48 protein-coding genes and 3 pseudogenes (1 of these 51 running past the window's edge) are annotated in these 57,671 nt (G+C 73.8%); 37 read left to right on the top strand and 14 right to left on the bottom strand.

The features are described from left to right. The 6 genes from AB0I42_RS30260 to AB0I42_RS30235 all read left to right on the top strand — a co-directional run. A protein-coding gene (locus AB0I42_RS30260) for an FAD-dependent oxidoreductase (protein WP_357542602.1) crosses the window boundary here: on the top strand, positions 1-190 show its final stretch. The gene continues 1,286 nt to the left of window position 1, outside the view; the window shows 190 of its 1,476 coding nt (coding positions 1,287-1,476); its start codon lies beyond the left edge, outside the window; its stop codon occupies positions 188-190. 68 nt (positions 191-258) lie between these two features. Then, complete coding sequence (nirB, locus tag AB0I42_RS30255; protein WP_357542600.1) at positions 259-2,832, top strand: nitrite reductase large subunit NirB; 2,574 nt, start codon at positions 259-261, stop codon at positions 2,830-2,832. Between the two features lie 17 nt (positions 2,833-2,849). Continuing rightward, a complete protein-coding gene (gene nirD, locus AB0I42_RS30250) occupies positions 2,850-3,185 on the top strand; it encodes a nitrite reductase small subunit NirD (RefSeq protein WP_357542598.1) in 336 nt (111 codons plus the stop codon). 170 nt (positions 3,186-3,355) lie between these two features. Beyond that, the gene (locus tag AB0I42_RS30245; RefSeq protein WP_357542596.1) at positions 3,356-4,465 is read left to right on the top strand and encodes a uroporphyrinogen-III synthase; all 1,110 of its coding nucleotides are present in this window, start codon (positions 3,356-3,358) and stop codon (positions 4,463-4,465) included. Between the two features lie 22 nt (positions 4,466-4,487). Continuing rightward, on the top strand, positions 4,488-5,198 hold the full coding sequence (locus tag AB0I42_RS30240) for a CbiX/SirB N-terminal domain-containing protein (RefSeq protein ID WP_357542594.1): 711 nt from the start codon (positions 4,488-4,490) through the stop codon (positions 5,196-5,198). A gap of 71 nt (positions 5,199-5,269) precedes the next feature. Beyond that, positions 5,270-6,064 (top strand): thioesterase family protein, encoded by a 795-nt coding sequence (locus tag AB0I42_RS30235; protein ID WP_357542592.1) that lies wholly within the window; start codon positions 5,270-5,272, stop codon positions 6,062-6,064. Positions 6,065-6,070: 6 nt separating this feature from the next. On the opposite strand, the gene AB0I42_RS30230 is transcribed toward AB0I42_RS30235, so the two are convergent. Then, entirely contained in the window at positions 6,071-7,096 is a 1,026-nt protein-coding gene (locus AB0I42_RS30230; protein WP_357542590.1) for an alpha/beta hydrolase, read from the bottom strand. 183 nt (positions 7,097-7,279) lie between these two features. Between AB0I42_RS30230 and AB0I42_RS30225 the strand changes: the two are divergent. The 9 genes and pseudogenes from AB0I42_RS30225 to AB0I42_RS30185 form a co-directional block, all read left to right on the top strand. Next, positions 7,280-7,720 (top strand): annotated as a pseudogene (locus AB0I42_RS30225) (single-stranded DNA-binding protein); the annotation flags it as partial. 703 nt (positions 7,721-8,423) lie between these two features. After that, positions 8,424-9,581 (top strand): N-methyl-L-tryptophan oxidase, encoded by a 1,158-nt coding sequence (gene solA, locus AB0I42_RS30220; protein ID WP_357542588.1) that lies wholly within the window; start codon positions 8,424-8,426, stop codon positions 9,579-9,581. Next, positions 9,578-10,747, top strand: coding sequence for a cobalamin biosynthesis protein (locus AB0I42_RS30215; RefSeq protein WP_357542586.1), 1,170 nt, complete (start codon positions 9,578-9,580; stop codon positions 10,745-10,747). The genes solA and AB0I42_RS30215 overlap by 4 nt, the downstream gene beginning before the upstream one ends. Beyond that, a complete protein-coding gene (locus AB0I42_RS30210; RefSeq protein WP_357542584.1) occupies positions 10,744-12,297 on the top strand; it encodes a cobyric acid synthase in 1,554 nt (517 codons plus the stop codon). Before AB0I42_RS30215 ends, AB0I42_RS30210 begins: the two co-directional genes overlap by 4 nt. A 19-nt stretch (positions 12,298-12,316) precedes the next feature. Further along, complete coding sequence (locus AB0I42_RS30205; protein WP_357542582.1) at positions 12,317-13,108, top strand: hypothetical protein; 792 nt, start codon at positions 12,317-12,319, stop codon at positions 13,106-13,108. Positions 13,109-13,285: 177 nt separating this feature from the next. Next, positions 13,286-14,431, top strand: a complete 1,146-nt coding sequence (locus tag AB0I42_RS30200) for a M48 family metallopeptidase (protein ID WP_357542580.1) — start codon at positions 13,286-13,288, stop codon at positions 14,429-14,431. Positions 14,432-14,482: 51 nt separating this feature from the next. Next, positions 14,483-15,850, top strand: coding sequence for a dipeptidase (locus AB0I42_RS30195; RefSeq protein ID WP_357542578.1), 1,368 nt, complete (start codon positions 14,483-14,485; stop codon positions 15,848-15,850). A gap of 129 nt (positions 15,851-15,979) precedes the next feature. Then, complete coding sequence (locus tag AB0I42_RS30190) at positions 15,980-16,186, top strand: hypothetical protein (RefSeq protein ID WP_357542576.1); 207 nt, start codon at positions 15,980-15,982, stop codon at positions 16,184-16,186. Positions 16,187-16,531: 345 nt separating this feature from the next. Next, positions 16,532-18,112, top strand: coding sequence for an ATP-dependent DNA ligase (locus AB0I42_RS30185; protein ID WP_357542574.1), 1,581 nt, complete (start codon positions 16,532-16,534; stop codon positions 18,110-18,112). A gap of 14 nt (positions 18,113-18,126) precedes the next feature. Here the strand turns inward: AB0I42_RS30185 and AB0I42_RS30180 are convergent, their stop codons facing one another. After that, positions 18,127-18,954 carry an SURF1 family protein gene (locus tag AB0I42_RS30180; RefSeq protein WP_357542572.1) on the bottom strand — a complete coding sequence of 276 codons (828 nt, stop codon included), beginning with the start codon at positions 18,952-18,954 and terminating at the stop codon, positions 18,127-18,129. 193 nt (positions 18,955-19,147) lie between these two features. On the opposite strand from AB0I42_RS30180, the gene AB0I42_RS30175 reads away from it, so the two are divergent. Both AB0I42_RS30175 and AB0I42_RS30170 read left to right on the top strand, forming a co-directional pair. After that, positions 19,148-20,863 carry a cobyrinate a,c-diamide synthase gene (locus AB0I42_RS30175; RefSeq protein ID WP_357542570.1) on the top strand — a complete coding sequence of 572 codons (1,716 nt, stop codon included), beginning with the start codon at positions 19,148-19,150 and terminating at the stop codon, positions 20,861-20,863. Further along, positions 20,860-21,429 (top strand): GNAT family N-acetyltransferase, encoded by a 570-nt coding sequence (locus tag AB0I42_RS30170; RefSeq protein WP_357542568.1) that lies wholly within the window; start codon positions 20,860-20,862, stop codon positions 21,427-21,429. Before AB0I42_RS30175 ends, AB0I42_RS30170 begins: the two co-directional genes overlap by 4 nt. 65 nt (positions 21,430-21,494) lie before the next feature. On the opposite strand, the gene AB0I42_RS30165 is transcribed toward AB0I42_RS30170, so the two are convergent. Continuing rightward, positions 21,495-23,651: a transglycosylase domain-containing protein gene (locus AB0I42_RS30165; RefSeq protein ID WP_357542566.1), complete on the bottom strand. Its 2,157-nt coding sequence runs from the start codon at positions 23,649-23,651 to the stop codon at positions 21,495-21,497. Between the two features lie 156 nt (positions 23,652-23,807). On the opposite strand from AB0I42_RS30165, the gene cobC reads away from it, so the two are divergent. The 3 genes and pseudogenes from cobC to cobA all read left to right on the top strand — a co-directional run. Further along, positions 23,808-24,911 (top strand): Rv2231c family pyridoxal phosphate-dependent protein CobC, encoded by a 1,104-nt coding sequence (gene cobC, locus AB0I42_RS30160; protein WP_357542564.1) that lies wholly within the window; start codon positions 23,808-23,810, stop codon positions 24,909-24,911. Continuing rightward, positions 24,904-25,986 (top strand): nicotinate-nucleotide--dimethylbenzimidazole phosphoribosyltransferase, encoded by a 1,083-nt coding sequence (gene cobT / locus AB0I42_RS30155; RefSeq protein ID WP_357542562.1) that lies wholly within the window; start codon positions 24,904-24,906, stop codon positions 25,984-25,986. Before cobC ends, cobT begins: the two co-directional genes overlap by 8 nt. Further along, positions 25,983-27,185, top strand: a pseudogene (gene cobA, locus AB0I42_RS30150) (uroporphyrinogen-III C-methyltransferase); the annotation flags it as partial. The gene cobT and the pseudogene cobA, both read left to right, overlap by 4 nt. Positions 27,186-27,315: 130 nt before the next feature. On the opposite strand, the gene otsB reads toward cobA, so the two are convergent. Together otsB and AB0I42_RS30140 are read right to left on the bottom strand one after the other, a co-directional pair. Beyond that, positions 27,316-29,877, bottom strand: a complete 2,562-nt coding sequence (gene otsB / locus AB0I42_RS30145; RefSeq protein WP_357542657.1) for a trehalose-phosphatase — start codon at positions 29,875-29,877, stop codon at positions 27,316-27,318. A 41-nt stretch (positions 29,878-29,918) separates the two neighbouring features. After that, positions 29,919-31,319: a trehalose-6-phosphate synthase gene (locus AB0I42_RS30140; RefSeq protein ID WP_357542560.1), complete on the bottom strand. Its 1,401-nt coding sequence runs from the start codon at positions 31,317-31,319 to the stop codon at positions 29,919-29,921. Between the two features lie 231 nt (positions 31,320-31,550). On the opposite strand from AB0I42_RS30140, the gene AB0I42_RS30135 reads away from it, so the two are divergent. The 5 genes from AB0I42_RS30135 (at position 31,551) to AB0I42_RS30115 (ending at position 35,809) form a co-directional block, all read left to right on the top strand. Then, positions 31,551-32,162 (top strand): hypothetical protein, encoded by a 612-nt coding sequence (locus AB0I42_RS30135; protein ID WP_357542558.1) that lies wholly within the window; start codon positions 31,551-31,553, stop codon positions 32,160-32,162. A gap of 99 nt (positions 32,163-32,261) precedes the next feature. Beyond that, positions 32,262-33,938, top strand: a complete 1,677-nt coding sequence (gene ettA, locus AB0I42_RS30130; RefSeq protein WP_357542556.1) for an energy-dependent translational throttle protein EttA — start codon at positions 32,262-32,264, stop codon at positions 33,936-33,938. Further along, positions 33,931-34,395 (top strand): thioesterase family protein, encoded by a 465-nt coding sequence (locus AB0I42_RS30125; protein ID WP_357542554.1) that lies wholly within the window; start codon positions 33,931-33,933, stop codon positions 34,393-34,395. Before ettA ends, AB0I42_RS30125 begins: the two co-directional genes overlap by 8 nt. Next, positions 34,395-35,093: a hypothetical protein gene (locus AB0I42_RS30120; protein WP_357542552.1), complete on the top strand. Its 699-nt coding sequence runs from the start codon at positions 34,395-34,397 to the stop codon at positions 35,091-35,093. The genes AB0I42_RS30125 and AB0I42_RS30120 overlap by 1 nt, the downstream gene beginning before the upstream one ends. A 131-nt stretch (positions 35,094-35,224) precedes the next feature. Continuing rightward, the gene (locus AB0I42_RS30115; RefSeq protein ID WP_357542550.1) at positions 35,225-35,809 is read left to right on the top strand and encodes a YbjN domain-containing protein; all 585 of its coding nucleotides are present in this window, start codon (positions 35,225-35,227) and stop codon (positions 35,807-35,809) included. A gap of 97 nt (positions 35,810-35,906) precedes the next feature. Here the strand turns inward: AB0I42_RS30115 and AB0I42_RS30110 are convergent, their stop codons facing one another. The 4 genes from AB0I42_RS30110 to AB0I42_RS30095 all read right to left on the bottom strand — a co-directional run bounded on the left by AB0I42_RS30110 (position 35,907) and on the right by AB0I42_RS30095 (position 40,481). Next, on the bottom strand, positions 35,907-37,163 hold the full coding sequence (locus AB0I42_RS30110; protein ID WP_357542548.1) for a delta-60 repeat domain-containing protein: 1,257 nt from the start codon (positions 37,161-37,163) through the stop codon (positions 35,907-35,909). Between the two features lie 108 nt (positions 37,164-37,271). Next, complete coding sequence (locus AB0I42_RS30105; RefSeq protein ID WP_357542546.1) at positions 37,272-37,724, bottom strand: globin; 453 nt, start codon at positions 37,722-37,724, stop codon at positions 37,272-37,274. A 49-nt stretch (positions 37,725-37,773) separates the two neighbouring features. Beyond that, on the bottom strand, positions 37,774-39,162 hold the full coding sequence (locus AB0I42_RS30100; protein WP_357542544.1) for an MFS transporter: 1,389 nt from the start codon (positions 39,160-39,162) through the stop codon (positions 37,774-37,776). Positions 39,163-39,422: 260 nt separating this feature from the next. Next, the gene (locus AB0I42_RS30095) at positions 39,423-40,481 is read right to left on the bottom strand and encodes a mechanosensitive ion channel family protein (RefSeq protein ID WP_357542655.1); all 1,059 of its coding nucleotides are present in this window, start codon (positions 40,479-40,481) and stop codon (positions 39,423-39,425) included. Between the two features lie 331 nt (positions 40,482-40,812). Between AB0I42_RS30095 and AB0I42_RS30090 the strand changes: the two genes are divergently transcribed. Beyond that, positions 40,813-41,346, top strand: coding sequence for an HNH endonuclease (locus AB0I42_RS30090; protein ID WP_357542542.1), 534 nt, complete (start codon positions 40,813-40,815; stop codon positions 41,344-41,346). A gap of 45 nt (positions 41,347-41,391) precedes the next feature. Here the strand turns inward: AB0I42_RS30090 and AB0I42_RS30085 are convergent, their stop codons facing one another. Both AB0I42_RS30085 and AB0I42_RS30080 read right to left on the bottom strand, forming a co-directional pair. Continuing rightward, entirely contained in the window at positions 41,392-42,213 is an 822-nt protein-coding gene (locus tag AB0I42_RS30085; RefSeq protein ID WP_357542540.1) for a class F sortase, read from the bottom strand. Beyond that, positions 42,206-42,721 (bottom strand): hypothetical protein, encoded by a 516-nt coding sequence (locus AB0I42_RS30080; RefSeq protein WP_357542538.1) that lies wholly within the window; start codon positions 42,719-42,721, stop codon positions 42,206-42,208. The genes AB0I42_RS30085 and AB0I42_RS30080 overlap by 8 nt, the downstream gene beginning before the upstream one ends. Before the next feature lie 330 nt (positions 42,722-43,051). Here AB0I42_RS30080 and AB0I42_RS30075 point away from each other — a divergent pair, with 330 nt between their 5' ends. Together AB0I42_RS30075 and AB0I42_RS30070 are read left to right on the top strand one after the other, a co-directional pair. Beyond that, positions 43,052-43,330, top strand: coding sequence for a hypothetical protein (locus AB0I42_RS30075; RefSeq protein ID WP_357542653.1), 279 nt, complete (start codon positions 43,052-43,054; stop codon positions 43,328-43,330). After that, a complete protein-coding gene (locus AB0I42_RS30070) occupies positions 43,317-43,727 on the top strand; it encodes a DUF5130 family protein (protein ID WP_357542536.1) in 411 nt (136 codons plus the stop codon). Before AB0I42_RS30075 ends, AB0I42_RS30070 begins: the two co-directional genes overlap by 14 nt. Positions 43,728-43,835: 108 nt before the next feature. On the opposite strand, the gene pepN is transcribed toward AB0I42_RS30070, so the two are convergent. Then, entirely contained in the window at positions 43,836-46,382 is a 2,547-nt protein-coding gene (pepN, locus tag AB0I42_RS30065; RefSeq protein WP_357542534.1) for an aminopeptidase N, read from the bottom strand. Between the two features lie 221 nt (positions 46,383-46,603). Here pepN and AB0I42_RS30060 point away from each other — a divergent pair, with 221 nt between their 5' ends. The 5 genes from AB0I42_RS30060 (at position 46,604) to AB0I42_RS30040 (ending at position 50,859) form a co-directional block, all read left to right on the top strand. Further along, on the top strand, positions 46,604-47,230 hold the full coding sequence (locus tag AB0I42_RS30060) for a disulfide bond formation protein DsbA (protein ID WP_357542532.1): 627 nt from the start codon (positions 46,604-46,606) through the stop codon (positions 47,228-47,230). Positions 47,231-47,751: 521 nt separating this feature from the next. Next, complete coding sequence (locus AB0I42_RS30055) at positions 47,752-48,090, top strand: hypothetical protein (protein WP_357542530.1); 339 nt, start codon at positions 47,752-47,754, stop codon at positions 48,088-48,090. Between the two features lie 113 nt (positions 48,091-48,203). Next, complete coding sequence (locus tag AB0I42_RS30050) at positions 48,204-49,424, top strand: DUF1015 family protein (RefSeq protein WP_357542528.1); 1,221 nt, start codon at positions 48,204-48,206, stop codon at positions 49,422-49,424. Then, on the top strand, positions 49,421-50,329 hold the full coding sequence (locus AB0I42_RS30045) for an alpha/beta hydrolase (RefSeq protein WP_357542526.1): 909 nt from the start codon (positions 49,421-49,423) through the stop codon (positions 50,327-50,329). The genes AB0I42_RS30050 and AB0I42_RS30045 overlap by 4 nt, the downstream gene beginning before the upstream one ends. Positions 50,330-50,391: 62 nt before the next feature. Next, positions 50,392-50,859 (top strand): ribose-5-phosphate isomerase, encoded by a 468-nt coding sequence (locus tag AB0I42_RS30040; protein WP_357542523.1) that lies wholly within the window; start codon positions 50,392-50,394, stop codon positions 50,857-50,859. Between the two features lie 20 nt (positions 50,860-50,879). On the opposite strand, the pseudogene AB0I42_RS30035 reads toward AB0I42_RS30040, so the two are convergent. After that, positions 50,880-51,062, bottom strand: a pseudogene (locus tag AB0I42_RS30035) (hypothetical protein); the annotation flags it as partial. A 425-nt stretch (positions 51,063-51,487) separates the two neighbouring features. After that, on the bottom strand, positions 51,488-52,714 hold the full coding sequence (locus tag AB0I42_RS30030; RefSeq protein ID WP_357542521.1) for a GNAT family N-acetyltransferase: 1,227 nt from the start codon (positions 52,712-52,714) through the stop codon (positions 51,488-51,490). A gap of 172 nt (positions 52,715-52,886) precedes the next feature. Here AB0I42_RS30030 and AB0I42_RS30025 point away from each other — a divergent pair, with 172 nt between their 5' ends. From AB0I42_RS30025 to AB0I42_RS30010, 4 genes are all read left to right on the top strand, one after another. Next, positions 52,887-53,441: a hypothetical protein gene (locus tag AB0I42_RS30025; RefSeq protein WP_357542519.1), complete on the top strand. Its 555-nt coding sequence runs from the start codon at positions 52,887-52,889 to the stop codon at positions 53,439-53,441. A gap of 89 nt (positions 53,442-53,530) precedes the next feature. Next, positions 53,531-54,592, top strand: coding sequence for a glycosyltransferase family 2 protein (locus AB0I42_RS30020; RefSeq protein WP_357542517.1), 1,062 nt, complete (start codon positions 53,531-53,533; stop codon positions 54,590-54,592). Next, a complete protein-coding gene (locus tag AB0I42_RS30015; RefSeq protein WP_357542515.1) occupies positions 54,589-56,367 on the top strand; it encodes a hypothetical protein in 1,779 nt (592 codons plus the stop codon). Before AB0I42_RS30020 ends, AB0I42_RS30015 begins: the two co-directional genes overlap by 4 nt. Before the next feature lie 177 nt (positions 56,368-56,544). Beyond that, positions 56,545-57,576, top strand: a complete 1,032-nt coding sequence (locus AB0I42_RS30010) for an NAD-dependent epimerase/dehydratase family protein (RefSeq protein WP_357542513.1) — start codon at positions 56,545-56,547, stop codon at positions 57,574-57,576. Positions 57,577-57,671 lie beyond the last annotated feature (95 nt).

Below are 57,671 nucleotides of genomic sequence, written 5' to 3'. Positions count from 1 at the left end.
CCGCTGCAACGGCGTCACCAAGGGCGACCTCGTCCACGCCTGGTCGGACGGGTGCACGTCGGTCGACGCGCTGGTGGCGGACACCCGGGCCACCAGCGGCTGCGGCGGCTGCCGCGAGCTGGTGTGCGGGATCGCGCGTTGGCTGGAGCGGTCCGATCCACCCCTCACAGCCAGCCGGCTCGCCGCGTGAGGCAACCGTCGTTGGCCGGTAACAGCGGGAGCGAAGACATGAAACCCCTGATCCCTACGGTCTGACCCATGACGGCAAGGAAGCGGCTCGTCGTGGCCGGAGCGGGCATGGTCGCACAGCGCCTGGTCGAGGCACTGGTCGAACGCGGCGCCGACACGGAGTGGGACATCGCGGTCTTCGGCGAGGAGAGCCGCCGCCCGTACGACCGGGTGGCCCTGACCTCGTACTTCGCCGACCTGGACCCGGACAACCTGCTGCTCGGCGACCCCGGTCTGTGGACCCGGCCCGGGGTCCGGCTGCACCGCGACACACCGGTGACCGCGGTCGACCCGGCCCGGCGTACGGTCACCGCCCGCGGCACCGCGCACGACTACGACGCCCTCGTGCTCGCCACCGGCTCCTACGCCACGGTCCCGCCGGTCGAGGGCAGCGACCTGCCCGGCTGTTTCGTCTACCGGACCGTCGACGACGTCGCGGGTCTGCGCACCTGGGTGCTGCGCCGGCAGGAGCAGCTCGGCCGGCCGGTGCGCGGCGCGGTGGTCGGCGGCGGCCTGCTCGGGCTGGAGGCCGCCGGGGCGCTCACCGCGCTCGGCGCCGCGACGACCGTCGTCGAGTTCGCCGACCGGCTCATGCCGGTGCAGCTCGACCAGGGCGGCGGTGCCGCACTGCGGCGCATCGTCGAAGGACTCGACGTGACGGTCCGTACCTCGACCGCGACGTCGGCCGTGAAGGCCGGCCGGGACGGCACCGTAGCCCGGATGGTCTTCGCCGACGGCGACGCCGTCGGGGTCGACGTGGTCGTCTTCGCCACCGGCGTACGGCCCCGCGACGAACTGGCCCGCGCCGCCGGACTCGCCGTACACGAGCGCGGCGGCGTCGTCGCCGGACCCGACTGCCGCACCAGCGACCCCGACGTCTTCGCCGTCGGCGAGGTCGCCCACGTCGCCGGCCGGGTCTGGGGCCTGGTCGGACCCGGGTACGCGATGGCCGAGGTCGTCGCCGACCGGCTGATGGGCGGCGCGGCCACCTTCACCGGCGCCGACCTCTCCACGAAGCTGAAACTCCTCGGCGTCGACGTCGCCAGCTTCGGCGACGCGTTCGCGGCCACCGCCGGCAGCCTGGAGGTCGTGTACGCCGACCCGGTCGCCGGCGTCTACAAGAAGCTCGTCCTCAGCGACGACGCGTCGACCCTGCTCGGCGGGATGCTGGTCGGCGACGCGTCGGCGTACACGGGCCTGCGGCCGCTGGTCGGCGGCTCGCTGGGCGGCGACCCGACCGGCTGGCTGCTGCCGGACGGGGTCGAGCCGCCCTCGTCGACGGAGCTGCCGGACGCGGCCACCGTCTGCTCGTGCAACAACGTCACCGCCGGCACGATCCGCTGCGCGGTGACCGACCAGGGCTGCACCGACCTGGCCGGGGTGAAGGCGTGCACGAAGGCCGGCACCAGCTGCGGGTCCTGTGTGCCGCTGGTCAAGCGGCTGCTGAACGCCGAACTGGCCCGGGCCGGCGTCGAGGTGAGCGACAACCTGTGCGAACACTTCGCCCACAGCCGGGCGCAACTGTTCGACATCGTGCGGGTCAGCGGCATCACCACGTTCAGCGAACTGCTCGACCGGCACGGCCAGGGACGTGGCTGCGACATCTGCCGGCCGGTCGCGGCCTCGATCCTGGCCTCGCTCGGGCACGGGCACGTGCTCGACGGCGAGAACGCCGCGTTGCAGGACACCAACGACCACGTGATGGCCAACCTCCAGAAGGACGGCACCTACTCGGTCGTGCCCCGTATCCCCGGCGGTGAGATCACCCCGGAGGGCCTGATCGCGATCGGTGAGGTGGCCCGCGACTTCGACCTCTACACGAAGATCACCGGCGGGCAGCGGATCGACCTGTTCGGGGCGCGGATCGAGCAACTGCCGGCGATCTGGTCCCGGCTCGTCGACGCCGGGTTCGAGTCCGGCCACGCGTACGGCAAGTCGCTGCGCACGGTGAAGTCGTGCGTCGGCCAGAGCTGGTGCCGGTACGGCGTACAGGACTCCGTCGGCCTCGCGATCGCGCTCGAACTGCGCTACCGGGGGCTGCGCTCCCCGCACAAGCTGAAGCTCGGTGTCTCCGGCTGCGCCCGGGAGTGCGCCGAGGCGCGCGGCAAGGACGTCGGCGTCATCGCCACCGACCGGGGCTGGAACCTCTACGTCGGCGGCAACGGCGGCTTCACGCCCCGGCACGCCGTCCTCTTCGCCGAGGACCTGTCGACCGAAGACCTGGTCCAGGCCATCGACCGCTTCCTCATCTACTACATCCGTACCGCCGACCGGCTGCAACGGACCGCACCCTGGCTGGAGTCGGTCGAGGGCGGGGTCGACGCCGTACGCGCCGTCGTCTTCGACGACAGCCTCGGCATCGCCGCCGACCTCGACGCCGCGATGAGCGCCCACGTCGGCGGCTACGAGGACGAGTGGGCGGCGACGCTGCGGGACCCGGAGAAGCTGCGCGGCTTCAGCTCGTTCGTCAACGCCGCCGACGAACCCGACCCGGATCTGGCGTACGTACGGGAAAGGGGCCAGAAGCGGCCCGCGACCCGGGCCGAACGCGCGGTCCTGATCGCCGGCGGCTCGCTGCCGGTCCGGACGGCGGGCGTCCTGTGAGCGAGCGAGGTGGCGCGGTGAGCGGGGCGATCGGCTGGCGGCGGGTGTGTGCGGTCGGTGATCTCGTACCGGACCGGGGGAGGGCGGCGCTGGTCGACGACGAGCAGGTGGCCGTCTTCCTGCTCGCCGACACCGGCCGGGTCCACGCGGTCGCGCACCGCGACCCGTTCAGCGGCGCGAACGTGATGGCGCGCGGGCTGGTGGGTACGCGCGGGGAGCGGCCGACGGTCGCGTCGCCGATGCACAAGCAGGTCTTCGACCTGGGCACCGGCGAGTGCCTGGACGATCCGACGGTCCGGCTCCGGGTCTGGCCGGCCCGGGTCACCGACGGCTGGGTGGAGGTGCGGCCGTGACCGACCGCAGCGAGGTGGCACCGTGAGCGAGCGGAGCGAGGGAACCGGTTGGCTCGGTTGTCGTCACGGTGACGCCGAGCGCAACGAGGGGGCACCGTGAGCGAGCGGAGCGAGGGAACCGGTTGGCTCGGTTGTCGTCACGATGACGCCGAGCGCAGCGAGGTGGCACCGTGACCGGGCTCGGGCCGGTGCTGGCCGGGACCCGCGTCCTCGTCACGGCGCAGCGCCGCGCCGACGAGCTGGCCTCGGCGTTGCAGCGGCGGGGCGCCTCGGTGACGATCGCCGCGTCGATCGGGGTGGAGTCGCACATCGACGAGGCGACGGTCCTCGACCGGACCCGCGAGTTCATCGCCGCCCCGGCCGACATCGTCGTCGTCACCACCGGCATCGGGTTCCGGAGCTGGCTGGACGTGGCCGAGACCTCCGAACTCGGCGAGGAGCTGGTCAAGGCGCTGTCCCGCAGCCGGCTCATCGCGCGCGGGCCGAAGGCCCGGGGCGCCCTGCAGGCGGCGGGGCTGACGCCGGACTGGGTCGCCGAGTCGGAGACGTCGGCCGAGATCGGCGACTTCCTGTCCGCCGAGGGGATCGGCGGGCAGCGGGTCGTCGTACAGCATCACGGGGCCGGCGACGACGGGCTGGAGGAGCGGCTGACGGCGGCCGGGGCGGCCACGACCGGGCTGGTCGTCTACCGGTGGGGTGCGCCGCCGGACCCGACCGCGGTGCAGCATTCGGTGCGCGAGACGGCCGCCGGCGGCTACGACGCGGTGGCGTTCACCTCGGCCCCGGGCGCGGCGGCCTGGCTGCGGGCGGTACGCGAGCAGGAGGTTTCGGCGCAGGTCGTCGCGGTCGGCGCGGCCGGGCGTACGGTCTTCGCGTCGGTCGGCAACGTGACCGCCGAACCGCTGCGTACGGCCGGACTGGAGCCGATCGTCCCAGAGCGGGCCCGGCTCGGCGCGCTCGTCCGGGCGATCATCATGCGGCTCGGCGACGACTCCGACAGCATCGGCACCCCGGCCGGGCGGCTGCGGATCCGGGCCACCGCGGCGACCCTGGACCACCGGGTGCTTCCCGTGTCGCCGGGCGGCCTCTGCCTGCTGCGGTCGCTGGCCGAGCGGCCCGGCGCCGTGCGGTCCCGCGAGGAGTTGCTCGCCGACCTGCCGGGTGGTTCCAGCGACCCGCACACGGTGGAGATGGCGGTCGGCCGGCTGCGTGACATCGTCGGCCGGGACGTCGTACAGACCGTCGTCAAGCGCGGATACCGGCTGGCGGTTCCGTCGTGAGCGGGCGGAACGGGGCGGGGGTGTGAGCCGCCCGCTGGTGGCCGTCAGCCACGGGACCCGGGATCCGCGTGGGCAGGCCGCGATCCGGGCGCTGGTCGGCGCGGTCCGCCGGCGCCGACCCGACCTCGACGTCCGCGAGGCGTTCGTCGACGTCCAGGCCCCGGACCTCGGCGCCGTGCTGGACAGGGCCGGCCCGGCGGCCGTGGTCGTGCCGCTGCTGCTGGCGCCCGGATACCACGTACACGTCGACGTCGCCCGCGCGGTCGCGGCGGCCGGCGCGGTCGCGGCACCGGCGCTGGCCCCCGACGACGGGATCGCGGCGGTCCTCGTCGACCGGCTGCGTGGCTGCGGTGCGGGCACCGACGATACGGTGGTCCTGGCGGCGGCCGGCTCCAGCGACGTACGGGCCCGGCCGGCCGTCGAGGAGACCGCCTGCCGGGTCGCGGCACTGTGGGGAGCGCCGGTCGAGGTCGGCTGTCTCGGCGGTACGGGCGAGCCGCTGCACGCGGTGCTCGCCCGGTCGCGGCGTCCGCGGCGGCGGGTGGTGTGCGCGGCGATGCTGATGGCGCCGGGGTTCTTCCACGACCGGCTCCGGTCGGCCGGCGCCGACCTGGTCACCGGCCCGCTGCTCGACGGCCGCCGGCCGGATCCGCGCCTGGTCGGCCTCGTCGTCGAACGCTACGAGGCGGCCCTCGCCGCCACCCTGGCCGGTTCCGGGGTGATCTCCGGCTGACCCGGCCGACGCCGGTCGCGGGCTGGAATAGAGTCCTGACGACCCGCTGGCGTACCGGAGGAGTTTCAGCCTTGTCCACCCAGCCCGACAGCTACTTCATCCGGATCGACGAGAACCGCTACCGGCCGACCGAGCTGACCGGTGGCGCGTGGGCGCTGACCGAGCAGCACATCAGCCCGATGATCGGGCTGATCGTGCACGCGATCGACCGGTACGTCGCCGGCCGGGCACCGGACGGCATGGTCGTCGGCCGGATCAGCGTCGACATCCTCGGGGTCGTCGGGCTGGAGGACTTCGACCTGCACGTGGAGACCGTACGGCCGGGTCGCACGATCGAACTCGTCGAAGCCACCGTGGTCGCCAAGGACCGGCCCGCCGTACGGGCCCGGGTGTGGCGGCTCAGCGCCCACGACACCTCGTCCGTCGCCGGCGGTCAGGGCGAGCGGCTGCCCAGCCCCGACGACCTGGCCCGCTGGGCGATGTCGGAGACGTGGTCGGGCGGATACATCTCCTCGCTGGACGTGCGACCGGTCGGGGCACCGACGCCGGGCCGGACCACCGCGTGGGTGTCGACGCCGGCCCGGCTCGTCGCCGGTGAGCCGAGCAGCACCCTGGCCCGTTTCGTCGGCCTGGTCGACACCGCCAACGGGATCGCCGCCCGTCAGCCGCCGACGGAGTGGCTGTTCCCGAACCTGGACCTGTCGATCCACCTGTTCCGGCAGCCGGCCGGAGAGTGGGTCGGGCTGGACACCACCGTCGTCTTCGGCTCCCACGGGCAGGGCCTGACCAGCACCGTCCTGCACGACCTGGCCGGCCCGGTCGGGCACGCCGAGCAGATCCTCACCGTCCGGCCGGCGCGCCGCTGACCCGCGTCACTCCGCGGCCGGGACCGGCTTCCCGGTCGACCCGTCCGGCGGTGGCCCGGACATCTCCGTCGCCGCCGACTCGACGAACGCGGTGACCCACCGGCCGACCTCGGTGAACACCCGCTCGCGTACGGCCGGGCCGCTCAGCGTCAGGTCGTGCATGCCGCCGTCGAAGCGGACGAGGGTGACGTGGCGGCCGAGGCGGGGCGCCCACCGGACCATGTGCTCGACGTCGAGGACGGCGTCGGCCAGCGACGCCGACTCGTGGTAGACCGTGCCCCGGAAGCTGCGGGTCGAACAGGCCAGCAGGACGGGTACGTCGATCGCCAGGCCGTGCCGGACCCGCTGCTGCGCCGACCGGATCGCGGCCAGCCACGCCGCCCGGACCGGGAACCCGCCGAGCGGCTTCCACTGCAGGTCGTACGTCCACTCGCCACGGTGTTCGGCGTGCAGGGTCTGGCCGTACACGGGGGACAGGCCACTCGGGACGATCCGGTACGGGGCGCGGCGGGCGAGTTGGGAGACGGCCGCCGCCAGTGGCCGGCGGACCAGCCAGGACGCGTTGAAGTCGAAGAACGGGCTGTTGAGGAAGAGGCCGTCGACCAGGTCCGTCCCGCTCCGGGCGTGGGTCCACAGGGCGGCGATCAGGCCGCCGGTGGAGTGCCCGTTGACCAGCAGCGTGCGGTTGCCGTCGACCTCCCGGACGATCCGGGCGGCGGCGTCGAGTTCGGGGAAGTAGTCGGCGATGGAGCGGCAGAAGTTCGGCGTCTGGTGGGGGAGCAGGCTGCGGCCGTACTTGCGCAGGTCGAGGGCGTAGAAGTCCCAGCCCCGCCGGACGAAGAAGTCGGCGAGGTGGGTCTGGAAGAAGTAGTCGACGAAGCCGTGCACGTAGAGGACGGCGCGGCCGGTGCGATCGGTGGCCCGCCGCCGCACCAGGGTGGCGACGACCGGTCCCTCGTCGTCGTGGCCGAGGTCGATAATCCGCCGCTCGTAGGACGGACCGAGGATGTCCTCGTCCCAACTCCCGCTCATGTCGCGACGTTACCGCGCGCGGCGGTCCGGGGCGCGGCACGCGGCCGGCTCCGTAGCAGACGGAGCCGTGATCAGGGCGTTTTCCACAGGCGGGTCGGCTGTCCACAGATCCGGCGCCGGTGCTGTCGGGGCGGGTCGGGGCCGGGCCAGTCTGGGGCTCCGCTACTGATTCGTGGAGGGGTCTTGTACGACACGAACGTGACAATCATCGGAAATGTGCTGACCGCCCCGGAATGGCGGCGTACGACGCAGACCGGCACCCTGGTCGCCAACTTCAAGGTCGCGTCGACCGCGCGCCGGCTCGACCGGGAGAACAACCGCTGGGTCGACGGCAACAGCCTCCGGGTACGCGTCAACTGCTGGCGCAAGCTCGCCGAGGGCGTCGCCTCGTCGCTGATGGTCGGCGACCCGGTCGTGGTGGTCGGCCGGATGTACACCCGGGACTGGACCGACGCCGACGGCAACCACCGGACCATGTACGAGCTGGAGGCGGTCGCGGTCGGGCACGACCTGTCCCGTGGGCGGGCCAAGTTCGTCCGCAACCGGCCGGCGCTGTCGACGAGCGCGGTGGCCGACCCGGAGGCCGAGTCGCGGGTGCAGGGGCAGGAGACCGAGCCGGTCCCGGCCGCCGAGGCCCCGGCCCGGCGCGACAGCCTCTTCGACGACGATCCGGACTTCGCCGACGTGCCGGCGGCACCGCTGCCGCACTACGACCCGCTCGCCGAGGTGCGCGGCACCGGGTTCCCGCCGGGCGGGGCAGCGGCGAGCGGCGACGGCGACGCCCCGGCACCGTCCGGCGACGGGGACCGGTTCGGCCCGGGTGACGGTGTCGACGGGTTGCCCGGCGCCGATGGGCTGGCCGGTGCCGGCGGCGAGCCCGGCCCACGGTCCGGGACCGAGAGGGAAGGTGTGCCCGGCCGACGGTCCGGGACTGAGGGGGAAGGCGAGCCCGGCCTACGGTCCGGGACGGAGGGGGAAGGCGAGCCCGGCCTACGGTCCGGGTCCGAGGGGAAACCGGAGGAGCCGTCGTCCGGCGACCGGCGCGGGGATGCCGGCGACGGGCCGGGCGAGGGCCGGCCGGAAGCGTCCGGACCGCGCACCGACCCGCCAGAGCCGGCCGGTCTGGTGGCGCGGGGACGCCGGGGCCGGGCCCGCGTCCCGGTGCCGGCCTGACGCGGACCGGGCGGGCCGCCGTTCGGCGGCAGCCCGCCCGGGGCCGTCGGCGGAGCGGCCACCGGCGGCCCGCCCGGAGGGCGATGGGGACCCGGCGCCGCCAGAGCGGGGTGGCGGGCGGCCGGGGCATAGGCTTCCCGAGGAGGTGATCGACATGGGGACGGACGTGATCGTCGTCGGGCTGGGTAGCATGGGCGCGGCCACCGCCCATCAGCTCGCGAGTCGCGGGCTCCGGGTGGTCGGCGTCGACCGGTACCGGCCGCCGCACACCAACGGCGCCCACGCCGGCGGCTCCCGGATCATCCGGTTGGCCTACGCCGAGGGTGTCGCCTACGTGCCGCTGCTGCGCCGGGCCTACGAACTGTGGGCGGCGATCGAGCGGTCCTCGGGCGTCGACCTGCTGACCCCGACCGGCGGGCTGATGCTGGGCCGGCCCGACTCGTCGATGGTCGCCGGCGCACTTGCCTCGGCCCGCACCCACGGGCTCGCCCACGAGTTGCTCGACGCCGCGCAGATCCGCCGTCGCTTTCCGGTGTTCGCCCCGCGCGACGACGAGGTCGGCGTCTACGAGGAGGTCGCCGGGTTCGTGCGGCCGGAGGCGACGGTGGCGACCCTGCTCGACCTCGCCGGGCGGGCCGGTGCCGACCTGCGCTACGGCGTACGGGTCACCGGCTGGTCGGCGGGTCCGGGCGGGGTGACCGTCCGCACCGACGAGGGCGAGCTGACCGCCGGCCGGCTGGTGCTCTGCCCCGGTGCCGGAGCCGGTGAGCTGATCGCCGATCTGAACATCCCGCTGCGGGTCGAGCGACGGGTCCAGCACTTCTGGCCGGTCGCCGACGCCGGGTTCGCCCCCGGCCGCTGCCCGATCTGGCTCTGGGAGTCGGCGGCGGGCGTGGTGGCGTACGGCTTCCCGGGGGCCGATCCGTCGCCCGGCTCGGACCGCGGCAATCTCGTCGTCAAGACCGGCGTGCACGTCGACCCGAACGCCGTGCCACGGTCCGACCTCGCCCCGGCGCAGCCGGCGGAAGCGGCCCGGGCGGCGGAACTGCTCACCCCGCTCCTGCCCGCCCTCGCCTCGGCCGGCCCGCCGGACGGCATCCCGTGCCTCTACACCCTCACCCCCGACGAGCACTTCGTCGTCGGGCCGCATCCCCGGCACGACTCGGTCACCGTCGCGGCCGGGTTCTCCGGCCACGGGTTCAAGTTCGTGCCGGTGATCGGTGAGATCGTCGCCGACCTGGCCCAGCACGGCAGCACCCGGCACGACATCAGCCTGTTCGCACCGGGCCGGTTCGGGCAGGTGGCGGCATGAGGGGCCAATGGGCGGCCGACGCCGTCGGGCTGCTGGCCGGCTACGCGCTCGACGCGTGGCTGGGCGACCCGCGCCGGCTGCACCCGGTCGCCGGTTTCGGCCAGGCCGCCGGCGCCCTCGAACGCCGCCTGCACCCGGCCGACCGGGCCGCCCGCGCGGGCGGTGCGGCCGACCGGGCCACCCGTGCCGGGAGCGCGCGCGGGCGGCCGGACGAGCGCGTGGCCGGTGCGGTCTTCACCGCCGTCGCGGTCGGTGCGCCGGTGCTCGCCGGGGTCGCCGCGGTGGCGCTGACCCGCCGGCAGCCGGTGGCCCGCGCCGCGCTCGTCGCGGCCGGCACCTGGGCGGTGCTCGGCGGCCGCACCCTGCGGGCCGAGGCCGGGGCGATGAACAAGGCGCTGCGCGGTGGCGACCTGCCCGCCGCCCGGCAGCGGCTCAGCCACCTCTGCGGGCGCGACCCGGCCCGGCTCGACGAGCCCGAACTCGCCCGGGCGACGGTCGAGTCGGTCGCCGAGAACACCTCCGACGCCGTGGTGGCGCCGCTGTTCTGGGGAGCGGTGGCCGGATTGCCGGGGCTGCTCGGTTACCGCGCGGTCAACACCCTCGACGCGATGGTCGGGCACCGGTCGCCGCGCTACGCGCGGTTCGGCACCCCGGCCGCCCGGCTCGACGACGTCGCCAACCTGCTGCCGTCCCGGCTGACCGGGCTGCTCGGGGTGGCCGCCGCACCGGCCGTGCACGGCGACCGGGCCGACGCGTGGCGGGTGTGGCGGCGGGACCGCCACGACCACCCGAGTCCCAACGCCGGGCAGTGCGAGGCGGCGTTCGCCGGCGCGCTCGGGGTGCGGCTCGGCGGCCGCAACGTCTACTTCGGACGATCGGAGGTCCGGCCGTTCCTCGGCGACGGCCCGCGCCCGGAGGCCCGGCACATCCGGCGGGCTGCCACCCTGTCGCGCACGATCAGCCTGGCGGCGCTCGCCGGGGCCGCGACCCTCGCGGCCGTCCGGGCGGCGGCAGCCGGCGCGGCCGGCCGCCGCGTCCGGCCCCGGCTCGGTGCCGCGGTCGCCGGCGTCGCGGTGGCGGCCGGCGGCGCCGTGCTGCGCAGGGTGGCCGGCGGCGCCGGGCCGGGCAGGGTGACCCGTGGAGCAGCGGTGGACGGTGGCGGGTGAGTGGCGGACTGCTCGTCGCCGGCACCACCTCCGACGCCGGCAAGAGCGTGTTGACCGCCGGCATCTGCCGCTGGCTGCACCGGCGCGGGGTCAAGGTCGCACCGTTCAAGGCGCAGAACATGTCCAACAACTCCGCCGTCGTGGTCGGTGCCGACGGGCGCGGCGGCGAGATCGGCCGGGCCCAGGCGATGCAGGCCGCGGCCGCGGGCATCGCGCCGGAGGTACGGCTCAACCCCGTGCTGCTCAAACCCGGCAGCGACCTGTCGAGCCAGGTGGTGCTGCTCGGCGAGGCCGTCGACCACGTCCACGCCGGCAACTTCCGGGCCCTCAAGCCGCGCCTGGCCGAGACCGTGCATGCCACGCTGGCGGAGTTGCGGGCGGAATACGACGTCGTCGTCTGCGAGGGCGCCGGCAGCCCGGCCGAGATCAACCTGCGCGACTCCGACTTCGTCAACATGGGGCTCGCCCGGCACGCCCGGCTGCCCACCGTCGTGGTCGGCGACATCGACCGGGGCGGTGTGTTCGCCGCGCTGTTCGGCACGGTAGCCCTGCTCGACGCCGCCGACCAGGCGCTCGTCGCCGGGTTCGTGGTCAACAAGTTCCGCGGCGACCTCGGCCTGCTGCGCCCCGGGATCGAGATGCTGACGGCGGTGACCGGCCGGCCGACGTACGGGGTGCTGCCCTTCGACGTCGACCTGTGGCTGGACGCCGAGGACTCCCTCGCCTACGGGCGTACCCTCGGCCGGCCCGGCCCGCCCCTCGGCACGCAGTGGCTCGACGTCGCCGTCGTACGGCTGCCCCGCATCTCCAACGCCACCGACGTCGAGGCGCTCGCCACCGAGCCCGGCGTACGGGTCCGGCTGACCGTGGAGCCCGCCGAGATCGCCGCCGCCGACCTCGTCGTCCTGCCCGGCAGCAAATCCACCGTCGATGATCTGGGCTGGCTGCGCGAGCAGGGCCTGGCCGACGTGGTGTGCCGGCACGCCGCCGCCGGACGCCCGCTGCTCGGCATCTGCGGCGGCTTCCAGATGCTGGCCCGCTCGATCCACGACGAGGTCGAGAGCCGGCGCGGCACCGTCGACGGCCTGGGCCTGCTCCCCGTCGACATCTCCTTCGCCGCGCGCAAGACCCTGGCCCGGTCGGCCGGCACCGCGTTCGACGCCGCCCCGGTCCACGGCTACGAGATCCGGCACGGCTACGTCGCCCGCGCCGATCCGGGGCTCACCCCGCTGCTCACCCACCTCGACGGGCGGCCAGAGGGGGCCGTCGCCGGCAACGTCTTCGGGACGCACTGGCACGGGGCGTTCGAGTCCGACGCCTTCCGGCGCCGGTTCCTGACCGAGGTGGCCCGCCTCGCCGGCCGGCGAGGGTTCGTGGTCGCACCCGACACGTCCTTCGAGGGCGTCCGCGAACGCGGCCTCGACCGGCTCGGCGACCTGGTCGAGGAGCACCTGGACACCGACGCCCTGTGGCGGCTCATCGAGGACGGGCCGCCCGCCGGCCTGCCGTTCGTCCCGCCCGGCGCCCCACACCCACCGACCCGGCCGTGACCGGCACCCTGGCCCGGCCGTGACCGGCACCCTGGAGTCTTACGCCGAGCTGGCCGCCCGGGTGCTCGCCGGGCCGCCGCTGGTCGGACGCAGCCGACTGGTGGCGGTCGACGGCCCGAGCGGCGCCGGCAAGACCCGGTTCGCCGGCCGGCTCGCCGCCGCTCTCGAAGAGGCCGCGACCACGCCAGCCGGTCCGGCCGGCACCGACCTGGCCGCTGGCCCGGCCCGAACCGACCTGGCCGCCGATCCGGCCCGCACCGACCCGGCCGCTGGTCCAGCCCGTCCCGACGTGGCCGCTGGTCGGGCCGGGCGCGCCACCCCGACCGGCGGTGCGGGCGGGCGGGTCGCGACCGTCGTGCACACCGACGACCTGCTCGACGGCTGGGACGACCAGCTCACCTTCTGGGACCGGCTGGAGGAGTCGGTGCTCGGACCGCTGCGCGCCGGCCGGCCCGGCACCTACCACCGCTACGACTGGCTGCGCGCGGAGTTCGGCCCGGACCTGGTCGTCGTCGACCCGGCGCCGGTCGTCGTCCTGGAGGGGTTCAGCGCCGCCCGGGCGGACGTGCGTCCCGAACTGAGCCTCGCCGTGTTCGTCGTCGCCCCGGCCGACCTGCGTCTCGACCGGGCGCTGTCCCGGGACGGCGCCGCCCTGCGGCCACACCTGGAACGGTGGCGCCGGACCGAGGACGTCCATTTCCGCGCCGACCGTACCGCCGACCACGCCGACCTGGTCGTCGACGGCGCGCCCGCGGTGCCGCACGACACCCGGCACTACGTCCGGATCGGGGGCGCGCGGTGGCCGGCGTGATCCCGGGACGGCGGGCGGATGCCCCGGCCCGCCGACGGGCGGGCGTCCCGGCCCGCCGACGGGCCGGGACTTCGGCCGGAACCGCCATCGGCGTAGACGCGCTGGCGTTGCTGGGGCACCATCGCAGGAAGCCCACCCAATGCCGAGTCGGGGAGCCACGATGACTGCGAGCGCACCATGACAGCCAGCGACGACACCGCGGCGGCCCCCGCCCGGCGCCGGGTGGCGCTGACCGGGATCAGCTCGCGCGCCTGGGAACACCCGGCCGACCGGGGCGCCCTGACCGCCCTGCGCGAACTGCGCGGCTTCGACGACGTGGTCAAGGCGTTCTTCGGGATGTGGAACGAGCGTGGCTTCCGGCTGTCGTATCTCGCGTCGGCGATCCGGGTCGACCACCGGCAGTACCCGCGGGTCTACCGCCTCTACACCGAGGCGGCCAGCACCCTCGACGTCCTCGAACTGCCGGAGCTCTTCGTCACCCAGTCGCCGATGCTCAACGCCCAGGCGATCGGCCTGGAAAAGCCGTTCATCGTGCTCAACACCGCCTGCGTGCACCAGCTCGACGACGAGGAGCTGCGGGCACTGCTCGGGCACGAGCTGGGCCACGTCCGCAGCGGCCACGCCGTCTACAAGACCATCCTGATGATCCTCACCCGCTGGGCGGCCAACCTGAGCTGGTTGCCGGTCGGCGCGATCGCCCTGCGCGCGATCATCGCGGCGATGATGGAGTGGTGGCGCAAGGCGGAACTGTCCGCCGACCGGGCCGGTCTCCTCGCCGGGCAGGACCCGGCGGCGTCGCTGCGGCTGCTGATGAAGCTCGCCGGCGGCGGCGACCTGACCCAGATCGACACCGCCGCGTTCCTGGAGCAGGCGGCCGAATACGAGAGCGGCGGGGACGTCCGCGACAGCCTGCACAAGCTGCGCATGACCGCCTGGAGCAGCCATCCCGTGCCGGTCGCCCGGGCCGCCGACCTGCGGCAGTGGATCGACTCCGGGGCGTACGGGCGGGTCCTCGCCGGTGACTACCCACGCCGTGACTCCGACTCGTCGGCGTCGGTGTCGGAGGAGATCAAGGCGGCCGCGGAGTCCTACCGCGAGGCGTTCGGGCGCTCCCAGGACCCGCTGGTCGGGCTGCTGCGCCGGCTCGGCGACGGGGCGAGCGACGTCGGCGAGTGGGCCGGCGGCGGGGCCGCCCGGGCCCGCTCCTGGCTCGGCGCGGCCGGTGAGGCGGCGGCCCGCGCCGCCCGCAAGCCCCGCACCCCGTCGGGCGGCTCCGAGGAAGGCCGCGACGCCTGGTCCGACGCCAGTGACGGACCTGGATGACCGGGCGAGCACGGCGGCACGATCGGTAAGGTTCGGCCTACGATCGCGGTCATGACCGCAACTATCTTCACCGAGTCCGAGCTGCGCGCGGCCGTCGCGCGTGAGCTGCCCGGCGTACGCGCCGATCTGGAGCGCCTGGTCCGGATACCGGGCATCGCCTTCGACGGTTTCGACCACTCCCACGTCGAGCGGTCCGCCGAGGCGGTGGCCGAGTTGCTGCGCGACCTGCGGCTCGACGTCAAGATCGTCCGTGCCGGCGGCGGGCAGCCGGCGGTCATCGGTCGCCGGGCCGCCCCGCCCGGCGCGCCGACTGTCCTGCTGTACGCCCACCACGACGTGCAGCCGGTCGGCGATCCGACGTTGTGGGAGAGCGAGCCGTTCGAGCCGACCGAGCGGGACGGCCGCCTCTACGGCCGCGGTGCCGCCGACGACAAGGCCGGCATCCTGGCCCACGTCGCCGCGCTGCGGGCGTTCGGCGACGACCTGCCGGTCGGCGTGGTGCTCTTCATCGAGGGCGAGGAGGAGTTCGGCTCCGACAGCCTCGAACAACTTCTCGCCGACCACCGCGACGAACTCACCGCCGACGTCATCGTCATCGCCGACTCCGGCAACTGGGACGTCGGCGTACCCGCGCTGACCACCTCGCTGCGCGGGATCGTCAACTGCTTCGTCGAGGTCCGCACCGGGCAGCACGCCATCCACAGCGGCATGTTCGGCGGTGCCGTGCCCGACTCGCTGACCGTGCTGTCCCGGCTGCTGGCGACGCTGCACGACGACGCCGGCGACGTGGCCGTCGACGGGCTGCTGGCCCGGGCGGCGGCGACCGTCGACTATCCCGAGGATCGGCTGCGGGCCGAGGCCGGCCTGCTCGACGGGGTGTCGTTCATCGGCACCGGGCGGCTCACCGACCGGATCTGGCACAAGCCCGCCCTGGCCGTGCTCGGCATCGACGCCCCGCCCACCAACGCCGCGCCGAACGCGCTGGTGCCGGCCGCGAAGGCGAAACTCTCCGTCCGGCTCGCGCCCGGCGACGACCCGAAGAAGGCGTACGCCGCCCTGAGCGCCCACCTGGAACGGCACGCCCCGTGGGGCGCCCAGGTCACGGTGACCATCGAACACGACGGGGCGCCGTGTGTGATCGACGCGTCCGGCCCGATGTTCGACGCGGCCCGGTCGGCGTTCCGCACCGCCTGGGACGGCACCGACCCGGTCGACATGGGGGTGGGCGGGTCGATCCCGTTCATCGCGACGTTCCAGGAGATGTTCCCCCGGGCGGCGATCCTGGTGACCGGGGTCGAGGACCCGCACGCCCGGGCGCACGGCCCGAACGAGAGCCTGCACCTCGGCGAGTTCGCCCGGGTCTGCCTGGCCGAGGCGCTGCTGCTGGCCAATGTCGCCGAGGTCGGCGTCCAGCCCTAGCACCGCGACGAGCCGTACGCCGGCCCGGGCGCACCGGGCGGCGTACGGCCCCGGCCGACTCAGAAAAGTCCTTGATCGATGGGGTGAAACTGCTGCGCGCCGGTTCGGCGGCACGCTAGGGTTTCGAACATGAGTTCTAACGAGGCCATTGCGCGGCTGGACGCCGCCGTCAGTGCTCTGGGGGACGTGCACGTCTCCGCGTGGTCCGACGAAACCCTTCAGGACCAGCTCGGCGAACTTTCCGCGGCACTCTGTGCCCTCGACGCCGTGCTGTCCCGGGTCGCCGACGAGGTCCGCGCCCGTGGGCTGCGGGTCGAGGAACCGCTCGCGGCCTGAGCCCGACACCGCCACGCCGGGCGACGACCGGCGACCGTACGCCCACGCCGGGCGACGACGACCGCATGCCAGGAACACCGGCGAACGCCCGGCGGCCGTTGTCCTTCGGGGCAGTCGTTACTGCCCCGAAGGCAGCCGGCGACGCATGCCGGCCGGGGGCGGCGGCGCGGCAGGGTGACCGCGTCGACTGTCGCCGAGCGAGAAGAGCGGTCATGACCTGGCGCGATCAATACTGGAAAGACGCGGCGCAGCGGTCCGCGAGGGGCTGATCCGACGGCATACCCGGAACAGGTGGCCGGGCCCCGAACCGGGCATGTTGTCACAGGTGGCTGCCACGATGGGCGGATGCGGTTCGTGGACCTGGCGGCCACCTCGGCGGCCGTACGAGCGATCTCCGGCCGGCGGGCCAAGACAGACCTGCTGGCCGCGGCCCTGCGCGACCTGGCCCCCGACGAGGTGCCGGCCGGCTCCGCCTACCTCGCCGGCGAGTTGCGGCAGCGGCAGACCGGCGTCGGCTACGCCAGCCTGCGCGACCTGCCCCCGCCGGCGGCCGAGCCGACCCTGACCGTGGCGTCCGTCGACGCCGCCATCGCCGAGATCGCCGAGGTCGCCGGCCCGGGCTCGCAGGCGCGGCGGCGCGACCTGCTCGCCGCGCTGTTCGCCACCGCCACCGCCGACGAGCAGCGACTCCTCGTCGGGCTCTTCGGCGGCGAACTGCGCCAGGGAGCCCAGGCCGGGCTGCTCGCCGACGCGGTCGCCCGGGCCGCCGGGGTGCCGGTCGCCGTCGTACGGCGGGCCCTGCTGCTCGCCGGTGACCTCAAGGCGGTCGCGGTCGCGGCGCTGGCCGGGGGAGAGCCGGCGCTCGCCGGGTTCTCGCTGCGGGTGGGGCGACCGCTGGCCCCGATGCTGGCGCAGAGCGCGGCCTCGGTCGACGAGGCGTTCGGCACCGTCGGCGGGCCCGCCGCCGTCGACGTCAAGCTCGACGGCATCCGGATCCAGGTGCACCGGTCCGGTGCCGACGTCGCCGTCTTCACCCGCAGCCTGGACGAGATCACCCCGCGGGTGCCGGAGGTGGTGGCGGCCGTACGCGCCCTGCCCGCCCGGGAGCTGGTGCTCGACGGCGAGGCCATCGCCCTCGACGCGACCGGTCGGCCGAGGCCGTTCCAGGAGACGTCCGCCCGGGCCGCGACCCGGGGCGCCCGGCGCGGGGTCACCGCCGGGATCAAGGGCGCCGGCCAGGCGAAGACCGGGGCCACCCCGGCCGCGTCGACGGGCGGCGCGCTGACGCCGTACTTCTTCGATCTCCTGCACCTCGACGGCACCGACCTGCTCGACGCACCCGGCCGGGACCGCTGGGCGGCGCTCGCCGACGCGGTCACCGCGCCGCTGCTGGTCGGCCGCGTCACGGTCGACTCCGTCGAGGCGGCGACCGCCGCCTTCTCCGCCGCGCTCGACGCCGGCCACGAGGGCGTCGTCGTCAAGTCCCCGGACGCGCCGTACGAGGCGGGCCGGCGCGGCGCCGCCTGGATCAAGGTCAAGCCGCGACACACCCTCGACCTCGTCGTGCTCGCCGTCGAGTGGGGCAGCGGCCGGCGCCAGGGCTGGCTGTCCAACCTCCACCTCGGCGCCCGCGACCCGGCCACCGGCGGGTTCGTCATGCTCGGCAAGACCTTCAAGGGGCTGACCGACGAGCTGCTGCGCTGGCAGACCGAACGGTTCCTCGGCCTGGCCGTCGAGCGCGGCGACTGGGTGGTGACCGTACGGCCCGAGCAGGTCGTGGAGATCGCGTTCGACGGGGTGCAGCGCAGCACCCGCTATCCGGGCGGCGTGGCGCTACGGTTCGCGCGGGTGGTCCGCTACCGCGACGACAAGTCCGCCGCGCAGGCCGACACCATCGACACCGTACGGGCGATCCACCGCGGCTGAGCCGGCCGGACCGTTCAGTCGCGGGAGCCGGCGACGGGCGGCGACACCGCCGCGACCTCCAGCCGGTCGCCGCGCGGCCGGCGCTTCCCGCTGCGGGTGTGCGCCTCCCGGCGGGCCACGTAGCCGTAGCCGACCAGCGCCATCCCGGCGAACAGCCACCACTGCACCACGTAGCCGCCGTTCTGCCAGTTGTTCTCGTGTCGGATCGGGATCGGGGTGAACGCCGGGTCGGCGGCCGGGGTCTGCTCGTCGACCAGCAGATACGCCCCGTACGTCGGGTGCGGCAGCTCGGCGGCCAGCTCCGGTACGCCGATCCGACGGGCCTCGATCCGCCCGTCCCGCTGGCTGACCGAACCCGCCATGCTCTCCGACAGGTGCACCCGCCCGACGACGGTCACCTCGCCCTCCGGCGTCGGCGGCAGTTCCGGCTGCGCGGCCGCGCCACCCGGCGCGGGCGGCACCCAGCCCCGGTCGACCAGCACCGCGGTCCCGTCGGCCAGCACCAGCGGTACGACGATCTCGAACCCGACCCGGCTCTCGACGGTGCGGGACCGCACCAGGACGACGTTGGCGCTGTCGTAGCGGCCGGTGACGGTGACCCTGGTCCACGCCGCGTCGGGGTGCGGAGCCGGGCCGGCCGTGCCGGCACCGGCGGGCGGCGCGAGGACATCGGTGAGCGGGACCGGATCGAGCCGGGCGGCCGCGTCGATCCGCTCGTTGATCGCCGACCGATCCTGGTAGCGACTCAACTGCCAGTTGCCGAGCATGACCATCACCACCGACGCGGCCAGCGTCAGCGCGAGTATGCCCAGCCAGCGCGGGGTCAGCAGGAACCGGTACACAGCACGAGGTTACCCGTGTGACCCGAGCCACTACTCTGGTGCCCGGATCGGCGCCCCCGCGTCGTTGCCCCTACCCGGTATGGTCGCCCGCGGCGGGCGGTCGCGTCGATACCGGGCGGCGGCCGGCAGCCGACTCCACACCCGATCCACGACAGCCGTAGCGGGGCTGTCCGATGACCTCGAGGAGCCGACGATGACCGCCGTACCACGCGTGGTGGTGAGCGCCCCGTCATCCGGCCACGGCAAGACGGCCGTCGCCGTCGGCCTGCTCGCCGCCTGCGCCGCCCGGGGGCTGACCGCCGCCGGATTCAAGGTCGGCCCCGACTACACCGACGCCGGCTATCTCGGGCTGGCGGCCGGCCGGGTCGGCCGCAACCTCGACCCCCGGCTGGTCGGCCCGCAGCGGGTCGCCCCGCTGTTCGCACACGGCAGCACGGGCGCCGACATCGCGGTCGTCGAGGGCACCATGGGCCTGTTCGACAGCCTCGCCGGCCGGGCCGAGAGCGACTCGACCGCCGGGGTGGCGTCGGTGCTGCGGGCGCCGGTCGTGCTCGTCGTTGACGTCGCCGCGATGGGCCAGTCGGTGGCCGCCCTGGTGCACGGCTTCCGGGCGTACGACGAACTGCTCTGGCTGGGCGGCGTGATCCTCAACCGGGTCGCGTCCGACCGGCACGAGCAACTGCTGCGCGACGCGCTGGAGGACATCGGCGTGCCGGTCTTCGGCGCGCTGCGTCGCCGCGACCTGCCCGCCGTCCTGCCGTCCCGCCAGCACGGCGTGGTGCCGATCGCGCACCGCACGGTCGAGGCACTGCGGGCCGTACGCCGGCTCGGCGAGGCCATCGCCGGTGCCGTCGACCTCGACCGCCTGCTGGCCGTGGCCCGGTCGGCACCGCGACTGTCCGGCGAGGCGTGGTCGGCCACCGCGTCGTTCGCCGACGCGCCGCCGCTGCCGGCCAACCCCGCCGGCCGCCGCCCGGTGGTCGCGGTCGCCGGCGGCTCCGCCCTGTCCTACGGATACGCCGAGACCGCCGAACTGCTCGCCGCGGCCGGGGCGACCGTGGTGGCCGTCGACCCGCTGGTCGACGAGGCCCTGCCGGCGGGGACCGACGCGCTGGTGATCGGTGGGGCGCTGCCGGAGACCTACGCCGAGGAACTGTCGGCCAACCGGCGGCTCTGCGCGGCCGTGGCCGAGCTGGCCCGGTCGGGCCGGCCGGTGCTCGCCGAGGGCGCCGGCCTGCTGTGGCTGGCCCGCGAGTTCGACGGCCGGCCGATGTGCGGGGTGTTGGACGCGACCGGGGTGAGCATGGACCAGATCGTGGTCGGCTACCGCGAGGCGACCGCACGGGCGTCGACGGCGGTCGCGCCGCTGGGCGCCCGGCTGACCGGTTACAAGCACCACCGCGGGGTGGTCAACCCGCGGGCCGGCCAGGCGCCGGCGTGGACCTGGGCCGCCGGGGCACCCGAGGGGTTCGTCTGGCGGCGGGTGCACGCGTCGCAGCTGACCCTGCACTGGGCCGGCAACCCGGAGATCGCGCACCGGCTGGTCGCGGCCTCGACGCCGACGTCGCCCGTACCGGCCCAGGGCGGCGCCCCGGCCCTGGCTCCGACCCCGGCTCCCGCCCCGGCGAACGGCGCCCCGGCGCTGGTGAAGTCCGGTCCCGCTGGTGCGGTGCCCGGCCCGGCCGTTCCGGTGTCGGGTCCGGCCGTTCCGGTGTCGGGCGCCGTGGCGTCCGGCCCGGCCCCGGTGTCGGGTCCGACGCCCCCGGCACCCGGCGCGGGCGACCCCACCGACGAGCCGACGGCGGACATCCGCCCGCCGGCCGCCGGTTCGGACACACCCGCCGCCACCGGCACACCCGCCCCGGGCAAGGGGGCGTCGCCGGCCGGCCCGGCCGAGGAACAGGCGTGAGCGGGCACGTCGCGGTCCGGCGGTTCCCGACGTTGACCGTGTCGGCGCCCCGGATGCACGTACGCCCCCTCGACGCCGGTGACGCCAAGGGGGTCACCGAGGTGTTCGCCGACAAGCAGACCCAGCGCTGGCTGCCGTTCCCGCGTGAGTACGGCCAGATCGAGGGCCTGGCCTGGTGCACCGAGATGGCCCAGGAGCGGCGGGACAGCGGCAGCGGCGACCACTACGGGGTGGTCCGGCGCGAGGACGACCGGCTGGTCGGCTGCCTGTGGACCAAGCGCACCGACTGGGTGGGCCGGGTGACCGAGGTGTCGTACGCCATGGCGCCGCACGCCCGCGGGTTCGGCATGGCGGCCGAGGCGGTCGACGCGCTGGCCATCGCGCTGATCCTGGAGCACGGCTTCCAGCGGATCGAGTTGCGGGTCGCGCCGGGCAACGTGGCGTCCCGGCGGGTCGCGGAGAAGGCCGGCTTCACCTACGAGGGCCTGCTCCGCAACGCGGGCCACGTGCACAGCGGCCGGGTCGACCTGGAGGTGTGGTCGTTCGTGGCGGCCGACCTGCGCTGATCGGGGACGAGACAGCGATACGCCGTCCGGCGGCCGGCTCCCGTGGGCACCGCCCGGGGCCGCCGTCAGCTGATGATGGCCGACGAGGGCGGCACGAAGTCGCGTACCGGCCGGTCCTTCAGGGCCTCCCGCAGGGTCGTCGCGACCGAGTCGATCGGCTTGTTCGACTGCCAGTCGCCGACCGCGTTGAACGGGTTGTCCGGATCGGCGATGAAGCTGGCGGCCGCCAGTTCCGGGGTGAAGCCGACGAACCACGCCGATCGGGTGCTGTCCGTCGTACCGGTCTTGCCGGCGACCGGCCGCCCGACCGTCCCGCGTACCGAGTCCGCGGTCGACCAGCCGCCGCAGGAGCCGGCGGCCGGGCGGTCGGCGACCGGGCAGCGGGCCGCGTCGGCCGCCGCCCGCGCGACGTCCTTGCTGACCTCCTGCCGGCACCGGGGCTTCGCCACGTCGACCTGTTCCCCCTGGGCGTTGGTGAACTTCGCCTGCGCGCCGTCGGGTCCCAGCACCGACAGCACCGGCATCGGCTCGCAGTAGAGCCCGTCACCGGCGACGGTGGCGTACGCGTTGGCCATCTCCAGCGGCGTCGCGTCGGACACCCCGAGGGTGAACGCGCCCCACCCCTTGGCCCGTTCCGGTGACGCCTGGTTGCGGTCGACGTCGGTCCGCCACCGCAGGCCGAGCCGTTCGGCCATCTTCACCACCTTGTCCGCGCCGACCGACTGTTCGAGCTGGACGAAGTACGTGTTGACCGACTGGCCGAACCCGGACCACATGGCGTGCCGGCCGGTCATCGCGGCGCTGGCGTTCGACGGGCACCAGTAGCCGCCGCAACTCGACGGGCCGCCGTCACCCGGATAGATGGACCGGATCCGGTACGGCGAGTTGTACGCCGTCGACAGCGGCTTGCCGGCGTCGAGGGCGGCGAGCATGGTGAACATCTTGAACGTCGAGCCGGCCTGGTAGCCGGGCATGTCGCCGCCGCCGAGCAGCGGGTTGACGGTGTTCGGATAGTTGCCCTTCATCCGGGCGCGTTTCTTGGGGTCGGAGTGGCTGCCGTTCTCGCTCTGGTCCAGCGAGTAGACGCGGTTGACCGCCATCGCCTTGACGCTGCCGCTGCCCGGCTCGACCAGGACGATGCCGTGGGCGAAGCGGCTGTCGACGGATTCCCGGCCGCTGACGTTGTCCTCCGCGATCTCCTGCACCTTCGGGTCGAGCGAGGTGACGATCGTGTAGCCGCCCCGGCGCAGTTTGTCCTCGCGTTCCAGCGGGTTGCCGCCGAACGCCGGCTGGGCGCCCCACCAGTTCTTGAAGTAGTCGCAGAAGAAGCCCCAACTGTTCTGCGCCTTCGCGATGGAGGCGCAGTCGTTGGGCGGGGTGGTCAGCTTCAGCGTGATCGGTTCGGCCTTGGCCTGCGCCGCGGCGTCCGGGGAGATGTAGCCGATGGCGGTCATCCGGTCGATGACGTAGTTGCGCCGCTCGGTGGCGGCCGCCTTGTCCCGGGTGGCCGGGTCGTACTCCGACGGGGCCTTGACCAGGCCGGCGAGGGTGGCCGCCTCGATGACGGTGAGGTCCTTCGGCAGCTTGGAGAAGAAGACCTCGGCGGCGGCGTAGATGCCGTAGGCGCGGTGCCCGAAGTACGCCGAGTTGAGGTAGCGCTCCAGGATCTCGGTCTTGGAGATCTGCTTCTCGAGTTCGGTGGCGAGCCGCATCTCGCGGATCTTGCGCCCGCTGGTCTGCTCGGTCGCGGCCTGCACCTCGACCGGGCTCTGGGCGCTGTCCCGCAGCGCCATCCGGACGTACTGCATGGTCAGCGTCGAGGCGCCCTGGGAGACCGCGCCGGACTGCTGGTTGGCGACGAACGCGCGGGCGATGCCCTTGGCGTCGACGCCGTTGTGCTCGTAGAACCGCGAGTCCTCGGAGGCGACGATGGCCTGCTGGATGTGCGGCGACATCTGGGAGATGGGGGTGTAGCGCCGGTGCTCCTCGTAGAACATCGTCAGCAGGGTCTTACCGTCGTTGGCGTAGACGTACGTGGTCTGTGCCGGGGGCACCGTACGCAGTTCGCGGGGCATGTTCTGGATGATCTCGGCGCCGGCCTTGGCGCCCAGCCCACCGATCGCGACCAGCGGATACGCGACGGCCGACACGACCACCCCGGCGATGAGACCGGCGCGGAGGAGGGGTGCGAGCCGTCCGAGAACATGAAGGGTGCGGTTCATCACCCTTTGAAGGTATGACAAATGCTGCTATGACCTGATTAAAAGGACCAAACAAGCCGCAGGTCAGCCGCCCCGTCGCACGGCCGGGAACACCGCCTCCCGCATGCTGTACCCCGACGGCGCCCGGCAGGGCGGAGGAAGGGTGGAAGGCGACCGATGACCGCCGAAGATCTGGCCCACCACGGCGACGCGGAGGCGACCCCCGGACTGGTCGACCTCGCGGTCAACGTCCGTCGCGACCCGATGCCGTCCTGGCTCGCCGAGCCGATCGCCGCGACCCTGCACGACCTCGCCGGCTATCCCGACGCCGGCCCCGCCACCGCCGCCGTCGCCGCCCGCCACCACCGGCCCGCCGCCGAGGTGCTGCTCACCGCCGGCGCCGCCCAGGGCTTCGTGCTGCTGGCCCAGGCGCTGCGCGACGCCCGCCGGCCGGTCGTGGTGCACCCGCAGTTCACCGAGCCCGAGGCGGCGTTACGGGCCGCCGGGCACCGGGTCGAGCGGGTCCTGCTGCCGGCCGGTACCGGCTTCCGGCTGGACCCCGCGCTCGTACCGCCCGACGCCGACCTCGTCTTCGTCGGCAACCCCACCAACCCGACCTCGGTGCTGCACCCCGCCGCCGACGTCGCCGCCCTGGCCCGGCCCGGCCGCGTCCTCGTCGTCGACGAGGCGTTCGCCGACACCACCGGGCCGGGCGAACCCGAGTCGCTCGCCAGTCGGCGCGACCTTCCCGGCCTGGTGGTGCTGCGCAGCCTCACCAAGACCTGGGGGCTGGCCGGGCTGCGGATCGGCTACCTGCTCGCCGCCGCCGACCTGATCACCCGGCTGGCCGCGGCGCAGCCGCTGTGGGCGGTGTCGACCCCCGCGCTCGCCGCCGCCACCGCCTGTGCCGGGCCCCGGGCGGTCGCGGCCGAGCGGGACATCGCGGTACGCCTCGCCGCCGACCGGGACCATCTGGTCGACCGCCTGCGGGCACTGCCCGGGGTGACCGTCGCCGGCCGGCCGGCGAGCGCGTTCGTGCTGATCAACGTCGCCGGCGCCGACCGGGTCCGGCTGGCGCTGCGCGAGCGCGGCTACGCCGTACGGCGCGGCGACACGTTCCCCGGTCTGGGCGCCGACTGGCTCCGCGTCGCCGTCAGGGACACTGCCACCACGGACGGCTTCGTCGCCACGCTCGCCGAGGTGCTCGCCGACACCGGCCCGGCCACCGGCGCCGGCCCCGGACGGCCCGACGGCCCCGACGGAAGGACTGAGGATGCGTGAGACCCTGGCGGCGATCCGGCCGCTGGACCCCGACGCGATGGCGGCGGCCCGCGCCCTGCACGCACGGCTGACCAAGCCGGCCGGCTCGCTCGGCACCCTGGAGGAGCTGTCGGTACGCCTCGCCGGCCTCGCCGGGACCTGCCCGCCCCCGCTGCCCGGGCCGGCCGCCGTCGGGGTCTTCGCCGGTGACCACGGCGTACACGCCCAGGGGGTCACCCCGTGGCCGCAGGAGGTGACCGCCCAGATGGTCACCAACATCCTCGCCGGCGGGGCCGTGATCAACGCCTTCGCCCGGCAGGTCGGCGCCCGGGTCACCGTCGTCGACGTCGGCGTCGCCGGTCCCGCCTCCGGGGCGGCCGGCGACGGCCCGCCGGCGAGCGGGCCGGAGGCGCCCGAGCTGGTCCAGGCCCGGGTCCGGGCCGGCACCCGGGACATGACGGTCGAGCCGGCCCTGACCCGTGACGAGGTCGCCGCCGCCGTCGCGGTCGGCATCGACACCGCCGACCGGCTGGTCGACGCCGGTGCCGGCCTCCTCGTCACCGGCGACATGGGCATCGCCAACACCACGCCGGCCGCCGCCCTCGTGGCCGCGTTCACCGGCGCCGACCCGCTCGACGTGACCGGCCGGGGGACCGGGATCGACGACGGCACGTACGAGCGCAAGGTGGCGGTGGTGCGGTCCGCGCTCGCCCGCCACGACCCGGACCCCGCCGACCCGGTCGGTGTCCTCGCGGCGGTCGGCGGGCTGGAGCACGCCGCCCTGGCCGGCTTCGTGCTGGCCGGCGCCGCCCGCCGGATACCGGTGCTGGTCGACGGGGTGATCGCGGCGGCTGGGGCGCTCACCGCGGCGGCCCTGGCCCCCGACGCGCGCGGGGCGATGGTCGCCGGGCACCGTTCGGCGGAGCCGGGCGCCACGGTCGCCCTGCGCCACCTGGGCCTCACCCCGCTGCTCGACCTCGGGATGCGGCTCGGCGAGGGCTCCGGCGCCATGCTCGCGGTGCCCGTCGTCGCCGCCGCCGTACGGGTGCTGCACGAGGTGGCCACCTTCGACTCGGCGGGGGTGTCGAGCAAGTGACCGATCCTGGCCTCTACCCGCTGGCGTTGCGCCTCGCCGGCCGTCGCGTACTGGTCGTCGGTGGCGGCGCGGTGGCCACCCGCCGGGTGCCGGCACTGCTCGACGCCGGCGCGGAGGTGCTGGTGGTGGCGCCCCGGCTGACCCCGGCCCTGCGGGCGTACGTCGACGCCGGCCGGGTGGGCTGGGCCGACCGGCGGTTCGAGCCGTCCGATGTGGACGACGTGTGGCTGGTGCAGGTGGCGGTCGACGACCCGGTGGCGGCGGCCGAGGTGAGCGCCGCCGCCGACGCCCGCCGCACCTTCTGCGTACGCGCCGACGACCGCTTCGCCGCGACCGCCTGGACGCCGGCGACCGCCCGGCACGGCAGCGTGACGGTGGCGGTGACGGCCGGCGGTGACCCGCGGCGGGCGGTGGCGATCCGTGACGCGATCCGCGACCGGCTCGCCGACGGCACGCTGCCGAGCAGCCACCTGCCGGTCGCCGGACAGGTGGCGCTGGTCGGCTCCGGGCCGGGCGACCCGGAACTGATCACCGTGAAGGGCCGGCGGCTGCTGGCCCGCGCCGACGTCGTGGTGGCCGACCGGCTGGTGCCGGGGCTGCTGCTCGACGAGCTCGGCCCCGACGTCGAGCTGGTCGACGCGTCCAAGATCCCGTACGGGCCGTCCCGCGCCCAGGAGGAGATCAACCGGATCATCGTCGACCGGGCCCTGGCCGGCCGTTTCGTCGTCCGGCTCAAGGGCGGCGACCCGTACGTCTTCGGCCGCGGCGGCGAGGAGGTGGTGGCCTGTGCCCGGGCCGGGGTGCCGGTCGTCGTCGTACCCGGGGTCACCAGCTCCATCGCGGCGCCGGCCGGCGCCGGCATCCCGGTGACCCACCGCGGCGTCGCGCACGAGTTCACCGTCGTCTCCGGCCACGTCGGCCCGGACGATCCGGCGTCGCTGGTCGACTGGCCGGCACTGGCCCGGATGCGGGGCACCCTGGTCGTGCTGATGGGGCTGAAGAACCTGCCGACGATCACCGCGACGCTCCAGGCACACGGCCGGTCGCCGAAGACCCCGGCGGCCGTGGTGCAGGAGGGTACGACCGGCGCCCAGCGGGTGCTGCGCTCGACGCTCGGCGAGGTGGCGCGGGCGGCGGTCGCCGAGGGCTTCCGGCCGCCGTCGGTCGTCGTCGTCGGCGACGTGGTGCACGCCCTCGACGCGGGCGACACCGCCGGCCCGGCCCGGGCCGGTGCCGCCGCCGGCAGCGGCATGTTCGGTGCCCCGGACGACGAAGGCGTGGGCGACGCGGGGTGACCCGCGCCGCCCACGCCTTCGCGTGGGTGTCTTCTCAGACCTTGACTTCGTCGTCCAGCAGCAGCGCGCACCGGATCAGGCCGAGGTGGCTGTATGCCTGCGGGTGGTTGCCCAGCCCGCGCTCGACCATCGGGTCGTACTGCTCCGGCAGCAGCCCGGTCGGGCCCGCCGTGTCGATCATCTGGGTGAACAGCTCCTCGGCGTCACCGCGCCGACCGGTGCGCAGGTAGGCCTCGATCAGCCACGCCGTGCAGATGTGGAAGCCGCCCTCCCGGCCCGGCAGGCCGTCGTCCCAGCGGTAGCGGTAGACGACCGGACCGCTGCGCAGGTCGGACTCGACCTTGAGCACGGTCGCGAGGAACCGGGGGTCGTCGTCGGGGAGCAGCCCGGACAGGCCGATCCACAGTGAGGACGCGTCCATCTCCTCGTCGCCGTACGCGACCGTGTAGGCGCCGGCACCCTCGTGCCAGCCGTGCTCCAGCACGTTCTGCCCGATCCGGTCCCGCAGCTCGACCCACTCCGGCCGGTCGCCGTCGCCGTGCCGCCGTACGACGTGCAGCGCCCGGTCGACGGTCATCCAGCACATGACCTTGGAGAAGACGTGGTGCCGCGGAGGGAGGCGGGCCTCCCACAGGCCGTGGTCGGGCTCGTGCCAGCGGCGTTCGACCGCCTGCACCATCGCCTCGATGACCCGCCACTCGTCCTCGCGTACCGAGCCGCGCGCGTCGGCGACGGCCGCCAGCAGGTCGGCGACCGGCCCGAACACGTCGAGCTGGAGCTGGTGGTTGGCGAGGTTGCCGACCCGGACCGGCCGGGAGCCGGCGTAGCCGGGCAGGGTGTCGATGACCGCCTCGGCGCCGAGTTCGTAGCCCTCGACGGTGTAGAGCGGGTGCAGCCGTTCGGGGTGGCCGCCGGTGCGCTCGATGCAGCCGTCGACCCAGCGCAGCAGCCCCTCGGCCTCCTCCAGCGAGCCGAGGTCGACCAGCGCACGGGCGGTCATCGCCGCGTCACGCAGCCAGCAGTAGCGGTAGTCCCAGTTGCGGACCCCGCCCACCTCCTCGGGCAGCGAGGTGGTGGCGGCGGCGAGGATCGAACCGGTCGCCTCGTGGCACAGCCCGCGCAGGGTGAGCGCGCTGCGCGTCACCAGGTCGCGGGCCTGGGCCGGCAGCTTCAGGCTGGCCACCCAGTCCCGCCACGGCTGCTCGGCCGCGTGCTGCCGGTCGTGCAGGGCGATGGCGTGGTGGTCGAGGCTGTGCGAGCCGAACCGCAGCTCCAGGGTGACCGAGCCGCCGGCCGACGACAGGTCGACGACGGCGCGGGCCGTGTCGTATCCGCCGTCCTCGGTGACCTCCCACTCGACGCCGGGGGAGTAGAGCGCCACCGGCTCGTTGGAGCCGAGCACCAGCAGGCCGTCGCCGACCGGCTGGAGGCGTACGGCGACCTGGCCGAACTCCGGTCGCGGGGCGAACTCGACGCGGGCCCGGCCGGAGCCGGTGAGCACCCGGATCAGGGTCGAGTCGCCGCCGGGGATGACGGTCTCGCCGGCGGCGCCGTCGGCGGCCGGGCAGTCGAGCCAGTCGGTGACGGTCAGCCCCGACCAGCGGGTCTCCACCGTCATCGTGCCGGGCCGGTAGCGCTGGCCGAGCGGCAGGCCGCCCCGGTCGGGAGCCACGCTGAAGTGGCCGGCCGGGGCGCCGCCGAGCAGGTCGGCGAAGATCGCCGACGAGTCCGGCTTGGGGTGGCACAGCCAGGTGACCCGGGCCTCCGGGGTGAGCAGGGCGACGGTACGCCCGTTGGCCAGCATCGAGTGCCGCTCGATCGGCACCGCCCGCTCGCCGAAGAGCCAGTTGCGCCGGGTCTCCAGCAGCAGGCCGAGCAGCCGGGCCGCCTCGACCGGGCTGTCGACGTGGAAGTCGGCCCGGGTCTCCCCGTCGCCGATCTTGATACCGACGTCGGGCCCGTGCAGGTTGCCGAACGCGTTCTCGTCGGTGACGTCGTCACCGAGGTAGAGCACGCCGCTGGCCGAGAGCTGGGTGCGGAGCTGGTCGATGGCCAGACCCTTGTGGGTGGCGATCACCGACAGCTCGATGACCTCCTTGCCCCGGGTGACCGTGACGTCCGGCCAGTTCACCGGGCCGGCCTCGACCGCGGCGACCACCTCTTGGCGGACCTGCGGGTCGGCGCCCCGGGTGTGTACGGCGATGCTCGCCGGCTTGCTCTCCAGCCGTACGCCGGGTCTGTCGGCGACGATCCGGCGCAGTTCGGCCCGCAGGCGGGTGCGGACCTCGACCAGTTCGGGGGACAGCCGCTCGACGAAACCGATGTCGAACTCGGAGCCGTGGCTGCCCACCAGGTGCACCTCGCTGGGCAGCCGGGAGAGCGTGGCCAGGTCACGCAGCGCCCGACCGGAGACCACGGCGACGGTGGTCTGCGGCAGGGCGGCCAGCGCCCGGATCGCGGCGACCGACTCGGGCAGCGGGACGGCCTTGCTCGGGTCGGTCACGATCGGCGCCAGGGTGCCGTCGTAGTCGCAGGCGACCAGCAGGATGGGCAGGCGGGCGATGCGGCCGATGGCGGCGCGTAGCGCCGGGTCCATCAGGTCGGCCTGGCGCGGACCCGCCTCCAGGACAGAAGTGTTCACGCCGCCTCCGTCTCGGGCACCCCGAGCTCGTTGAGGAAGGACCGGGCCCACTGGCCCACGTCGTGGGTCCGCAGGTGCCGCTGCATGATCCGCATCCGGCGGCGGGCCTCCACGTTGTCGACGTGCACGGCCCGCAGCAGCGCGTCCTTGACGCCTTCGGGGTCGTGCGGATTACAAAGAAAAGCCTGGCGCAGCTCCGTTGCCGCGCCGGCGAACTCGCTGAGCACGAGCGCGCCGCCACTGTCGGCGCGCGATGCGACGTACTCCTTGGCCACCAGATTCATTCCGTCTCGAAGCGGGGTCACCATCATGACGTCGGCGGCGCAGTAGAGCGCCGCCAGTTCACTGCGAGAGTACGACTGGTGGAGGTAATGCACAGCAGGCACGCCGACACGGCCGAATTCGCCATTAATCCGACCAACTTCGCGCTCTACCTTTACCCGTAGGGCCTGGTAGTGCTCGACCCGCTCGCGGCTCGGTGTGGCGACCTGCACCATAACCGCGTCGGGAACTGTCAGCTTTCCGTCAGAGAGCAGCTCCCGGAACGCCTTCAGTCGAAGCTCGATCCCCTTGGTGTAGTCCAGCCGGTCGACGCCCAGGATCACCGTCTTCGGATCGCCCAGCTCGGCCCGGATCTGCTTGGCCCGGGCCTGGACAGCCGGGTCGGACGCCATCCGCTCCATCTCGGCGACGTCGATCGAGATCGGGAACGCGCCCGCCTTGACCGTCCGGCCGTCGACCTCGATCGTCTGCCCCGAGTAGCGCAGGCCGAGCAGGTGGCGGGCCAGCCGCACGAAGTTCTGCGCCGCCAGCCGCTGCTGGAATCCGACCAGATCGGCGCCGAGCAGACCGCGCAGCACCTCGGCCCGCAGCGGCATCTGCATGAACAGCTCGATCGGCGGGAACGGGATGTGCAGGAAGAAACCGATCCGCAGGTCGGGCCGCAACTCGCGGAGCATCGCCGGCACCAGTTGGAGTTGGTAGTCCTGCACCCAGACCGTGGCACCCTCGGCCGCCGCGTCGGCCGCGGCCTCCGCGAACCGCGCGTTGACCAGCCGGTACGCCTCCCGCCAGCGGCGCTTGTAGGCCGGCGTCTCCACCGCGTCGTGGTAGAGCGGCCAGATCGTGGCGTTGGACTGGCCCTCGTAGTAGCGTTCGAGTTCGTCGGCGCTCAACGGCACCGGATGCAGGTGGATGCCCTCCACCTCGAAGGGTTCCGGTGCGGCGCCCACCCCACCGGCCCAGCCGACCCAGGTCCCCTTGTGCTGGGCCAGCACCGGGTGCAGGGCGGTTACCAGACCACCCGGACTCCGCCGCCATTGCCGGCCCTCGGGTGTGTTGACCTCGTCGACGGGCAGGCGGTTGGCTACGACCACGAATGAGCTGCGAACCGTCACGCTCCGTACACCTCCGGTGATTACGGGTCTCGCGGAGAGCCTACTTCGCGCGGTTGGTCCGCCGGCGTCCCCGGTTGTCTTTGGTGCCCAGCCCGCCGCGACCGTCAAACCCGCAGGCCGTACCCCTGATTGTGGGGCCTGCGTCACCCGGCGTCTGCGGTCTGCGCCACGCTCCGGGGCCGGCATTCGGCACCCGCGGGGTGGATTGCCGGCGGATGGCACGCTGAGACCGTGTCAGTCTTCGATACCGACCGGCCGCGCGGAGCGTGGCTCGGCCCGCTCGCCATCGCGGTCGTCCTGCTCGCCGTGATCGGCGGCGCCGTGGGTTTCCTGTTGGCCAACACCGGTGGCGACGAGGGGCGCGGGACGGGCGCCGGCCCGGGGCCGACGGTGAGCCCGACCCTGGTCGCCGAGGCGCCCGACACCCCGACAGACGCCCCGGACCCGACGTACGCCACGACCCCGGCCGGGCAGCCGGTCCGCACGACGGCGGCCGGGCACGGCCGCCCGACGACCTGTCCGGCGCACACCGGGACCCTGGCCAGGGAGGCGGGCTCGGCCGGCGACCTGTCGCTCACCCTCTACCTGCGCACCCGGCACTCCGAGGTGTGGATCTGCACCGACCGGCACGGCACGCTGTTCTACCAGGGCCACTCCGGGCAGCCGGGGGAGAAGCTGGTCGAGGGCCGCAACGCGCTGTTCCTCACCGACGTCTCGGCGGCCGGCGGCGGCTACCTGGCGACCAACCACACCGGCCGGGGGACCACCCGCTACCTGGTGACCGCCGACAAGCTGGTGATCGAGCACGAGGGTGGCGGGACGGAGACCCAGGCCGCGATCTGACCTGGCTGTCGGGGTGATGTGCGTCCACCGGCCCCGACCTGTCAGGATTGACGACGGCGTTCGCCGACTTTCGCAGCGATTCTGGAGGTAGGCCGCACCGTGGCCCAGTACATCTACGTCCTGGAGAAGGCCCGCAAGGCGCACGGCGACAAGGTCGTGCTCGACAACGTGACGCTCAGCTTCCTGCCGGGCGCCAAGATCGGCGTGGTCGGCCCGAACGGCGCGGGTAAGTCCAGCCTGCTCAAGATCATGGCTGGTCTGGACCGACCGAGCAACGGCGAGGCCCGCCTCATGCCCGGCTACACCGTCGGCATGCTGGCCCAGGAGCCGCCGCTCAACGACGCCAAGACCGTCCTCGGCAACATCGAGGAGGCGGTCGCGGAGACCAAGGCCAAGCTGGAGCGGTTCAACAAGATCGCCGAGCAGATGGCGACCGACTACTCCGACGAGCTGATGGAGGAGATGGGCAAGCTCCAGGAGGAGCTCGACCACGCCGACGCGTGGGACATCGACTCCAAGCTCGAACTCGCCATGGACGCGCTGCGGTGCCCGCCGCCGGACGCCGACGTCACCCAGCTCTCCGGCGGTGAGCGCCGCCGGGTCGCGCTGTGCAAGCTCTTGCTGGAGGCGCCCGACCTGCTGCTGCTCGACGAGCCGACCAACCACCTCGACGCCGAGAGCGTGCAGTGGCTGGAGCAGCACCTGGCCAAGTACGCCGGCACCGTCATGGCGATCACCCACGACCGCTACTTCCTCGACAACGTCGCCGGCTGGATCCTCGAACTCGACCGCGGCCGGGCCATCGGCTACGAGGGCAACTACAGCACCTACCTGGACAAGAAGGCCCAGCGGCTGGCGGTGCAGGGGCGCAAGGACGCCAAGATGCAGAAGCGGCTCGCCGACGAGCTGGAGTGGGTCCGCTCCAACGCCAAGGCGCGGCAGACCAAGTCCAAGGCCCGCCTCGACCGCTACGAGGAGATGGCCAACGAGGCCGAGAAGACCCGCAAGCTGGACTTCGAGGAGATCCAGATCCCGCCGGGCCCGCGGCTGGGCAACACGGTCATCGAGGTCGACGACCTGACCAAGGGCTTCGACGGGCGGGTGCTGATCAACGACCTCAGCTTCTCGCTGCCGCGTAACGGCATTGTTGGCATCATCGGCCCCAACGGCGTCGGCAAGACCACCCTGTTCAAGACCATCGTCGGGCTGGAGCAGCCGAACGACGGCTCGGTCAAGGTCGGCGAGACCGTCAAGCTGTCGTACGTCGACCAGAACCGGTCCGGCCTCGACGGCGACAAGACGGTGTGGGAGGTCGTCTCCGACGGGCTCGACCACCTGATGGTCGGCAAGGTCGAGATGCCGTCCCGGGCCTACGTGGCCGCCTTCGGCTTCAAGGGCCCCGACCAGCAGAAGCCGACCAAGGTGCTCTCCGGCGGCGAGCGCAACCGGCTCAACCTCGCGCTGACGCTGAAGATCGGCGGCAACGTGATCCTGCTCGACGAGCCGACCAACGACCTCGACGTCGAGACGCTGTCGTCGCTGGAGAACGCGCTGCTGGAGTTCCCCGGCTGCGCTGTGGTCATCTCCCACGACCGGATGTTCCTCGACCGGGTCGCGACGCACATCCTGGCCTGGGAGGGCACCGAGGAGAACCCGTCGAACTGGTTCTGGTTCGAGGGCAACTTCGAGGCGTACGAGAAGAACAAGGTCGACCGGCTCGGCGCCGACGCCGCCCGGCCGCACCGGGTGACGTACCGGAAGTTGACGCGTGACTGACCGGTTCGTCTACCACTGCGCCCTGCGCTGGTCCGACCTCGACGCGTACGGCCACATCAACAACGCCCGGTTCCTCACCCTCTATGAGGAGGCCCGGGTCGCGCTGATGTTCATCGGCGGGCGGGCCTGGGGGGTCGGCTCGTTTGCCGACGGCGTGGTGATCGCCCGGCACGAGGTCGACTACCTGCGGCCGGTCGACTACAGCACCGCCCGGACGACCGCCGACCAGCCGCCGACGGTCCGCATCGAGCTGTGGGTGGAGGACGTCCGGGCATCCCGGTTCACCATCGCCTACGAGCTGTTCGACGGCGAGGTGCTGGCCAGCCGGGCCCGCTCCGTGCTGGTGCCGTTCGACCTTGCCGCCAAGCGGTCCCGGCGGCTGTCCGACGACGAGCGGGAGTTCCTGCGGCCGTACGTCCTCGAGCCGCCGGTGCCCACCACGTCCGGTCGGTCGTAGTGGCGGGGACGGGTCACGGGTTGGCCGCCGGCGGTGACGCGGCGGCCTTCCTGGCCCGGCTGACCCGGCTCGACCGGGCCGCCGTCGTACGGCTGCGGCCGGTCCCGGCCGGCGACGGCCCGGCGGTGACCGCGCTGTGGGGGTGGCTGCCCTGGTCGGTGCTGGTGACCCGGGTGGTTGCCGGCGCCGTCCCCGGCGACGCGACGGTTGTCGCCGCCGACCTGCTGGCCGAGCTGGGCCGCGGCGGCGGCGACCTGCCGGCCCGGTGCGACGCCCGCTGGCGGTGGCCGCTGCCGCCGCCGGCGAGCCGGGTGGTGGAGACGATGGCCGGTGCCGACGTACGGCGGGTGGCCGATGCCGCCGCCGGCACGCTGCGTGCCGCGTCGACCGCCGGGGTGGGCGGCCGGGCGGTGGGGCAGCGGGCGCTGCGCGACGCCCTGCTCGACCACGTCGCGGTCGTGGTGGAGCACGGGCCGGTCGACGGCACCGGGCCGGGCCGGGTGGAGGTGCCGCAGCGACTCGTCCAGGCGGTGGTCCGGATGGGCTTCCTCGGCACCGTCGACACCACCGTCGAAAGCCCCGTCCGGGTACGTCTCGCCGGTCGATGGATCGGCCTCGCGGCACCTTTTGGGACCGCCTGGTTGCCCCCGGTGCAGCAATTTGCGATAAGTCCGACCAGACATCGTCCGAAAGTATGAGACGGCGTGGGCCGTTTGGGTTTCTGGTGTCGTTGGGGGGATGCCCTCTGTCGGCTATCCGGGTACCGTCTTGCCTCGGGCCGAACGCAAAGTAGGCGATTGGATCCGCTGGGGAGCGAGGTGCACAAGCTATGCCGTGGTGGTCATGGCGCCCCGGCCACGCCGGTGGCGTAGAGCCGGAGACCCGGAGCAGGATCGCAGAGGACGGCAACATCAGGGTAGGGCCACCGGCACAACGGGAACCCGCCCACGACCGCGCGTCCACCGAACGGACGCTCACGAAGGACATGCCCACGACCGTCGCGCCGGTGACCCTCTGCCGAATCGGTGAGGCGCTGGATCTGCTCGACATCCGCTACCTGGCCGACGGCTACGGCAGCCTGCTGGCCATGTGGGAGCGGCACGCCGTGCTCTTCGCCCTCGAAGGGCCGGAGGACGAGATCCTGGTCATGCGGGCCCGCCCGCACTCGACCGTCCCGCCCGACTGGGCCGACCGCGCCTACCGCGTGGTCAACGAATGGAACCTCGCCGGCCGGTTCGGCAAGGCCTACGTCGGTGACCCCACCGAACGCGGCCAACTGCCGGTCTACGCGGAGATCCAGGTACCGCTGCGCGCCGGCGCCCACGACGCGCTGCTCGTCGAGATGGTCGACTCCGGGCAGACCATGTCGGCCGCGTTCGTCGACTGGCTGCACGACGAGGGTGCCCTGCTCTGATCTGACCCTCGACCCCCTCGTGGCACCGGCCGGCCGCCCACCCCCGCCAGGCGACCGACCGGCCACGAGGGCGGGGGTGCCGGCCTCGGCCGCTCGCTCACGGCATGGGGAACATGCCGATCCGGCCGTGGTACTCCCGACCCAGCTGGTCGGTGTCCGAGCCGACCCAGAGCCCCTTCGGCGTGGCGAGGAACGCGCGCACCCCGACCCCACGGCTACGGGTCGGGTTCCACGGCAGTGCCTTGCCCGAACGCGGGTCGATCGCGCCGATACCCGGCCGGGACACCGCACCCGGACCGGCCGACTTGTCGCCGTACGGGTTGTCCAGCCAGCGCTGGTGACCGCCCACGTACACGGCACTGCCGGTGACGGCGACCGAGTAGAGCGTGTTGCCGCCGGTGTGGTTGATCCACGTCGGGTTGTGCCGGCCGGTGCCGGTGGTCTCGAAGCGGGCGGCGGTGTTGCACAGCCGGCCCGGACCGGAGTCGTGGCCGGTGGTCACCACCACCAGGTAGGAGCCGTCCGGCGCGAAGTCGACGCCGCGCAGGTAGGTGGCGTAGTCGCCGTCGCAGGTCTGCCGGTAGGCGTCGGTGTACCAGTTGGCGAGCACCGCGTTCGGGCCGCCGGTCTCCAGCATGACCAGTTGCGGGCGGGCCACCCCGCGTACGTGGGTGATCGCACCGGCCAGGACGAGCCGGTTCCCGTCGGGGGAGAGGGCGAGGTCCTCGACCCGTATCCGGGGCAGGCCCTGCCCGGTGAGCGCGGCGTCGAAGCCGGCGTCGACGGCGCCGGTGGTCGCGTCGAGGCGGGCCAGCGCGGTCCGGTTCACCCCGCTGACCTGGCTGAAGGTGCCGCCGGCGTAGAGCCGGGCACCGGAGACGGCCAGGGCGCGTACGTCACCCCAGTTGATGCTCGCGGCGAACCCCGGGACGCGGGCGCCGTCGGCCAGCGACAGCCGGGCCAGCCCGCGCTGGTGGACCCCGTTGACCGTACGGAAGGCGCCGCCGGCGTAGATGGTTCCGTCGGCGCCGGGGGCGAGGGCGTACACCGGGCCGTCGAGGCGGGGCGCGAAGGACCGCACGGTGCCGTCGCCGGCGTCGAAGGCGAGGAGGTACTGGCGGCGCTGGGGATTGCGGCGGTCGCTGTCGGTCACGGCGGTGAAGTCGCCGCCGACGACGACGGTGTCACCGACCACCGTGATGGCCCGGACGGTTCCGTCGAGGATGTGCGGCGTCCAGTCGACCGGGTCGTCGGACACGACGGTGGGGTGTGCCATGTCGGCGACGGCGGGCAGTACGCCGGCGAGGCCGGAGACGGCCAGCACGGTGGCGGCTGCGATGAGGCGGCGGCGCATGGGGTGGGGGACTCCTCGGCGGCAGAGTGGCCGGGAGTCGGTGCCCCCGGTCGTTGACTACGTGCGGATCAACGACCGAGGACGGCGGGCGACGCGTTATGGGGGGTTCTAGCCGTTTCCCGATGGAATGTCGTCCATCGTGTTCACCATGAAGTACGCGGCCCGTTCCAGGTAGTCCCACAGGGTCGCGGCCTGGTCGGGCGGCAGGTCGATGCTGTCGACGGCCTGCCGCATGTGGCCCAGCCAGGCGTCGCGTTCGGCCGGGCCGATCCGGAACGGGGCGTGCCGCATCCGCAGCCGGGGATGGCCGCGCTGCTGCGAATAGGTGTTGGGGCCGCCCCAGTACTGCATCAGGAACAGCGTCATGCGCTCGGTGGCCGGTCCGAGATCGGCCTCCGGGTACATCGGGCGCAGCACGGGATCGGCGGCGATGCCCCGGTAGAACTCGGCGACCAGCTTGCGGAAGGTCGGCTCGCCGCCGATCAGCGCGAAGAAGGTCTCGGGCGAGGTCTGGTCAGCCGACGGCTGGCCCTGTGCTGGCTCCGCTGCTGGATTCACCATTCCATCCTGCCAGGCGTTCCGGGGGACGGATCGGTGGCCCGACCCGGGGTCACAGTGCGCCGACGCCCGGCTTGGAGGCGGCCGGGCGGGGCTGGGACGGTACGGCGGTGCGGTCCGGGCCGTCGGGTTGCACCGGTCCGGCGGGGTCGGGGTCGGCCTGCTCGCGGCCCTGGCGGCTGGCCTTCGCGATCGCCTCGTTGAAGCGCTCGGCGCTGGGCCAGTGCGCCGCGGTCAGGAGCATGAGCAGCACGCCGGCCGCGCTCCACACCCCCACCACGGTCGGGATCGAGAAGCGGGAGGCGAGCAGGCCGGTCAGCAGCACCGCGCCGCCCTGGGTGACCTGCATGCCGGTCTGCATCACACCGAACGCCCGGGCCCGGTAGCCGTGCGGCAGCGCCTGCACGAAGAGGCCGTTGGCGACCGGGAGCAGGCCGGCGATGGCCACCCCGGAGACCGCCGCCAGCAGTGCGACCACCGTCGGCGAGGGATTGAGCAGGGCCGGCACCAGCGCCAGCGGGGCCAGTACGGCGAACGGCCGGATCAGCGCGCGGCGGATGTCGGGCCGGATGGCGCGGCCGACGACCAGGCTGCCCAGGATGAAGCCGACCGGTCCGGCCGCCATGATCAGTGCCTGGGACAGGCCCCGGCGGCTCTCGTCGTCGCCGAGCGGGCGCTCGGCGGCCCAGGCCGCGGCCAGCCCTTCCGGCACGATCGCGAACAGCATCGCGGCGAAGACCATCACGGCGGTGGCCCGTAGGACCGGGGTGCCGAAGACGATCTGGAAGCCCTCACCCGTCTCCCGGAACAGGTTGCTGCGGTGCGCCGAGGTCATCGCCGGCGGCCGCTTGCGTACGCCGAGCCGCAGGATCAGCGCCGAGGCGGCGAACGCGGCGGCGTTGATCACCAGGGCGATGCGCGGGTTGACGGCGGCGATCGCGGCACCGGCGACGTAGCCGCCCACCTGGGCGGCCTGGCTGGTGCTGGTGGTGACCGACAGGCCCACCACGAGCCGGTCGCCCTTGAGCAGGACCGGCATCAGCGCGGACCGGGCGGCCTGGCTCGGCGGGTTGGCCAGTGTCATCAGGAACAGCAGCCCGATCGTCGCCCAGACCGGCAGGAACGGCAGTGCGACCAGAGCGATCAGCACCATCCGGATCAGGTCGGCGGTGACCATGACCGTCCGGTAGGGGTGCCGCTCGGCGACGGTGGCCAGCAGGGGTCCGCCGATGATCCAGGGCAGGAAACTCACCGCGAACGCGGCGGCCGACATCGCGACCGAGCGGGTCTCGTTGTAGACCATCACCGTGATCGCGGCCTTGGCCAGGTAGTCACCGATCCACGTGAGCGTGGTGGCCGAGTAGAGCGCCCGGAACTCGGCCTGGGCGAAGACCTCACGGAAGGTGGCGGGTCTCAGGGGGGCTTGGGTCTCCTCGGACACCGGGGGCCTCCATACGTTCCGTGACCGTGACCATTTGTGATGGAAGTCGGGAACGCCTGCCAGACGTAGGGGTGGGTGACATCTTCGTGACGCTCTGAAAGCGAGCTTGTCACGGATTCTGCCCGATCGTCCGACGCCTGGCTAGTGCGAATGGTCAATGCGTCGGTAGTGCGACTGAACGAACGGACGATATCGGACCACCCACCCGGCGCGCGACCCCGCCCGGTGGCCGCGCGACCCGGGTTGTCCTGGTTATCCGATCAGGTGGCGCCACCCTGTCCGGTTCCGCCCTCGTCGGCCGTCGCGGCCGGTTGGGCGTACATCCTGGCGGCCGCCAGCCGTGCCGTGATGCCGGAATTCTCCAGTGCCTCCGCCAGTCGACGGCGCAATTCCCGGCCGACCGCGAACTGTCCTTCCGCGGTCGTCTTGGCAATTGTCCGGATTACCGTGCCATCGACCGTCACCGTCTCGACCCCCAGCACTTCCGGCGGCTCGACGATGTGGTCGACCAGGTCCGGATCGGCGGCGACCGCGGCGGCGGCGGCCCGCATGATCTCGGTCGCCTTCTCGGTGCCGCCGAACCCGATCGGCATGTCGACGATGACCATCGCCCAGCCCTGGCTCTTGTTGCCGACCCGGATGATCTCGCCGTTCCGGATGTACCAGAGGACCCCGCGGCCGTCACGGATCGTGGTGATCCGCAGGCCGACCGCCTCCACGACACCGGTGGCGTCGCCCAGGTCGACCGTGTCGCCCACGCCGTACTGGTCCTCGATCAGCATGAAGAGGCCGGCGATCAGATCCTTGACCAGCGACTGCGCGCCGAAGCCGAGCGCGACGCCGACGATGCCGGCGCTGGCCAGCAACGGCGCGAGGTTGAAGCTCAGCTCGCTGAGCACCAGCAGGGTCGCGATCGAGAAGACCACGGCGGTGACCGTGCTGCGCAGCACCGACCCGATCGCCTCGGCGCGCTGCCGTCGTCGCTCGGGGAAGACCGCCGTGGGGTCGCTGGCCGCGGTGGGGATGCGTTCCCGCAGGGGCCGCAGGATGGTCGGCACCGCCGTGGTCGACGTACGGCGGACCAACTGGTTGATCCCGCGGTGCAGCAGGTAGCGGATGATGACCGCGACCACCACGATGAGCACGATGCGCAGCGGCTTGACCAGGATGTAGTAGCTGCCCTCGGCGAACCACGGCAGCCCGGTCCACTCGAAGAGCTGGTTGCACAGCAGGTCGCCCGCGCAGGTCGCACTCGGCTCCGGGGTCTCCTCGGGTGCCGGCGAGACCGGACCCGGCGGGGTCGGCTGGGCCAGCACGATCGAAGAAATGTCGGATTTTGAGATGCCGGTCGTCACGACTGTCTTCGTACCGCACCCGCCGGTCGGGCTCCACGCCGCCCCCGTACGGCCGTGAGGGACACCGCCGTTCGGCCCAACCAAACGCTACGGAACCGGTCATCTTGCCACGGGACACGAAAGCTTCATGCGGGACCCCCCGATTAGTACGTGCAATTGGTCGGGTCATCGGGGACTATTGGCGCACGGACGCCGGTGACCAACCGGCGTCGGTCGCGGTCCGGGCTGGCCGGACTGCGCTGTGCACGCGGGTGACTACGGAACGGGTGAGACCGAAAACCGAGAGGTGAGCGCGATGCCTGACATACGACCCACGGTGGGCTCCGGAGCGTTGGTGCTCAACGCAAGCTACGAGCCGCTGTGTGTCGTATCGGTACGTCGGGCCGCGATCCTCGTCCTGTCGGCCAAAGCCGTCTGTGTCGCCGACGGCGAGGGCGTCCTGCACAGTGCCCGGCACGCGCTGCCGGTGCCGTCGGTCGTCCGGCTGACCCGCTTCGTCCGGGTGCCCTACCGCTCGCACGTCGGCCTGTCCCGCCGGGCCATCTTCGCCCGCGACGGCTGGCGCTGCGCCTACTGCCGTGGCCCGGCCGAGACCATCGACCACGTCTTCCCGCGCAGCCGCGGCGGCGGGCACGCCTGGGAGAACGTCGTCGCCGCCTGCGCGAAGTGCAACCACACCAAGGGCGACAAGACCCCGGCCGAGCTGGGCTGGCGGCTGCACAGCGCCCCGGCCGCCCCGAAGGGCACGGCGTGGCGGGTGCTGGGCCACCGGGCCCCGGATCCGCGCTGGGCCGACTGGCTCGACCTGCCGGAGACCGAGGCCGCCTGACCGACCACGGTCAGCGCCGCCGGCACCGCCCGGGCGGCGGCGGCCTCAGCGCGTGCGGGCCTTGACCAGCGAGGCGAAGACGATCACGTTGTCGGCGTATCCGGTGGTGCCGCCGACCCACTGGCCGCCGCAGGTGATCAGCCGCAGGCCGGGACGGCTGAAGTCGTCGAAGACCCGGTCGACCGGAAAGTTGCCCTTGTCGAAGCGCTCGACGGAGTTGACCTCGAAGACGGCCACCGACTTGTCCTTGCGGGCGATCTCGATCCGCGTACCCGCGTGCAGGTTGGTCAACCGGTGGAACACCGACGGGCCGGTGGGTCCGTCGACGTGCCCGACGATCACGGCGGGGCCGAACTCGCCCGGCGTCGGCCCCTGCTCATACCAGCCGGCCTCGTTGCGGCGTTCGAGCCCCGGCACCTCGATGGTGCCGTCGGCGCCGATCCCCACGTCGTGCACCGACGTCCTGACCCCGATGTCCTTGATCGTGACCTGGACCGGCCGGCTCGCTTCCATGACCGGGAACTCCCGCGGCGGCGGCTTGCTGCCCGGCCGGAAGGTCACCAGGTCGAGACCGCCGAGCTGGCCCAGCCCGAGACCGGTGACGAAGATGCCGACGAGCAGCATGACCACCGACATCGAGCCGGTGCCGCGCCGGTTGCGCGGCGGCGCGGCGATCAGCGACCCCTCCGGTGCCGGGCTGACCCCGCGTACGGTGGCGCGCCCGACCGCCCGGTCCGGCCCGGCCTGACCCGACCAGGGGCCGGTGACCCACCCGCCGCCCGATCCGTTGGTCGGCCTCGGCCCGGTGACCCGGGCGGTGCCGGTGGCCCGGCGCGGCCCGGTGGTGCCGGTGCCCGGCTCAGGCACGGGCGCCGCCGCGGCGCCGTCGCGCCGTCGCCAGCGCCAGCCCGGCGCCCAGGGCGAGCGTGGCGAGCCCGCCGATCAGCACCGTACGGCCGTCCAGGCCGCCCGCCATGCCGCCGCCTCCGGCGGCCGGGCCCTGGGTCGGCCGGGTCTGGTTGATGACGTTGAGGTTGGTGTCGGCCGTGCTCCCGTTGGCACAGGTGAGATGCACGTTGTAGTTGCCCGGTGCCTTGCTGCCGGGCACCGTGACCGCGCCGGTCAGCACACCGTTCTCGGGCTGGAGTATGACCTGGCCGAAGGCGTCCGACTCGACCCGCGCCTGGTTGAGGTTGTCCCCGCAGCTGGCGGTGATCCCGACCCGGTTGCCGGCCTGGACGGTGGGCGGATTGAGGTCGATCCGGACCGTCTGGGCGAGTGCGGCCGGTGCGCCGAGCAGTAGTACGGCGCATACCGTGGCGACCGTCACGGCCAGTGCGGTACGGGTACGGCTGACAAGTCTGCGGATCCCCATGCTGGCCCCTTCCTGGCACGGCTGGACCGCTCTTCTGTCCCCGTCATCGTCGCACTGGTAACGGGGCAAAATCCTTCGAATCAGGCAGCCCGCCGGGGTGCGATAGTGGTGAAACGGGCATCAGGGACGACCGTGCGAACATCGCCGCCACCTCGACCGTGGACCGCCGCACCGGCCGTCGAAACCGCCGTACCGGCACCCGGAAAACTGCCGTACGATGCCCTCCGCTACCGTGAATCACCTGAGTCGGGGCTGGCCAACTGGCCGACCGGCCGGTGACCCTGGTCCGCTTTCCCGCCTGGGGGCGTTGAGTTGTCTGTTACCAACACGGTGCTCATCTACGTCGGCATCCCGGTCCTCATCGTGCTCGTGATCGCCGGCCTCGGCATGGTCGGTGGCGGTGGCCGGGGCACGCCGCGCTACCGGCCCGGTCGACCCTTCGACTTCACGCCGGTGTGGTTCCTGTCCTCGCCCGAGCAGGTGTCGCCGGGGGCCGAGGCCGCCGCGCTGCCCGCGGGCGGGCAGCGGCGCGAACTGACCGGTGGCACCGAGAACGAGGGCACGCCGGTCGCGGCGCGCGGGACTGGAGGCGCAAGTGACCGCTGGTGAGTTGACGGCCCCCAGCCTGAGCGGGCGGCCCGAGGTGCTCGACGGACCGTTCTCCACCCGCCAGCTGCTGCGGATCGACGAGGCGCTGCGGCTGGCCGACGAGTCGACCGACTACATCTTCAGCATCTACGTCGGCGACCTCGAGGAGCCGGTACGCGAGCACGCCGAGCGGCTGCACGGCCAGATCACCGATCCCGACCGGGCGGTGCTGATCGCGGTGTCGCCCAACCAGCGCCGGCTCGAGGTGGTCACCGGGTCCGAGGTGCGCAAGCGCATCCCGGACCGCGACGCCAAGCTGGCCGCGCTGTCGATGGTGGCGTCCTTCGGCGGCGGCGACCTCGCCGGCGGCCTCGTCACCGGGCTCGACCAGCTCGCCAGCCGGGCCCGCAAGGGGTGACCCCGCGAGCCGGTGTTCCGGCTCCACCACGAACGGCGAAGGCTCCACCACGAACGACGAAGAAGGCCCCGGGCTCGACCAGCCCGGGGCCTCTTCACGTCCGGTCGCTCAGCCGGCGGCCGCGTCCTTCGCCCGGGCCTGCTGGGCGCGTACGACCCCGTCGCGGCCCTCGCCGACCAGCCGGCGCAGCGGCGCCGGGTGCCCGTCCTGCGCCAGCCACGCGTCGGTGGCGGCCACCGTCTCCTCGCTGACCTGGAAGGCCGGGTAGGCGTGGAGCACGAACTCCTGCGCCGGCTCGCTGTCCCGGCTGGCCCACACCTGGCCGACCGCCTCGAAGAAGCGGGTGGTGTAGCCGGCGGTCAGCTCGACCTGCGCCGGGTGGTGGAAGCCGCGCAGCAGCGCCCGGTTCTGCCAGTTCGGCAGGGCCTCGCCACCGGTGAGCCGGGCCCACACCGCTTCCTTGTTGGCGACGGTCGGCACCAGCGCGTGGGCCAGCGCCGCCTCCCGCTCACCGCTGGCCGTACGGTCCCGGCCGAGTTCGGCGTCGATCTCGTCGGCGCCGGCCGCACCGTTGGCGACCAGTGCCTGCAACAGCGCCCAGCGCAGCTCGGTGTCGATGGTCAGACCCGCCGGGACGTCGGCGCCGTCGAGCCAGCCGCGCAGCACCGCCAGGTCCTCCGCCGACCGGGCGGCGGTCGCGAAGGCCCGCGCCCACGCGAGTTGCAGCCCGCTGCCCGCCTGCGCGGCGGCCAGCGCGGCGCGCGCGGTCCGGGCGTATTCCGCCCAGCCCTGCGGCGCCCACGCCGGGTCGGCGTAGTTGGCCAGCGTGCTGGCGCCCTGCCGCAGCGTCTGGGTGACCAGGTTGATGTCGCCCTCGCTGGGCAGCCCGGCCAGCACCAGCGCCACGTAGTCGCGGGCCGCCAACTCGGCGTCGCGGACCATGTCCCAGGCCGCCGACCAGCACAGCGCGCGGGACAGCGACGACTCGAACCTGCCGATGTGCTGCACGACGGCGGCCATCGACCGCTCGTCGAGCCGCAGCTTCGCGTACGTCAGGTCCTCGTCGTTGAGCAGCAGCACGTCGGCCGCCCGAACCCCGGCGAGCTGCTCGACCACGGTGCGTTCCCCGGTGACGTCGATCTCGATCAGGTCGCGCCGGACCAGACGCTCGCCGTCGAGGTCGTAGAGGCCGACCCCGATCCGGTGGGTGCGCAACGTCGGGTAGTCGGCGGGCGCCTCCTGCAGCACGGTCACCCGCTCGTAGTTGCCGTCGGCGCCGATCGACACCTCGGGGCGCAGCGTGTTGACCTGTGCGGTCTCCAGCCACTGGGCGGCGAACTTGCGCAGCTCGCGGCCGGAGGCGGCCTCCAGCTCCGACAGCAGGTCGTCGAAGGTGGCGTTGCCCCACGCGTGCTTGCCGAAGTACGCCCGCAGCCCGGCCAGGAACGGCTCCAGCCCGACGTACGCGACCAGCTGCTTGATCACGCTGGCGCCCTTGGCGTAGGTGATCCCGTCGAAGTTGACCTCGACGGCCTCCAGGTCCGGCATCTCGCAGTAGACCGGGTGCGTGGAGGAGAGCTGGTCCTGCCGGTAGCCCCAGTTCTTGCGGACCGACAGGAACGTCGTCCACGCGTCGGTGAACCGGGTGGCGTGGGTGTTGGCCCAGTGGCTGGCCCACTCCGCGAAGGACTCGTTGAGCCACAGGTCGTTCCACCAGCGCATGGTGACCAGGTCGCCGAACCACATGTGCGCCAGCTCGTGCAGGATCGTGTTGGCCCGCTGCTCGTGCTCGAAGTCGGTGACCTGGGAGCGGAAGAGGTAGTGCGCCTCGGAGTGGGTGACGCAGGCGAAGTTCTCCATCGCGCCGGCGTTGAAGTCGGGCACCCAGAGTTGGTCGTACTTCGGCAGTGGGTAGCGCACGCCGAACTGCTCGTGGAAGAAGTCGAAGCCCTGCGTGGTGATCAGGTGCAGGTTGTCGGTGTCGAGGTGCTCGGCCATGCTCGCCCGGCAGAAGTAGCCCATGTCGATGCCGTCGTGGGTGCGCCGTACCTCGTGGTAGGGGCCGGCGCACAGGGCCGTGATGTAGGAGCTCATCCGCGCCGACGTGGCGAAGTGGACGGTCTTGGTGTCGTCGCCCGGCTCGACACGGTCCACCGTGGAGTTCGAGACGACCGTCCAGTGTGCCGGCACGGTGGCGTGCCAGGTGTAGACGCTCTTCAGGTCGGGCTGGTCGAAGCAGGCGAAGACCCGCTGCGCGTCGGCGGTCTCGAACTGGCTGTAGAGATAGGTCTCGCCGTCGACCGGGTCGACGCTGCGGTGCAGGCCCTGCCCGCTGGCCGAGTACGCGAAATCGGCGTCGACGACGAGGACGTTGTCGGCCGCCAGGCCGGGCAGCGTCAGCCCCTTCTCCGCCGACCACCCGGAGAGATCCAGCGACGTGCCGTTGAGCGTCGCGGACCGTACCGTCTCGGCGGCGACCTCGATGAACGTCGACGCCCCGGGCTCCGCGCAGGTGAACCGGACCTCGGTCACCGACCGGAAGGTGCGGTTGTCCGCGGCCCGCCCGGCCGAGGAGAGGTCCAGGTTGATGTCATAGCCGGTCACGTCGAGCAGGCGGGCCCGCTCGGTCGCCTCGACCTGGTTCAGATTGCGCACTCCGGGCACGATCAGTTCTCCATCCGCGTCTTACCCGCTGTCCCCGTTGACAGGAACGGGCCACGACGATGATGGCCCGCGTCGAGTCTTCCATGTCGAAAAACAACTGGCGGGGGTGGTCCAGGTCACGTTCTGGTAATGGTGCCGTCACGGCCTTCGTGGGGGAAGGATTCGGCGCAGGGGCGCGACATCCCGCGCCGACCATGGGAAAGGACAGCATCGTGGCTGAGCGCGAGACCGTGGACATGTGGTTCGACCCCATCTGCCCCTGGGCCTGGGTCACCTCCCGCTGGCTGCTCGAGGTCGAGAAGGTACGCGAACTCGACATGCGGTTCCACGTCATGAGCCTGTCGGTGCTCAACTCCGGCCGGGACGTCCCGGAGCAGTACGCCAAGCTGCTGGAGGCCGGCTGGGGGCCGGTACGGGTCTGCATCGCCGCCGAGCGCGAGCACGGCGCCGCCGTGCTGCGTGACCTCTACACCGCGCTCGGCACCCGGATCCACCTGGGCCGGCAGGAACTGGGCCGGCAGCTCTACGTCGACGCGCTCACCGACGTCGGCCTCGATCCGGCGCTGGCCGACGCCGCCGACTCCACCGAGTTCGACGAGGCGCTGGTGGCCAGCCACAACGCCGGCATGAAGCCGGTCGGCACCGACGTCGGCACCCCGGTCATCCACGCGCCCGGCCCGGTCCCCGGCCAGCCGGTCGCGTTCTTCGGGCCGGTCGTCACCCCCGCGCCGAAGGGCGAGGCCGCCGGCCGGCTCTGGGACGGTGTCGTGCTGGTCGCGGGCACGCCGGGCTTCTACGAACTCAAGCGGTCCCGCGACGAGGACCCGTCCTTCGACTGACTGTGAGCATGGCGGGATCGGCGTCGGCCTGGCCCAGGGCTGCGTCGACGGGGTCGGTTCACCAGTGGTGAGCTGATGCTGGTGGTAGTGGGCGTGACCCTTCGTCCGACCGGCTTCGTGCCTTCGACACGACCTGTCCGCCCGCTGCCGCCGGCGCCGGCCCGGTCCACCGGCCCACCCGGAGGCCCGGTACCACTGCCACGCCGCACAGCGAATTCGCTGTGGCCCGCAACACCTAGGGGGTCCTTCCCCGGCAAACCGCCAGGGCACCCGTGATCATCTGCTGCCCAGCAGTTCGACACGCCGTACCTGCAACGGCGGAACAACTAACGATCACCACCCACCGCCCCGCCACGAAAGGGACGGGGCGGCGGCCGGCGGGAAACGGCCCGGCCGGCGGCGGTATCCGCCTATCGTGAAGCTGACGGCGCCGTGACAAGTGGTTGACAGCCTCGTTGCGCAGGGTGTTCATCACGGCGACCCGGAACGGGTCGTGCTATCGCCGCAGCGGAGGCATTTCGATGGTCGAGACCCGCGAACCAGCCGCGGAGCCCGCAGAACCCGCCGAGGTCGCGCGATGTCTGGGCGGCCGCTGGGCGGTCGAGGTCGGCCGGTGGAGTGACCGGCTTCCACCCGGATGTGCCGACCTGCTGGCGTCGCCCGTGGTGGTGTCGGTGCTGCCGGCCACCGGAGCACCGCAGGTTGCGGTGCCGGCGGCAGCAGCGGTGCCGGCGGCAGCAGCGGTGCCGGTGCGCAGGGCCGCCCCGACCCGCCGCCGCCGGATGGCGGTCGTCGGGTCCGGCACCCCGCGCGACAATCCGGTCCGGCCCGCCGTCCGCCGCCCGGCCCGCGCCGCCTGACCCACCCCGGACCAGCCGGTACGTCCGAACGGCCGCCGCTGCCCCGCCCATCAGGCGGTGAACCGCCGGGGTATCGGGCGTCACACCGGGGCGCGACGGTAGCGTCACCGAACATGACGGTCGTGCATCCGATCGCCCGGGCCTGGATCACCACTGGCGGCACCGGCGCGCAAAACTACGACGAGTTCGCCGACGACGCGGAAATCACCGCGATCATCGGGGCCAACCCGCACAGCGCCCTGGCGATCGAGATGCCGCACAAGGCACCCGACGCCGAGGGCCGCTCCTTCCTCGACAGCCTGCCCGCCGCCGTCGCCCGGCTGGCCGAGGCGAAGGCCGACGGCAGCTACACCCCGGCCGAGCGGGTCGTGGTGCTCTACCGGATCTCCGAGCCGGCCAGCGACGGCGCCGCGTACGGGCTCTTCGCCGCCGTCGACACCGACCAGATCTCGACCAGCGCCGACGAACCGGGGCTGGTGATCCGCAACGAGGACGTGTTCATCGAGAAGGTCCGCGAGCGGGTCGCGCTGGCCGAGGAGACCGGGCACCTGCTGTCGCCCGTACTGCTGTTGCAGACCGGGCGGGGCGAGGAACTGCACACGGCGCTGGCCGCGGCGACCGAGCGGGCCGGCGCACCGGCGGCGACCGACGTCGACCAGTCGGGGCGTACGCACGCGATCTGGCTCGTCGGGCCCGGCCCCGAGCAGGACGAGCTGACCGCGCTGGCCGGTGGCGGCGAACTCGTCGTCGCCGACGGCAACCACCGCAGCCTGGCGGCGCAGACCGGCGGCCTGCGCCGCTTCCTGGCCGTGGTGACCACCCCGGCGTCGGTCGCCATCCAGCCCTACAACCGGCTCGTCGCCGAGCTGACCGTGACCCCCGACGAACTGGTCGCCGAGCTGACCGCCGCCGGTGCCACGGTCGAACCGGTCGCCGGCCCGGCCACCGTGCCGACCGGTGGCGGGGTCGTCCACCTCTACACCGCCGGCCGCGCCCTGGCGGTCAAGCTGCCGGCCACCGCGGGTGGTGGCGTCGTCGACAATCTCGACCACGCCCTGGTCGAGCGGGTGCTGCTGCGCGGCGTCCTCGGCCTCGACCCGGGCGACAAGCGGATCACGTACGTCGGCGGCGACTACCCCGCCGAATGGCTGACCGGTGAGGTCGACGCCGGACGGGCGGAGCTGGCCGTGCTGATCGCCCCGGTGACCGTCGACGACTTCGTGGCGGTCAACCTGGCCCGCCAGAAGCTGCCCCGCAAGAGCACCTGGTTCACCCCGAAGGCCCGCGCCGGCCTCGTCCTCGCCCAGCTCGGCGACAACGGGGCAGGGGCGTGACCCTTCACCCGCAGGTGGTGGCCGCGCTCGCGGTACGGCCACGGCCGACGTCCGAGGTGGTCGACGCCGATCCGCTCGCGGCGCTGGCGGCCGGCCGGGCGGCCATGCTCGCCGCGGTGCCGGCGGAGTGCGGACCTCCGGTCCCGGTCGCCTCAGTGTCCGATGTGGACGCAGACGGGGTGCCGTGCCGGCTCTACGTGCCCGCTCCCGGCGTACCGGTGCTCGTCTACGTGCACGGCGGCGGCTGGGCGATGGGCAACGTGGAGATCGTCGACGCGTTCTGCCGGCGGGTCGCCGACCGGTCCGGCTGTGCGGTGCTCTCGGTCGACTACCGGCTCGCGCCCGAGCACCCGTACCCGGCGGGGGCCGACGACGTCGAGACCGCGCTGACCTGGCTGCGCCGCGAAGGTCTCGGGCTGGACGTGAGCCGGGTGGCGATCGGCGGCGACAGCGCCGGCGGCCACCTGGCCACCGTCGTCGCCCGCCGGCAGCGCGACGCCGGCCGGCCGCTGGCCCACCAGGTGCTGATCTATCCGGTCATCGACCCGGCGATGGCGTCGGACTCCTACCGCGACCTCGGTGGGGCCGGCCTCGACCGGGCGACCATGGCCCGGTTCTGGGACCTGTTCGTGCCCGACCCCGCCGACCGGGCCGCGCCGGACGTGGCACCGCTCGCGGCGCCGCTGGCCGGCATGCCGCCCACCCTGCTGATCACCGCCGAGTACGACGTCCTGCGCGACGAGGGGGAGCGGTACGGCGTCGAGCTGCTCGCCGCCGGCGTGCCCGTGGTCACCGTCCGCTACCAGGGCGTCAACCACGGCTTCGTCCGCAAGCTCGCCATCTTCGACGCCGCCGCGGTGGCCACCGACCAGATCGCGGCGGCGCTGCGCGCGGCGCTGGTGTGACCGATCGCCCGGCGCCGTGTCCCGGCGCCGGGCTCCGGCCGGCGGCTGACAGACTGCCGGTCATGCGCGTATACCTGGGAGCCGACCACGCCGGCTTCGAGCTCAAGGCACACCTGGCCAACCACCTCGCCAAGCAGGGCTACGACCTGGTCGACGTCGGCCCGCACCACTACGACCCCGACGACGACTATCCGGTGTTCTGCCTGCACGCCGGGGCCCGCGTGGTCGCCGACGAGGGCAGTCTCGGCATCGTCATCGGCGGGTCCGGCAACGGCGAGCAGATCGCGGCCAACAAGGTCGACGGGGTGCGGGCGGCGCTGGCGTGGAACGTCGACACCGCGCAGCTCGCCCGCCAGCACAACGACGCCAACGTGGTCGCGGTCGGCGCCCGCCAGCACACCCTCGACGAGGCGACCGCGATCGTCGAGGCGTTCCTGGCCACCCCGTTCTCCGGCAACGACCGGCACGCGCGCCGGATCGCGGCGATCACCGGGTACGAGGCGACGACCGAACTGCCCCCGCTGCCGTAGCCGGGTGACCGGGGCGGCCGTCAGCGGTTGCGCGGCAGGTCTTCGCGGGGCACCCAGTTGCGGCGTACGACCACCAGCCGATCCTCGGCTTCGGCCAGGTCGGCGGCGGTCGGCCGGGACGCGTCCCGGGCCCGCAGCGCGGCGCGTACGTCGACCTGCGAGGTCCCGGAGCCGATCAGCCCGCGCAGCCCCCGTTCGGCTTCCCGGTCGTCGGCCGGCGGGCCGCCGTTGCCGCGCCGGCCGTCGCCGCGCCCGTTGCCCCGCCCACCGGCACCGCGACCACCACCGCTGGCCGGACCGCCGGCGGCCGGTCCGTCACCGGCGGCGGTCGTTCCGCCGCCGGTGGGGCCGGTGCCGCGGCGGGAGTCGGTGGGCCGGCCGGTGTCGCGCCGCCGGGGCGCCGACGGCTCCGGCCGTGGGTCGTGCACCTGTGCGGTCGACGCCGACGGCCCGTCCGGCCGCCCGGAGTCGTCCGGCCACGAGGCCGGCCGGGCGGGTCCGTCCGGTACGGCCCCGCCCTCGGCCGGGTCGTCGGGGCTGACCGGGACGCGTCCGGCCTTGGTGTGCCGCAGCCGGCGCCGCCGGCGTTCGGGATCCGCCATGTGCCGACGGTACCGGCCCGGCCCGGTCAGAACACCTCCAGCGACGCCGGGGCCCGGTCCCAGCCGAACGCGGCGGCGGTACGCGCCACCGCGCCGGGGACCAACTCGCCGACCCGGCCGGCGGCGGCGAGGGCGTTCAGGTCCGGCCCACCCAGGTAGATCGCGCCCAGGTCACGGACGTCGCAGGTGAGATCGGCCGGGCCGCCGGTGCGTTCGCACTGGGCGCCGGTACGGTCGCCGGTCAGCCGCCACCGGCCGGTGTTGTCCGGCAGCAGTGGATCGGTGACGTCGACCACCACGTCGACCGGAGTCCGGTAGCGGCGGGCGGCCAGCGCGGCACCGACGTCGAGCAGCCGTACCCAGAGCGCGTCGGCGACCCTGGGGACCAGTTGCCGCGGCTCGGCGACCAGGTGCTGCAACGGCTCGTCGAGCGACCCGAACGGATAGGTCGCGGTCCGGGTCAGGTCGATCGACAGCAGGAACCGCCACAGCTGGCGGTAGGCGTCCGGGGTCGCCGCGACGACCTCCTGGACGCGTACCTCGCCGGTGGGTCCGCCCGGGGTCCAGCCGCCCTTGGTACGCCACAGCGCGTAGCCCTCGACGCCGTCCGCGCCCTCGTACAGCACGGCCCGGCGTTCCGTGGCGCCGTCGCGCTGACCGGGGAAGTCGCCGAGCAGGTGGTCCCACCAGTGGCCGGGGCGGCTGGACCAGCCGGGCCGGTCCGGCAACAGCCGGTCGTACAGGTCGGCCAGTTCGGTCCGGAACGTGTCCGGCGGGCCGGTCCGCAGCCGGCCCCCGGCGGCCTCGGGCAGGCCGGCCTCCAGGGCCGTGACGTCGAGGACGAGCCGCTGGCTGGCGAGGCCGTAGCCGAACCTCGGGTAGATCCGGCCCTCGCTGGCCCACAGCACCGCGACCGGCTCCCGGCCGGCGTCGCGGGCCTCGCCGAGCTGCCGCTCCATGAGCCGGGTCAGCAGCCGGCGGCGCCGGTGGGTGGGCGCGACCCCGACCATGGTCACGTGCGTCGCCGGCACCACCGCTCCGGGGACGGTGAGGTCGCGGGTGAACGCCGCGGCGTGCGCGACGACACGTCCCTCGTCGCGGACCACCAGTGACCGGTCGGCTTCGAAGACCAGCCGTTCGCTCTCGTGGACGTCGGACTCCAGGGCATGGTGGAACGAGGCGGCCATCAGGGCGCCGACCTCGTCCCAGTCCTCGGGGGTGGCCGGCTGGATCGGCAGTTCGGCTTCGGTCATGTTGCGTGTCTAGCCGATCGGCGCACGATGGGCGACCGTTTTGTCGGCTCGGTACCCTCGTATGCGAACGGTGGCCGGCGCTCGAAGGGGCAGGGGCGGTCGATCCCGGTGCGGATCGATCAGGGTCCGACGGATCGGCGCCGGGTCGATGCGCCACCGACGGGGAGGAAGCATGGCAGACCAGCCGAACCAGAGCCAGTCGTGGGAGCGCACCGTCGAGGTGCCCCGGCAGGAGGTGCCGCTCGGGCCGGCACCGTTCCGGCGCGGGGTGGCCCAGGTCGGCCCGCGTCCCGCCCCCACGGAGTCGTTCCCCGCCGCCCACGAGCACGAGCCCACCGGCACCGGCTGGCCCGGGGCGCCGGACCCGCACCAGCCCCGGATGCCGCTCAGCTACCACATGCGCCAGTTGCGGCTGGGCAGCGAGTGGAGCATCGTCGGCGGTCTCTTCGCCTTCGTCTGCTGGGGAATCTGGGCCATCTCGGCCCGCGGCGACCTCACCAGCCCGGTCGTCACGTTCGTCCTGACCCTCTTCGTCGCCGCCGGCGTCTTCGGGCTGTCCCGGCTGCTCGGCCGGGTCGTGCTGGAGCGCCAGCTCGGCCGGGTCCGGCGCACCGCGAAGGGCGCCCACCTGGCGACCGGCGTGTTCCTGGTCGGCGTCGGCATCGCCTACCTGCGCCAGACCGAGTGGGTGATGGGGATCTGGAACTGGTTCGCCGCGCTGTTCTGAGCGGCCGGGGCGCGGGCCGTGGAATTTGACGGCGTGCGACCCGGCTGCCGCATAATTGCTCCGCCCGACGGACGGAGAGGTCGACCCAGGTGGCGTTACTCAGTGTGATCGTGCCGGTCTACCGGGTCGAGGAATACCTGGCCGAGTGTCTGGACTCCATCCTCGGGCAGTCGTTCGGTGACGTCGAGGTGGTCGCCGTCGACGACGCGTCCGACGACGGATGCGCCGAGATCCTGGCCGGTCACGCCGCCCGCGAGCCGCGCCTGAAGGTCGTCACGCTGAGCCGCAACAGCGGGCTGGGCGCCGCCCGCAACGCCGGTCTCGCGGCAGCGACCGGCCGCTACGTCTGGTTCGTCGACAGCGACGACTGGCTGCCCGAGGGCACCCTCGAAGCCGTCGCCGCGCGGCTCGCCGACACCGAACCGGACCTCCTGGTGGTCGGCTACGCGCGGGTCTACCCCGACGGCACCCGGCGGTACGAGTCGCTGGCCAAGGTGACCGGCGGCCGGCCGATGCCGGACACCTTCACGCTGGCCGGGCAGCCGAGCATGCTCAACGTCCTGCACATCGCCTGCAACAAGATCGTACGGCGGGACTTCCTCGCCGAGACCGGCATCGGGTTCGGCCCCGGCTGGTACGAGGACGTGTCGTTCAGCCTCCCGCTGATGCTGGCCGCCGACCGGATCGCGCTGCTGGACCGCGACTGCTACGCCTACCGCCAGCGGCAGGCCGGCGCGATCACCCAGACGGTCAGCGACCGACACTTCGAGGTCTTCCCGCACTGGGAGCGGGTCTTCGCCTTCATGGACGAGCACCCCGCCGAGACCGGGTCCGTGCGACCGCTCATTTTCCAGCGGATGATCTGGCACTATCTCAGTGTGTTGGGGCATTCACACAGGGTGCCCAAGATGCGGCGGAAGGAGTTCTTCACCCGCATGGCACAGCATTACCGGAGATATCTGCCACCGGCCGGCTACCCGATGCCGGGCGGCGCCGCCGGGCTCAAGCACCGGCTCGTCGGCCGGGGCGCCTACCGCCTCTTCGAGGCGCTGCGCGCGGTGAAGAAGGGCCGCCTCGACACGGCCACCCGGACGTCGCAACCCCGTGCCGCCACACCCGAGCTGACCGACGGGCGCGGACTGGCCCGATGACCGGCGCCGGGACCGCGGGCATCACCTGGCGGCTCACCGGAGCCCTGCCGGTGTCCCGTTCGGAACGGATCAGCCGCGCGGTCGGCACCCATGTCGTACCGACCGGGATCAGATCGGTCGCGGTGCTGGCCGGCTCCGTCGACCGGCTGCGGCACCTGGTCACCGCCCCGTCGACGCTGCGCACCGTCACCAGCGCCGTGATCACCGTCGGCTGGTGGCGCAGCCCCCGGCAGGGCTGGTCGGGTCGGGTCGGCTGGCTCGACCACCTGGTCGGCCACCGGGTGACGCTGCCCCGGGGCGGGCGCGGGCCGGCCGTCGTACGGGTCACGCTGCGGCGGCCGACGCAGTTGCGCCTCGTCGTCGGCGCCGCGCTGGAAGCCCTCAGCCCCACCCGGCCGCTGCCCCGCCCGGCCGGCGCCCGGCTGACCGCCCGGGACACCCTGCCCGGCTTCCTGCCGATCCGCCCACCGGCCACCGTCGTCACCGGCGACCCGGCCGGCCAGGACGACGTACGCGCCCACGACCTGCTGCTGTGCCCGCCCGGCGGCGCACCGGACCAACCCGACCGGTACGCGGCGACGGCCGGCGCCACCCCGTACGGGCTGCGCACGGCCGGACGCACCACCATCCTGGTCGACGCCCAGCGGGTCAACCCGCGCGGGCGCACCGCCGGCGCGTACGCCCCCGACGCCCCCCGCGTCCGCCTGGACTTCCGTCCGTCCCGGGCAGCCGTCGACGGGCGCGGCCCCGACCCGGCGACCCTCGCCGCCCTGCGCGGCGTCGGTGTCGTCGAGTGCCCGCGGGTCCCGGTCAACGACCCGGTCGCCGTCGCCGGCACGTTCGTGCAGCTGGCGATGACCGGCGCGGTGCTGTACGTACCCCACCTGCCGCCGACCGTCGGCGACCTGCTCGGCGCGGAACTGCGCCGCCTGGTCACCACCGCCGTCGACGTCACCGAACCGCTCGCCCTGGAGGTGCGCAGCGTCGTCCAGCGCCGGGCCGCGATGCGCGACCACGGGACCGCCTTCGCGCTGCCGGCGGCGACCGGCGCGGCGTTTCCGGGCCTGCGCCGCCCACCGGCGGTCAGCGCGCTGCTGGTCACCCGCCGCCTCGACATGGTGCCGGGCGCGCTGCGGGCGATCGCCGCGCAGACGTACCCGGAGCTGGAGATCGTGCTGTGCCTGCACGGCGTCGAGGCGTCGGAGCCGCTGCGGGCCAGCCTGTCCGGCTACGACCGGCCGATCGAACTGGTCGAGGTCCCGGCGGGGGTCAGCTTCGGCGAGGCGCTGGGGCTGGCCACCGCCCGCGCCCGGGGCAGCCTGGTGACCAAGTTCGACGACGACGACACGTACGGCGCCGAGCACGTCTGGGATCTGGTGCTGGCCCGGCAGTTCTCGGGCGCGGCCCTGGTCGGCAAGGGCGCCGAGTTCGTGTTCCTGGAGGCGAAGGGGATCACCGTACGGCGGTCCGCCGGCGCGGCCGAGTCGGACGCGCAGGTGATCGCCGGCGGGACGATGATGATGGGCCGGGGCGACCTGGAGGAGGTCGGCGGCTGGCGCCCGGTGCCCGGCTCGGTCGACCTCGGGCTGATCGACCGGGTCAAGCGCCACGGCGGCCTGATCTTCCGCACCCACCCGCTCGGCTACGTCTACCACCGCCGAGCCACCGGCCACACCTGGGACCCCGGCGCCGCCTACTTCCAGAAAAACCTCTCCGCGAGCTGGCCCGTGCTGCCGCCCTACGAGGAGTTCGGCACCCTGCTGACCCCCTCATGATCCGCGTGATCAGGGATTGAATCGCGCGTGTCGTCGGCGCGCCGCGGCACAGACTCCCTGATCACCCGGATCTTGACCGGCGGGCCGGGCCGGACGCGCCGGGAGGCGGGCCGGACACGCGCGCAGCCGGACGGACCGGGAGTCGGGCGTGCCCCGGAGCGCGGGTAGGTTGGCCGGATGCCCCGTGCCCTGATCATCGGCGGGACCGGCCTGATCGGCCGGGCCACCGCACACCGCCTGCTCGCCGCCGGCTGGCGGGTCGACGTCACCGGACGGAATCCGGCCAACCTGCCGGCCGACCTCGCGGCCGCCGGCGCCCGCTTCGTCGCCGCCGACCGAGCCGATCCGGCCGCGCTGCGTACGGCCCTCGGCACCGGCGCCGACCTGCTCGTCGACTGTGTCTGTTACACCGCGCGGGATGCCGAGGCGCTGCTGCCGCTGGCCGGCGACGCCGGCTCGACGGTCATGATCTCCAGCAAGGCCGTCTACGTCGACGCCGACGGCAATCACTCCAACTCCGACGCGCCGCCCCGGTTCGCCGGCCCGGTCCGCGAGACCCAACCGACCCTGGCGCCCGGCGACGGCGACCACCAGACCCGGGAGGGCTACGGCCCGAACAAGGTCGCGGCCGAGCGGGTGCTGCTCGACAGCGGCGCCCCGGTCACCGTGCTGCGTCCCTCCAAGGTGCACGGTACGGGCGCCGTCCGGCCGCGCGAGTGGGTCTTCGTCAAGCGGGTCCTCGACCAGCGGCCCGCCGTGTTCCTCGCGAACCGGGGCGAGGGCACCGACCACACGACCGCCGCCGCCAACATCGCCGCCCTGGTCGAGGTGGCGGCGGCCCGGCCGGGGCGGCGGATCCTGAACAGCGCCGATCCGGACGCGCCGAGCGCGCTGGAGATCGCCCGTACGGTCGCCCGCCACCTCGGCCACGAGTGGGCGGAGGTGTTGCTCGACGGGGACGCCGACCCGGCGCTGGGGCAGCACCCGTGGCCGGCGCCGTACCCGATCGTGCTGGACATGACCGCGGCGCTGGACCTGGGCTACGTCCCGGCCGGCGACTTCGCCGCCACGGTCGCCGCCGAGATCGACTGGCTGGTCGAGGCCGCCGCGCGCGGGGCCGGCGTCCCGGCCGGGGTCGACACGGACTGGTTCGCCCCGATGTTCGACTACCCGGCCGAGGACGCCTACCTGGCCGGCCGCCGGTCCTGACCCGCGGGGGGGGGGGGGCCCGGGCGCCGGCCCCCGGGCCGCGGGCGGTGGGGGTCTCGTGGGCCCGCCCCCCCACCCCCGCGGGGTGATATGGG

Origin of the sequence: Polymorphospora sp. NPDC050346 (genome assembly GCF_040655695.1) — a bacterium.
Classification (GTDB): domain Bacteria; phylum Actinomycetota; class Actinomycetes; order Mycobacteriales; family Micromonosporaceae; genus Polymorphospora; species Polymorphospora lycopeni.
Note: the sequence above shows the minus strand (reverse complement) of the source record. Positions and strands in the feature narration are given on the sequence as shown.

What these genes read in the sequence shown, in the direction of transcription:
- AB0I42_RS30230 (WP_357542590.1), bottom strand. Translation starts at nt 7,096, where the DNA reads ATGAGCGGGAGTTGGGACGAGGACATCCTCGGTCCGTCCTACGAGCGG.
- AB0I42_RS30190 (WP_357542576.1), top strand. Translation starts at nt 15,980, where the DNA reads ATGAGTTCTAACGAGGCCATTGCGCGGCTGGACGCCGCCGTCAGTGCT.
- AB0I42_RS30105 (WP_357542546.1), bottom strand. Translation starts at nt 37,724, where the DNA reads ATGGTGAATCCAGCAGCGGAGCCAGCACAGGGCCAGCCGTCGGCTGAC.
- AB0I42_RS30090 (WP_357542542.1), top strand. Translation starts at nt 40,813, where the DNA reads ATGCCTGACATACGACCCACGGTGGGCTCCGGAGCGTTGGTGCTCAAC.
- AB0I42_RS30165 (WP_357542566.1), bottom strand. Translation starts at nt 23,651, where the DNA reads ATGAACCGCACCCTTCATGTTCTCGGACGGCTCGCACCCCTCCTCCGC.
- AB0I42_RS30040 (WP_357542523.1), top strand. Translation starts at nt 50,392, where the DNA reads ATGCGCGTATACCTGGGAGCCGACCACGCCGGCTTCGAGCTCAAGGCA.
- cobT (WP_357542562.1), top strand. Translation starts at nt 24,904, where the DNA reads ATGCGTGAGACCCTGGCGGCGATCCGGCCGCTGGACCCCGACGCGATG.
- AB0I42_RS30030 (WP_357542521.1), bottom strand. Translation starts at nt 52,714, where the DNA reads ATGACCGAAGCCGAACTGCCGATCCAGCCGGCCACCCCCGAGGACTGG.
- AB0I42_RS30195 (WP_357542578.1), top strand. Translation starts at nt 14,483, where the DNA reads ATGACCGCAACTATCTTCACCGAGTCCGAGCTGCGCGCGGCCGTCGCG.
- AB0I42_RS30110 (WP_357542548.1), bottom strand. Translation starts at nt 37,163, where the DNA reads ATGCGCCGCCGCCTCATCGCAGCCGCCACCGTGCTGGCCGTCTCCGGC.
- AB0I42_RS30080 (WP_357542538.1), bottom strand. Translation starts at nt 42,721, where the DNA reads ATGGGGATCCGCAGACTTGTCAGCCGTACCCGTACCGCACTGGCCGTG.
- AB0I42_RS30025 (WP_357542519.1), top strand. Translation starts at nt 52,887, where the DNA reads ATGGCAGACCAGCCGAACCAGAGCCAGTCGTGGGAGCGCACCGTCGAG.
- cobC (WP_357542564.1), top strand. Translation starts at nt 23,808, where the DNA reads ATGACCGCCGAAGATCTGGCCCACCACGGCGACGCGGAGGCGACCCCC.
- AB0I42_RS30200 (WP_357542580.1), top strand. Translation starts at nt 13,286, where the DNA reads ATGACAGCCAGCGACGACACCGCGGCGGCCCCCGCCCGGCGCCGGGTG.
- AB0I42_RS30215 (WP_357542586.1), top strand. Translation starts at nt 9,578, where the DNA reads ATGAGGGGCCAATGGGCGGCCGACGCCGTCGGGCTGCTGGCCGGCTAC.
- solA (WP_357542588.1), top strand. Translation starts at nt 8,424, where the DNA reads ATGGGGACGGACGTGATCGTCGTCGGGCTGGGTAGCATGGGCGCGGCC.
- AB0I42_RS30185 (WP_357542574.1), top strand. Translation starts at nt 16,532, where the DNA reads ATGCGGTTCGTGGACCTGGCGGCCACCTCGGCGGCCGTACGAGCGATC.
- AB0I42_RS30050 (WP_357542528.1), top strand. Translation starts at nt 48,204, where the DNA reads ATGACGGTCGTGCATCCGATCGCCCGGGCCTGGATCACCACTGGCGGC.
- AB0I42_RS30010 (WP_357542513.1), top strand. Translation starts at nt 56,545, where the DNA reads ATGCCCCGTGCCCTGATCATCGGCGGGACCGGCCTGATCGGCCGGGCC.
- AB0I42_RS30055 (WP_357542530.1), top strand. Translation starts at nt 47,752, where the DNA reads ATGGTCGAGACCCGCGAACCAGCCGCGGAGCCCGCAGAACCCGCCGAG.
- nirB (WP_357542600.1), top strand. Translation starts at nt 259, where the DNA reads ATGACGGCAAGGAAGCGGCTCGTCGTGGCCGGAGCGGGCATGGTCGCA.
- AB0I42_RS30015 (WP_357542515.1), top strand. Translation starts at nt 54,589, where the DNA reads ATGACCGGCGCCGGGACCGCGGGCATCACCTGGCGGCTCACCGGAGCC.
- AB0I42_RS30175 (WP_357542570.1), top strand. Translation starts at nt 19,148, where the DNA reads ATGACCGCCGTACCACGCGTGGTGGTGAGCGCCCCGTCATCCGGCCAC.
- otsB (WP_357542657.1), bottom strand. Translation starts at nt 29,877, where the DNA reads ATGGACCCGGCGCTACGCGCCGCCATCGGCCGCATCGCCCGCCTGCCC.
- AB0I42_RS30115 (WP_357542550.1), top strand. Translation starts at nt 35,225, where the DNA reads ATGCCGTGGTGGTCATGGCGCCCCGGCCACGCCGGTGGCGTAGAGCCG.